Below are 57,671 nucleotides of genomic sequence, written 5' to 3' on the forward strand. Positions count from 1 at the left end.
TTCACGCCCAACATTACGTTAGACCGTGAAGATGTTGTGAATTTAATATTGGCCTCCATTGCGATGGAGGAAATGGGCTTGTCGCACATTATCAATGCTGAGGGAGAAAAAATTCAATATGTGCTAGGAACGTTAAATGGCGCTACAGGTCCTGCACCAACGGCCCAAGAAGTGCTTAGTGTAAATGAGAGTACACAAAATATGCTCGATACAATTTTTAAAAAGGAAATTATGCTTGCTTCAAAAATGAAATCGGCATCCAGTATTTCGACGATGCAAGGTCCACCAGGACCAACGGGACCAACCGGTCCGACAGGCGATGTGTTAAGTGTCAACGGGCAGGTTGGAAATGTCGTGCTTGACGCGGAAGATGTCGGTGCATTTCCATTAACGATGCCGGTCTCATCTGGTTCAAATTTGAATGCACCAATGTTTATGGAGCCGGGTGTATATAGTTCTAACGGTACTGATGGTCCCCCTATCGCAGGACCACCTGGGGTGACATCACCAATCTGGACGCTTTATGTATCGGTCGTTTCACCTGCAACAGTCAATCCTTGGGTGCAGCAAATATTTTTCTCTAATCCAACAATTTACATTCGTAGTTTTAATGGTGATACGTCTACGTGGAGTACGTGGGAACAGTTCGCGGTTCAAGGTCCAACCGGCGTAATTGGCCCGACAGGCGTAACAGGTGTAACCGGTGCAACTGGCGTCACGGGTGCAACGGGTGCAACGGGTGCCACAGGTGCAACGGGTGCTACCGGCGCCACGGGACCAACGGGTGCCACTGGCGTAACAGGTGCGACCGGTGCAACGGGTGCCACAGGAGCCACAGGAGCCACAGGAGCCACAGGTACAACGGGTGCAACAGGACTCACAGGACCGACGGGCGTGACGGGCGCCACAGGACCGACGGGACCTACAGGACCTACAGGACCTACAGGTGCAACGGGTAGCACGGGATCCACGGGCGCAACGGGTCCGACGGGACCAACGGGTGCCACAGGACCTACAGGACCTACAGGTGCAACGGGACCTACAGGACCTACAGGACCGACAAGTGTTGTTGCAGGTGTCACCGGCGCCACGGGCGTGACGGGTGCAACGGGTGCAACGGGTGCCACCGGCGCAACGGGTGCCACCGGTCCAACGGGTCCAACCGGTCCTACTGGTGTAACTGGGGGATTGATCGTTGCAAACAATGCTTTTCTAGATGCTGGAACCGGTCCTACCGGTGTGACAGCAGACGTACCTATTGTGATGGATGATAATGCTTTCTTCAATGGTAGTGATATTTCCATTACTTCGACGCAAGCAATCCTTGAGCCTGGCGTTTACCTTGTTGGATTTGGAACGTTTAATGATTTTGCTGGCGATGCCCAAGTGCATTTAAATGTAAATGGCACCTTCTATGCCGCAGCAGGAGAAAATGCACCTGCCAGAACAAGTACGATGTCCAAAACAGTCGTTGTGATTGTCGATCCACCTGGTCCTGACACCTTGACAGTGACGGTGAATGAAACCTCAAACGTTGATGTCAGTTATTTAACGGTTCTAAAGTTGGCAGAATCGTAAGATTAAGTTTTCCAACGGTAGATGAAAACAATTCTTATGTTCGAAAAAACACACTGGTCATTAGATTTCGACCAGTGTGTTTAGCTTTTAAAGAGGTGAGTATCATTCTTTTTAAGTCAAGCAAAAGACCTTCGTCATTCCGCCGGACGGTTCGGTCCCCCAAGTTTTTTGTCGCCCGTGTAACCATCTTTCTCCTCGTGTGTCTCTGTCTCTTTTGTTGTTTTTCCTTCAACTTCATTCATTCGTTTGCCCTCCTTTTCGAAAATGTGGGTACTTATTCCCATTTTTTTCTCGATTTACAGACAGTATGAGGCAACACCCTCTATTTTATGTATGTCGGCTGCTGTGATTTCTTCTTAAAAGAAAGGAGATTTTTGCCATCATACACTTTCTTTGTTGAACGTATTCTAGTTTTGTCGCGCACATAGGAGTTACAAAGTCAGGGAACGAACGTGTATAACAGCGACAATATGTCACCACGCAAAGATCATTTCACGAGGAGGAGAATGGGGATGACGTTGTTAAAAACAAAGGATATTTCAGATCGACTTGACGTGAATCCAACGACGGTACAACGGTGGACGAAATTTTTCGGAATTGAGCACAACACAAATGAACATGGACATTATGTGTATAAGGAACAACAAATTGCAACGTTTGCATACATCCAAAAACAGTTACAGGAAGGGAAGAAAATGAAGGACATTGCATTTAATGGTCAAACGAAACGACGTGCTGCTGTGCGCATTCCTTCGGTCCCGAAAGAACAGTACGAAGCGAAATTGGAAAAAGTACTCGTGCAAGTAAATGACCTAGAAGAAAAACTGTCAACAAAAGCAGATGATATCGTGAGCTACCAATTGTTAAAACATCGGAGTGAGCTGGATGAGATGGTGAGCTTGATTGAGCAATTAGAGAAGCGGCTTGAAGCGATGGATGAAAAAATGAGCCAGCATTTGGCAGCTGCCGTCAATGAGCAACCACGAGAGACAACGTTTCCAAATAAAGTACGACAAGGACCATGGCGAGCAATCATGAAGCTATTTAGTTTCGCATGACGCCGGTTTACGCAGAAAAATCCACCGTGTTACAATAAAAGGTGGAGGTGTCGTACTTGAAAGAACAAACATTGAAGGAAGTCACAACGACATTGTTAACATTGACAAAAGAAGCAGAAAGTTATTATATAGAAGTCGTCAAACAAGACCCAAATTACGAGGTCGATTTTTGGGGACGGGTGAAGCCGTTTGCGGATCAAGTACAGCCACTTGCGCAAAGGTGGTTGCCACTTGCAAGCGCCTTATTGCGTCAAGCAAAGCCGCGTGACTTGCACATTCAACAACTGGAGCAAACGGTTGAAAACCTCGATGTTGTTGCCATTAAGTCATTTTATCCATCATCAGGTATGAAGCGGCAGCGCGAAACATTTAAAGCCGTTCGTTATGTATTGGAAGAAATATTGACCATGCTTGCAGATGAAGCACGGCAGCATGTGTAGGCGCGGCTAACAAAATAATGATTCGTTTAACGCCCGACATTCGGGCGTTTTTTTCTTGTTCCAGTTGGTTGGAAGAAGAAATCGATTCGTGCTATACTCTTAAAAAGCATTTCATGTATCGTATGTGCGTGTACTTTCTATGAAAATATAGATATAGCAATGAAGTAGGAGTGGAGCCAATGTCAATTTTGCATAATGATTGGGCAAATATGTTGCATGATGAATTTCAAAAGCCCTATTACGTACAGTTGCGCGCGTTTTTGAAAGAGGAGTACAAAACACAAACGGTTTATCCGACGATGCATGACATTTTCAACGCCTTACATTACACGTCGTATGAAGAAACAAAGGTTGTTATTTTAGGACAAGACCCGTATCACGGACCGAATCAAGCGCATGGCTTAAGTTTTTCAGTAAAACCAGGTGTACGGCTGCCGCCATCGTTACAAAATATTTTTAAAGAACTACGTGATGACCTCGGTTACGAAATCCCAAACCATGGTCACTTAACGACATGGGCAAACCAAGGGGTATTGCTGTTAAATACAGGGCTCACTGTACGTAAAGGGCAGGCAGCATCGCATCGTGGTAAAGGGTGGGAGCATTTTACGGATCGCATTATCTCGTGTTTGAATAAGCGAAAGAAGCCAGTCATTTTTGTTTTATGGGGACGCCATGCACAAGAGAAGCAGGCGTTGATTACAAGCAAACAACATCACATCATTACCGCACCACATCCAAGTCCATTTTCTGCGAATCGCGGTTTTTTTGGAAGCAGACCTTTCTCAAAAATGAACGATATACTTACACGATTGGGCGAAGCGCCGATTGAATGGCAAGTGCCAAATCTTTAAAGGGAAGTGACAACATGATGGAATCGATACAAGCACGCACAAAACTAGCAAATGGTGTAGAGATGCCTTTTTTCGGGCTAGGTGTATACCAAGCAGATGAAGGAAAAGAAGTTGTTGATGCAGTGAAAGTGGCTTTAAAAGCAGGTTACCGGAGTATCGACACAGCGAGCTTTTATAAAAATGAAGAAGGGGTCGGACAAGCCATTCGTGAAAGTAATGTGCCACGAGAAGAACTGTTTGTCACAACAAAAGTATGGAATGACGAACAAGGATACGATGAAACACTTGCAGCTTTTGAACGTAGTCGCAAACGGCTTGGGCTGGATGTCATTGATTTATATTTAATCCATTGGCCGATGAAAGGGAAATACTTAGACACGTGGCGTGCACTAGAGACACTTTATAAAGAAGAGAAGGTGCGGGCGATTGGTGTGAGTAATTTTAATGTCCACCATTTAGAAGCCGTAATGGAAATCTCCAATATCAATCCAATGGTCGACCAAGTGGAGTTCCATCCGTTTTTGACGCAAGCGCCATTACGTGAATTTTGCCGGCAACATGAAATTCAAGTGGAGGCATGGCGCCCACTCACGAAAGGCGTCATTTTTACCCATCCGGTCGTCCAATCACTCGCACAGTCATACGGAAAAACACCGGCACAAATTGTGTTGCGTTGGAATTTACAACACCGCGTTGTGACGATTCCAAAGTCAGTGCGAGCAGAACGGATTCGAGAAAACGCCGATATTTTTGACTTCCAGCTATGTGAAGAAGATATGGGAAAACTGGATGCATTAAATGAAAATCGTCGCCTTGGGCAAGACCCAGATTCTTTTAGTCGGTAGCCTGGAAAAATCCTATCCCTTTGTGATGTCACTTCACGTGGGGTAGGATTTTCTGTTTCTGTTAAATCTTTTTGGTGCTGTCTTTGTAATCAAACCCGTGGAACTTCTTTCTAGAAATGGTTTGCCTGTTTTTAAAAATCTTTGCTCTTACTCTAAATTGAATCTGGATGAGGTGCGGTGATGATAAACCTGTATTGTTTTGGGTGATCAAAAAAGGGAGGAGTTAGCAAATGGAAGGGTATACGTTTTCTCAATTCATTGAGGATCTGGAATCCGGGAATGAATTTAAATTCGAATTTAACAATAGGGAATATCGTATCTATTGGCGTAGTGATGGTGTTTGCTTTACTCAGGACGGACAAGTGATTTACTATAAAATAGAGAAGAAACCCATTGCAGGTGTAAAGATTGAGGGCTGCACCTTGGAAGAAATAATTAACCAACAGAGATGGGAAAGTGTTGTCATTTATGATGGTGTTGATCCAGACTGGATTGGACGTTACACGTTTACTGATTTTGTTGAGGATCTGGAAATAGGACATGAATTTCAGTTCAATTTTCATGATAAAGAGTATCATATTTCTTGGGTAGATGATGGTGTTCTTTTCACCTACGAAGGGGATAGCACTCAATATGAAACAGTTAAAGAATTGATAGCGCATGTGAAAATTAACAGTAATACGCTTAAAGAAGTGATAAATAATAAAAAGTGGACAAATGTAAATATGTTTTAGAGGGGACCGAATAGAAAACATCCGTATGTGGGAGAAGTTTGATAGTAAGATTAACAAAACCTCGTCGTTGGGCGGGGTCTATTGTGTTGCAGTTCTTATTGGTGTTTGTTTCTATGATAGATGTTGCTGTGATAATTCTGTTGCTTTTTCGTAAGTGGAGAGTGGATGCGACACAATACACCAAAATCCGAATGTATTCTTGTTTAAATCAAAGAAAATGTCGGACGAAAAGTTGTTTATCTAGCAGGAATGCCGGTTAATCACGTCGAAAAAGTGTTTGGGCATGTATTCATTTGGAAAGGTGGCGGGCGTATTGCAAACATACCGAGAACGATGGCGGGAAAACTTTGCGCAATACCGTAATGGAATGGTTCCGGAGCAAATGAGCACGGATACAAAAAACTATTTGCGGAAAATAGGATTATGGGAAAAAGAAAGTGCGTGGACAAATCAAGCGATGCGCGACTTGGCATTGTCACGAGACGAACATGGGCAGACCGTATTGGCGTTTGAACAAGTCACATTCGCTGTGAGAACATTTGCCTCTAATCGATTGATATTATTGATGAATGAATATGTGCTTGCCTTGCAAACGACGGAGCATATTCGAGATGCATTTGAATATGCTGTGCAATATAGGCAAATTGACTTATTAGAAGAACTCACCAAATGGGGAGAAGAACGAGACTCATTAAAAGAGTGGGCACTTGTCTATCAATTGTTGCTTGATGTCCTTAATGAGCGTATCACACACGAAGAGACGATTGATCAAGCACGAGATTTGATTGGTTCTGTGACGGACCCGCTGTTAAAGGTAAGGCTGGAGTTGTTGGAAATAGCTGCTCATTTGAAATTAGGTCGCCATGCAAAAGCAGCGTATCTTAGTGAGACAGTACCGAAGAAATTAGCTTCTGTAAAAGATGGCTTTGCAAAAAGAGTCGTGGAAAGTTGGGCAGAATTCCAGATTGCTTATGATTTGTTGTATAACCAAGGGAAGTCAGAAGAAGCGGAAAGACATGTTGTCCAGTCAGTTATAAATGGCGCGACACCTGAAACAATGCTCGCTTATTGTTATCATTTGCTTTCGTATGCGGCTTTGTTGCGACCGGCAAGACCGGGTTCTGACAAGTTGGAGCCTAGCTCTTTAAGCATCCAATATATGCAACGCGCGATTTTTTATGCGGAAGAGACGGGGTTGAAAGATTATAGTCAGTGTTTACAAACACGAGATTTACCTTTTGTATGGAATGTGAATAGTGAACGGTTTGATATTGAAGGGATAGACGTATACGAACAAGTGCACCAGTATATTGTTCGTGGTGAGTGTGAAAAAGCACTTCAACTTATCGAAGAGATAGAACTCACAAAAAATGTTGATGCCTTTTTAGTATTTTATAAAGGAAAAGCAACAAAAAGCGTGTCATTGTTAGCTCAAGCGATGCGACGTTTGCACAAGAAGATTGGATGAATATGCTGCCACTTGTCGAGAAAGAAGTGAGGAAAATCGACCAATCTCAATTTAAAGGGGATGTTCAACGATGAAACGATGGTTTTGTGCCTTTATATTGACGCTGTGCTTAACAGGAGCGATAGTTGTGCAAAGTGCTGCCACTGTGGAACCTTTAAATGGTCCTTCTCGTCCAGTCGTAATAAGTTTACCTAATGCCCAATAATTAATCGAGGAGACTGCGTGTTGTGCGGTCTCTTCTATTTTAATGAAAATAATGGTAGAGTAAGTGAACAGAGGTGTTAATTACAAAATCTAAATAGAGTGGCAAGCAACCATAACCCGGTTTTTAGATCAGCGAAGGAAGGACAGTAATCCACAACGCTTTTGTCATCGTGTACATTCTTTAGAGTTGGGCGTAGTTCATATGAGAGCCAGTTCGCACAAATGAAAGCGTTTGCGAATATAGTTTCATCATGTTACAATTGCGATGCAATAACATACGGATTCTCAAGGGTGGACGGCAATCCCCGTAAGAAAGGGGGTGCCGCGATGAGCGTCTTTCAATCGCTAATGCTGATGATTGCATTTGCTGGTTTAGTCGTCTCAATTGTTACTTTGATGCAACGTCAAAAGTAAACCCACCCTTGAGCGTAGCGAGCAAGTGGGTGGGCGACGATCTATTAATTTGCTGTTCTCCCTTGTTCAGGAGTCCGGTTATTGTAGACCGTGGGTGTGTACAAGCACACTTACGGTCTTTTTATACTGTATGCTGTGCGTAGTTTAAGTATACATGCAGTGTGTGAGATGCGTCAAGCTTTACGTTGGTATTCAGGTCTTCTACCTCACTCCTCCTCAGCAGCCAGCGCCACAATTTTCCGCGCTTGTTCCAACAATGTCTCATAATCATGTGCCTTCTTGATTTCCGCTAGTTCAGCTTCATCAATGGGTGCGTCTATATCAAACAGCGTCTGCAAAATTTCATATTGCGTCTGCCCGCTTTTTTCTGGCTCATCTTCAATTTTTTCTTTCCATTCAGGATCAATCTTGTCTAACAACAGCCCAAGGGCAGCACCTGTTTCATAACGCATACTCCGTCCTAAAAAGTGGGCTGACTCTGCTTCACCATCTGAAATAAAGCGAAAGGCATCGCTAAATTGAATGTGATAAGGATCTTCCGTAGTTGCGAGCACAGTCAATGTGTCACCGATTAACTCGCTGTAGCGGTATTCGATGTAGCGCGCGGTACCTTCGATTGCCTCTGCTTTTGTTTCTGCGACGAGTTGCGGCCATTTTTCGTAACGAGATGTACGGACAATCGTCCATTGTCGTAAAGCATCACGCACATCTTCTTGGCGTGTGGCGGTCATCGCGTTGTCTAATAGTTTAAATTCAATGCCCATTAAAGCGTAGTTTTCCTCATCTACAGGATCGTCCAACATGTGGTCACCTTCTGCATCGTAAGTCCACGTTTTTTGCTTATACGTATGGAACGCTTCATGCAACAAAAAGTAATGGAACTGAAAGTACAGTGGTGGATTAGTAAACATTTCTGGATGATACTTAAAATAAAATACGTCCGCATCTGCGACATGTCTCGTTCCAAAGTTCCAAGGAACCCACGGCACAAGACCAAGGTGAAGTTGGTTAATGCGATACACATTTGGCAGGTTGAGGTGTTTGGGTGTATCAATTTTTTGTGCGAATAGGCTGTTTGCAATTTCGGGGACATTGATAGCATAAGCATGTGTTGGGAAAAACCCTTTATCTTTATTGCTGCGAACGAGAATGAGTGGTTCGTTGTCAAAGCGATAATTGGCTGTCCAAAGTTGGTCACTTTCTGTTTGGAAGCGTTCGTGTATACGTGACAGTTCTGTGAGCATTTCTTTGTCAGTATCATCAAGTTTGTCAAAGCTTGTGCGCCACATTTTGTTTAACACGATTGTAGATGATAGGATAAGAATAATACTGATAAAAATGATGACGAAGCCACGTCTAAAAAGCTTTCTTGTCATTGTTGTCCTGCTCCTTCTATACCAAGTTACGATCAATTATAAGCAAAAAGAGGGAAGAAAATACGTTTGCCTACGTGAATATAAAAAACTGCCCTACTTCGGACAGTTTCATATGTATAAACCGTAATTTATCCTCGATCGGTCACAATCAAATACGCCATGACAGCAAGGGTAGCGACTGATAACACATTCAGCACGATGCGAATAAAGCCATCCGACTCCGCTGCTGGTTCAGTTGTTTCAGCTCCAGCTGCAAGAACAGACGGGTCAGACCCGAGTACGAAGAAAAGAAGTACAAGTGCAGCCGCAAAGAGGCTTTTCTTTAACAAATGAATGCCCTCCTTCCAAAGTGATGATAGTACCTTTATTACCGCTTCCTTTATTATAAAGAATGTCACACTTGCTTTCAACTTATAATGTGAAAAGGTTTTCGAAAGTGCCTGCATATGGTAAAATGAAGCCATACTCCTTGCGTACGAGCCTTGTCGTAACTGGTACGCGTATGGAAAGGACGCTATCAAGTGGCTATTAATTTACAACATATTGTGCATGCAAATGAAATGATGAAAGATGTCATCTATCAAACACCGTTGCAAAAAGATCCGGTGCTGTCTGAAAGATATGATTGCACCGTGTATTTAAAGCGCGAAGACCAACAAATTGTCCGGTCCTTCAAGCTGAGGGGCGCGTATTATCAAATTTCTTCTCTTACTGCAGAGGAGTTACAAAGTGGTGTTGTTTGTGCAAGTGCTGGAAACCATGCACAAGGCGTCGCTTATTCGTGTTGCGCTTTAAAAACAAAAGGTGTCATTTTTATGCCCATCACCACACCGAAACAAAAGGTGGCGCAAGTAAAGTTTTTTGGGCGCGATTATGTGGATGTGCATTTAGTAGGAGACACCTTTGATGATGCGTATGCATTGGCAAAAGATTATTGCATACAACATGAAATGACATTTATTCATCCGTTCGACCAAGAAAAAGTCATTGCCGGGCAAGGCACTGTTGCGTTGGAAGTAATGGACGCAATTGATGTGGCGCCAGACTTCTTGTTTGCCTCGATCGGCGGTGGTGGACTCATTAGTGGCATTGCGACCTACATGAAGCAAGTGAGTCCAGAAACGAAAATCATTGGCTGTGAGCCAAGTGGGGCTGCGTCGATGCAAGCCGCTTTAATGCAAGGGCATGTTGTTGCGTTGGAAGAGATTGATAAGTTTGTGGACGGGGCTGCTGTTAAAAAAGTAGGCAAAAAAACGTTTGCGATTTGCGAAAAGCTCGTTGACGACATTGTCAGTGTACCAGAGGGGAAGATTTGTACAACGATTTTACGGCTTTATAATGAAAATGCGCTCGTTGCGGAACCTGCAGGGGCAATGCCGATTGCGGCGCTCGACTTTTATGCGGAACAAATGAAAGGAAAAGTCGTTGTGTGTATTGTCAGTGGAGGAAATAATGATATTGAACGGATGGAAGAAATTCGCGAGCGTTCACTCATTTATGAAGGCTTACAACACTACTTTATCGTTCAATTACCAGAAAGAGCCGGGGCATTGACGCAATTTACAATGGAAGTACTTGGGCCAGAAGATAATATTACCCGATTAGTCTATCAAAAACAAAACAATAAACCGACTGGCTCCGTTTTGATCGGAATTGAGTTAAAGTCGTCTAATGACTATGATGGACTCATTTCACGAATGAATGCACACGGTTTTGATTATAGTAAAGTGAATCAACATGCGCATTTGTTTTCTATTAGATGATGCGAAGGGGTTAAATCATGGAGTTACATTTTTTAGGGACTGGAGCAGGGGTCCCTTCGAAACAACGGAATGTGAGTGCGCTTGCGCTTCGTTTTTTAGAAGATGAGGGGGATGTGTGGTTGTTTGATTGTGGAGAAGCGACACAACACCAATTGCTTTACTCACCATTGTCCTTATCAAAGATCACAAAAATATTGATGAGTCACGTGCATGGAGACCACCTATTTGGGTTGCCTGGTCTTTTGAGTACACGCTCATTCCAAGGTGCGGCTTCACCATTAACCATTTATGCACCTCCGGGTGTGGAGGAGTTTGTGCGTGTCTCTCTAAAGGTGACGAAAACAACGCTTCGCTACCCACTTGAGTTTGTGACGTTAAGGGCCGGCTCCTTGTTTGAAACACCGCATCACGAGGTAGAAGTGCTCCCTCTCGCCCATACGATTCAGAGCTATGCCTTTAAAGTGACGGAAAAAGAAAAGCCGGGTCGTTTGGATATCGCACGTCTACAAGCAGAGGGTGTGCCTGCAGGACCGTTATATGCACAATTAAAACGCGGAGAAACGGTACAATTGACGGATGGGAGAGTCCTTTCGGGGCAAGCATTCGTCGGTGAGCCAATACGTGGGCGCGTCATTGTCATTGCAGGGGACACAAAGCCAATACCGGAGATGGTTGATTTTGCATCTGGGGCGGATTTGCTTGTTCATGAAGCGACCTTTGCGTCTGATTGCGAAGCAGACGCGCATCAATTTGGTCATTCGACCGTTGCGGATGCGTGTCGTCTTGCCAAACATGCGCATGTAAAACAGTTGATTTTAACCCATATTTCATCGCGCTATGTGCGTGAACCGAGTGTCTTCCTTGATGAGGTGGAGGCGCATCTCCCAACAGCACTCGTTGCGCGCGATTTGTTCGTTTATTCACTTGCAAAGCGGGGAGGCAGTGTAGGTGATTGAGTTAGAGTTGGCGAAAGGAGCGCCTGTTGTGCTGCCACAAAGCGGCGGGTGGTTGTATGTCTCTTCGCCTTTTTGTCTCGCTTGTACGCACGTAGCAGAAATGCTTTCTGTCATTGAAGAAAGGAAAGTGCTTGCGCCATTTTATCGAATCAATATTCAAACAGCCTCTCACGTAGCGCAAACGTTACAAATTGAACAAGTGCCTGCATTGCTTTATTATAAAGAGGGTGTTTGTTACGGGAAATGGTATACGTTTCACTCGATTTTACAATTATTAACTGAAATGAAGGAGATGGAAGATCATGTCAACGGCATATGAAGCATACATGCGGCAAGTAACCGCACCGATGAGAAAAGAGCTGACAGAGGCAGGATTTATGGAATTGACAACAGCAGAGGCAGTGGAAGATTACATGGCGACAGTGGAAGGAACGACACTTGTCCTCGTTAACTCCGTATGTGGTTGTGCCGCTGGATTGGCGCGCCCAACAGCAGTATATTCTCTCCAGCATGACCATAAGCCGGATCATTGTGTGACGGTATTCGCTGGACAAGATAAAGAAGCAACCGCAAAGATGCGTACCTTTTTCGACGCATATCCGCCATCCTCACCATCGATGGTGTTGTTAAAGGGGACAGAGGTCGTCCACTTTATTCCACGTGAAGATATTGAAGGGGCAGCGCCCGAGACACTTGTACGCCGATTAGCACAAGCATACAATGATCATTGCAACGAGAAATAAAAGAAAAGCCTTAGCCTCATAAATGTGAGACTAAGGCTTTTAAACTATTCTGATGGAACAGCATAGTAAATCATGGTGCTCATTTTTTCTATGTTTGGATAGTCACTTTGTTTATAAATCTCAACAACGTGTTCGCGGTTGTACGGCGTACGATGTATGGCGGCACTGTACCGACCATCAACATACGTCAGCGTGATGTAAGAAGCCAAAGGATGTCCGTCTAGCGGCATGCCGACGCTACCAACATTCATAACGGTTTTTCCATACAGCGTGCGGATAAAAGGTCGTCCAGTATGACCATAAATATACGTATCTGCTTCATCGCGTTGCATGATGGCTTCTTCCATTTTCGCCGTATCGTCAGCGAGTACGGTCATGTGTAGATCTGTTGGTGTTGCGTGAAAGGCGTGAATGATTTGCTCAAACCCTTCGTCAATGATACATTCGTTCGGACGTGCATTTAAATACGCCAAATCTTCTTCCGACAACCGAGCTAACGTCCATTGCCGTTCTTCGTTAAGTGCTGCTAATTTCAAATGAGACAAGTTTTGGTCAGTGATGCCGTTTACAAGCCAATCATCCATGCCCCCTTTTAACACGTGGGCATTTGATGCTTGTAACAATTTCAAAACCCGCTTTGGTTCTGGACCACGAAGGCACAAATTTCCGAGAACATAAATTCGGTCAATCTTTTGTATGTGCAAGTCATTCAACACCGCTTCTAAAGCAGTTGCGTTGCCGTTAATATCAGATAAAAAAGCGAATTTCATCATGATCCGTCCCCTCCTTTTTTTAATCGTAACAGAATTCTTTTAAAAAGGGAATCATTATGGCTCATCCTAGCCAGGAGTGGCGCAATTATGTTAAACTTTGAACGAGAGATGAGATGTTTTACGGAAGGGGTTATGTCATGATGTTTATTCGTTCTATAGAGCCAACACCAAGTCCGAACACAATGAAATGCATATTAAGTGAGGTGCTAAAAGGAGCACGTGCAACCTATCAGGAAAACAACAAAGAAACAGCACCGGAAATCATCCGGCAATTATTTACGATTGAAGGTATTAAAGCCGTATATCATGTAGAAGATTTTTTAGCGATTGATCGCTTCCCGAAAGTGGATTGGAAAGAAATCTTACCACAAGTGCGCGCGTTGTTTGGGGAAGAGACGGATCAAACGCGTGCGCATAACGGGGAAGAAGAAGGGTTTGGCGAAGTACAAGTACATGTGCAAACATTTAAAGGCATTCCCATGCAATTAAAAATCACCGATGGGGAAGAAGAGAAACGGGCAGCATTGCCACCTCGTTTTGCGGAAGCGATTGCGGCAGCGACAAGTGATGTCGATAATGTCGTATTTGAACGGAAATGGGTTGAACAAGCGCCGCGGTATGGAGAGCTGGCAGACGTTGTCAATGATGTTATAGATGAAATGACTGCGGCATATCCTCCTTCTCGGCTGGACAGCCTTGTGCAACTTGCAAAAGGGGAAAAAGCTGCTGCGGAAGCCTTCGCAGCACGGTTCAAAGATGTGACTGTGGAGATGTTGCAAGTCAATGATTGGCGTGAACGGTTTGCGACGCTCGAGCAAATGGATCCAAAGGAAAAAGATTTGCCTGTGTTAGAAGTGGCATTACAGGATGAAAAAGCATCCATTCGCCGTTTAGCCACGATGTATTTAGGCATGATTGAAACAGCATCTGTTTTACCGTTGCTGGAGAAAGCACTGAAAGACCCTTCGGTAACCGTACGCCGAACGGCAGGTGACTGTATGTCTGATATTGGTTCGACGGAAGCGATACCAGCCATGATCGACTCGCTAAAAGATGAAAGCAAAATTGTCCGCTGGCGGGCGGCCATGTTTTTGTATGAAGTCGGCGATGAAACTGCTATTTCTGCATTAGAAGCAGCAGCAGACGATCCGGAATTTGAAGTGGCGTTACAAGTAAAAATGGCGCTTGCGCGTATTAAAGACGGCGAAGAAGCAAAAGGGTCCGTTTGGAAGCAAATGACAGAAGCACGTAAGAAGTAGCAAAGGAAGGGGGACACGTATATGACAAATGACATTCAAGATATTATTGAAAAACTAAGGGATGTGAACGCAGAGGAACTACTTGATCTGATTGAAGATGCGAAAACGGGAAAAGTGGAAGAAGTAGAGATTGTCCCTTCCATTGGTTTACTTGTTAATTTAAATGATAATAAACGTTTACTTGCTTGGCTAGAAGCACAAGGCGTGCAACTGATATATGTGACAGATGAAGAAGACAGAGAGGAGCGAAAAGATGAGAGCTGAACCGTCATTGCGCTTGCCAGAAAAAGTGATTCGCGTATGGCGCCTGCAAAATTTATTAAATACGTTGTTTTGGTTGCTCATACCCGTCGTGTATGAGCTTGTACGAAGATTCATCTTTACAAACTTTTATGAGTGGATCACGTGGGTGTTGTTGGCACTCGTTGTGTTAGATTTGATTATCAATGTCATCATTTGGCCGCCAATTCGTTGGCGCAGGTTTCGCTACGAAGTGTATGATGATGAAATTGACATTCGCGAAGGTGTGCTCGTTGTCACTCGGACACTTGTGCCAATGGTGCGAGTGCAGCATGTCGATACAGTACAAGGCCCAATCTTACGCAAACATGATATGTCTGTCGTTTCAATTACGTCTGCAGCGGAGACACATGAGATTCCCGGTTTGGATGTCGCAGATGCAGATCAGGTGCGGGATCAAATTGCAAAATTGGCAGCGGTGACAGAAGATGACTGAGTTAAAACGTCAACACGGGGCGATGGTTCTCATCCAAACCTTTAGTAACGGTGGCGGGATTGGTTGGATTCTTGGTGGTGGGGCATTTGCTACACTCCGCTTCGGATTCATTTGGGCAGTAATAGGGATTGCTGCTATTTATCTGCTTAGCTTACTAGCTGCATGGTTAGATTGGCTAAAATTTCGCTACCGCTTTGCTGAGGGAGAGTTATATGTCGAGCAAGGTGTGTTTGTGAAGAAAAAGCGTTACATCCAACAAAGCCGTGTGCATGCGATCAACATTACGGCAGGTCTTTTTCACCGGATGTTCCGACTTGTAAAAGTCAACATTGAAACAGCTGGAGGCGCTGGTGAAACAGAAGTTGATATTGTTGCTGTGACGAAAGCAGAAGCGGAAAATATTCGCCACGCATTATTATATCAGCAGGCACGTCCTACGCAGGAGGAAGCGTTAGAGGGCGAGGAAGCAGGAAAAGAAGAAACGACCTCTGCAGAGCCTGCAAAAGAGTCAGCAGTGACATGGAACTTAGGTATGAGACGTTTATTGTACGCTGCACTCACTTCAAGTAGTGTTGGCATTATTTTATCAGCGTTGTTCGGCGGGATTTGGCAATTGGAAAATTATCTCCCCGAACATTGGTACGACCGAACAATGGGATTTGTATTAGGATTGAATCCGACGTGGATTGCGGTGGCTGTTTTCATCGTTATCCTGATCTCATGGTTGGCATCTATCGCTTTAACGATGATGAAATACGGTCATTTCCAAATCAATGTGTACGAGAAAGAGATCGTCGTTGGACGTGGTTTGATTGAACGCAAACAATTAACCTTAAAGCCACAGCGAATTACAGCTGTTCGCATCGTTCGTGGTCTTTTGCGACAGCCATTGGGTTTCGTCTCGATCTACGTAGAGTCAGCCGGTGGCGGCAGCAAGGAAGAGGAAGGTTCAACGTTACTTGTACCGCTCATTCACGAGCGTGATTTACCAACTTTTTTCGCTCAAGTACTTCCTGACTATGCGTTTTTTCGGCCAATGGAAGTTGCGCCAAGACGGGCGTTGATTCGCTTCTTGTTGCGGAATATACTTATCCCGCTTATTTTGACGGGGGTGGCTGTATATTTCCTTGGCGTGTGGGGATGGCTTGGACTTGTGATCGTCATGCTTGCCGCGCTTCTCGGATACTTTCAATACAGAGATGCAGGGGCAGGGTGTAATGACCGCTTTCTGTGGGTTCAGTCACGAACATTGTCGCAAACGTTCGTGATCTCACCAAAAAGAAAAATACAAGCAGTGGAAATGCACGTGTCCTGGTTACAACGTTTTCGAAGGCTTTCTTCCGTCTCATTTTCCGTTCAGTCTAGTATGACAGGGAAAGACTTTTCTGTTGAAGATATTGGGGGAGAAACAGGGGCGCGTTTGTATCAATGGTTTTCTCACGAGAAAAAGAAAAGCCCTTACAGAACTGACTGACGTTGGTTCTGTAAGGGTCTTTTCTGTAATGAACATTATGATGGCGGGTTTTTAAAAATGGCAATTGTCCGTTTGCCTTTGTCAGTCGTAAATTCAAAACGGTCATAAATAGCTTGACGTGATTTTCCTGGTAACAATATACGTTTAAAATGATGTTGTACGAGGACAAATAGTTGGTTTGATTGGTATGTCAAAAAGCTTACACCTTCGAGCAGACGACCTTCTTTATGATAAATGATTTGTTCTAATAAAGAATTATAGCAGTGGATTAAATCGTGATGGGTTAAAGAGAATTTTTGAAGATGATGTTCAAATCCTTGTAGTGCGACAGGATCTAATTCTTTTTGAAAGATTGTATACGGATCGAATTGTTGTTGGTCAATAAGAATGGTGGCGCCGTTGTTTGGTTGATAACGCTGACCGTTTGCTTGTAAGAAAACGCCCTCACCGATATAGCGACCTTCTTTCATCGTGTCTTCATCATCAAGCCAAGTGTACTCAAAGGAGGAGGGAGACAATTCGAGTAAATCCCCATCTTTGTCACATAAATAAAATCGTTCGCCACTGATTTTAAATGTATATTCAATGTAGAGCGGACCTGTAAGCAAAGGAGGGGAGCGTTTTTCTTTCGTCGTCTTCCTTTTTTGTGTCGTTAAAGTTTTAATGTACACCTCCAATGTTTCCAGTTCGCGAAAGTTCACATGATCTGATGCCGCAAGGTCAATGTAACGCCTTTTTAAAGCTGTCAAAATAGAATCAATAAAAGGCTCGACTGGCTGCTGTTTTGTTCGGTAACGCAAGTGCCTGCTTGAAACAGTGATCACGTTCCCTTCACTCACTGGCAATTTGTGTAACGCAATGCTTTCTTCATGAAAAATAAACAATGGGAGAGCAAGGACGGAGAAAATACGGACTTCCCCTTGCCAAGGTTTCTTTGGTTCAGCTTGCACTTGGAGTAACTCTCCAAGGTAAACACCGTTCTTTCCTAAATCGACGACGAGCAATTGCCCTAGGGCGCGTTTTGCTTCATAGCGATCCATATGATCTTCATCCTTCCGTGCGACTTGCTTACACATGTTCTTTCATGTGTACAATCATTCTCTCTTTTTTCGAGGATGAGGCTTCCCATTAAGACGTTCTTTTTCATCAGAAGCGCCATAACGGAGTTCTTGCAAACGCATGACATGTTCCATGCGCTCGACTTTCATTTGCTCTAAACGATCATGTAACCCAATGAGAGAGAGCTCCATTTTTGACAGCGAAACAAAGACATTGTCGCGTTGTTCTAACTGGTTACGTTTAGATAAAGCTAAGTAAGCACCCATCAAGTTTGGTAAATCATCACGAAGTAACCGCCTGACTGTATGCTTATCTTCGTAGCCAAACAAATGAAAGTCTTTCTCTAGTTTATTGGCGTGAGTCAAAATACGTGTCAAACGATTATCTAACATTGGGTCAATGGTAAAGCTATCCATCGCTTGGAGATAACGTTTTGCTTCCTCAATCAACATTTTAATATCGTGTGCAGGCTGTTTTTTCAATTGTTGCTCGTGTCCTTGTAAACGCTCGAGGGAGACCGTATCAATTTTTTTCCCAACATACGCAAGATCAACCCGGTGAATCGCAAAAAAGATACCTTTTATGGCGGGAACATTTTGTAACGCACGAACATGACGTCGTCCATCTTTTAAATAATGAATCGTTGCTTCTTTCACTTTGCCGTAATCTTTTTCGGACTTGATGTACTTTCTAAAGCAAAGAATGCGCAATCGTTTATGGATAGGCGAGCGCGAATGTTTTGTATCGGAAACAAGGAGGCGAATGTGATTGTACGTCACTTTGACACGAATATCCCAGTCTTTTTGACGTCGTCGAATATGACGCCGCTCGTTTTTTCCAGTTGCATTTTCTGCCATCCGTTGAAGCAAGCGCTCGACATCATTAAACATCCGAATGGTTGTGTCATCGGAAATAATATGATCCTCAACAGGCCGCTTATACGCTGGGGTAAAGAAATCAATGAAGGCATTTGTAGAAAATAGACCCATTTTTTTACGCGCCCCCTAGCGATCAAGCAGTTTTTGTTGCATCTCACGGTTTAATGTATCCATTTCCTCAATAAATTGCTTTCCGCTCGAGACAATACGTTCATTTGATTGTTCTGTTAGTTCAATGGCTTTAAACACGTTATCGTAGGCGCGTTTAAATGCATCCAGGGCAATTGCTGGTTCCTCTAGTGTCTTTAATGTTTGCTCCGTATTTTCTTTTAACATTTCCGCATTGGAGAGCAACATCGATTCTGTTGCTTCGTTGACACTTTGGACAGCATGAATGACTTTTTTCTGGTTGTTTAATGCTAGCTGGATCGAAGCTGTGACGGTAATAATATTTTTAGTCATGGTGATGGCATTAAAGATGGCTTCCTCAAGTTTCTCGTTATTTTCGGAAATGAGGTCCACAGAGGCAAGCGACTGTTGCAACACCATGACCGCTTGCTGCATGTTTTTCATACGGGTCACAACTTTGACCTGACCTTTTTTCAGTTCATTTGTATTATCAATCCAACGTTCTGATGTCATTTCTTGCTCTAACATCGTGTGTAATTCTTTGCCAAGGTCAATTTGTTTGTTCAAGTTGCCAATCCGTTCATGTGCGACAACTTTAAGTTGTTTTAACATCAAATTATCTTCTTGCAACTTGTCACGCCCGGAGAGCAATCCTTCAATAATCTGATCGACTTGCGCCTCCACCGTTTGGTACTGCTGCATATATTTCGCAACGGGGTTCTTTCGTAACATTTTATTAAAGAATCTCTTGACGTGTGAATCCTTTAAATAACCAGGTTCCAGTTGACTAACAACTTCTTTTAATTCATGCAATTGGTTTGGCAATGTGTTCGCTTTGTCGCTCATCATTTCTTTGACAGGGCGCTTTAATGCTTCAAGAGATTCTCCTGCTTGTTTTTGTTCTTGTTCTCCAAGAGACTCCAATTTCTCAAGTAACGTATGAATGTTGCCTTCGTTTTTATATGGTGCAAGCATTGCATCATTTGTTTGATTTTGTGTTTCACTCATCATTGTAACCCCCATTGTCTCTTCTTCTTGAACCGTTTCATGGATACATGCGCTATCACGATTTATACGTATGAAAGCGGAAAAATGTTTCATTTTAATGTAACTGCGGACAGTCTTATAAGTTAACTTTATTTCATTTTTGTACAGGGCATTCTTGGAGATTTTCAAATATCATAAAAAAGATTCTTGGTTCTATTATGACGGAAATGTCTGTTCACCGCAACGAATCTGCTATAAATGTCGGCATTTTGCTTGACCAATGTTTCATTTCTCGATAAAATTGACGTTCAAAACTTTTTATGTGTATTTATATGCATGATGTTTGAAATAGGCAGTGATTTAAGTAATAAAAGAAAATAGCTGCTGGAGTGGAGAGGAAGGATGTGGAGAAGATGATCAATAAAGAGACACGTGGTTTATACGAATCTTCATTTGAACATGATAATTGTGGGATTGGCTTGCTTACTCAGTTGCGGGGAGAAAAGTCGCATAAAGTCATTGCTGATGCATTACAGATGTTGTGTCGTTTAGAACATCGCGGTGGCCAAGGTGCAGAGACGAATAGTGGTGATGGTGCTGGCATCCTTGTGCAACTACCAGACTGTTTTTTCCGACAAGTGGTACCGTTTGCACTTCCTGACGCTCCGTCATATGCTGTTGGTATGGTGTTTTTGGCTCAAAATATGGCGGTTCGAGCGAAGCAAATATCTTTGATTGAAGACGTGCTACAAACGATGTCTTTGACGCTGCTCGGCTGGCGTGATGTCCCAATTGATCCTAAAATGCTTGGCAATGCAGCACGTATAGCGATGCCGTTTATTTGCCAATTATTTGTCAAAAAATACGATGGATGGGATCCGGATGTATTTGAGCGGAAGCTGTTTGTCGCGCGGAAACAAATCGAACAAAAGTTTCGTACAGCAGAAGGTGAAGTACGAGAAGGGTATTTTGCGAGTTTTTCGAGCAAGACGATTGTGTACAAAGGCATGCTGACGACGGAACAAGTGGGATCGTTTTACGTTGATTTATGTCATCCGCAATTTAAGTCAGCACTTGCACTTGTTCATTCACGCTTTAGCACAAATACATTCCCAAGTTGGAAGCGCGCACACCCAAATCGTTGTTCGATACACAACGGGGAAATTAACACGATCCAAGGGAATGTCAATTGGATGCGCGCACGAGAGGCGACTTTTCGCCATTCTGTGTTTACAGAGGAGATAGATAAAGTGTTGCCCATCATTGATGAAAGTGGCAGTGATTCGGCCATATTTGATCAAACATTAGAATTTCTAATGTTGTCAGGACGATCGTTGTTTCATGCGGCAATGATGATGGTGCCAGATTCGTGGGAAAGTGATCTGTCAATGAGTCCGCAGAAACGGGCGTTTTATGCGTACCACCGGACATTGATGGAACCGTGGGATGGACCGACGGCACTTGTTTATACAGATGGCACAAAAATTGGCGCGATGCTTGACAGAAATGGATTGCGTCCAGCTCGATATTACCGTACGAGCGACGACCATTTTGTGCTTAGTTCTGAAGCTGGGGTGTTACCTTATGCGCCTGAAGAAGTTGTAGAAAAAGGACGACTAAAGCCGGGGCAATTGCTTGCGATTGACCTTGAGCGTGGCTGTTTACTCGGAGACGATGAGGTAAAAGCGTCTATCATTTGGGAGGAAGCGTATACAGATTGGGTCGATCAACATATCTTGTCTTTGGACGAGGTCAAAGAAGGAGAGGAAATATCAGCAACGAATCCGTCCGAGATGACGCGGACGCAGCGTGCCTTTGGCTACACGTACGAAGAACTAACAAAAATGATTTTTCCACTCATAGAAGACGGAAGCGATCCGGTTGGTTCAATGGGGTACGATTCTCCTTTAGCTGTGCTATCTACGCAGCCGCAGTTACTTTACAACTATTTTAAGCAATCGTTTGCACAGGTGACGAATCCACCGATTGATGCGATTCGGGAAAAAGTGGTGACATCTGTAGAAACAACGATTGGATCACGTGGACATTTGCTGGCGCGATCACTTCACAAGCATCATACGATTCATTTGAACACACCGATTTTAACAAATGAAGACTTGGCAAAAGTGAAATCCCTCAACGATCCGGGGTTAAAGGCAGCGGTGCTGGAGGCATTATATGATGTCTCAGACGAGGGGACTGGTTTAGAGACAGCCATTGAACAACTTTGTGCACAATCTGAGGCAGCAATCAAATCTGGAGCAACATTACTTATTTTAAGTGACCGTAATGGGTCGAAAACACGTGCAGCAATTCCTGCCTTGCTCGCTGTCGGCGCCTTACATCAACATTTGATTTTGCAAGGGTTGCGAATGAACGTGAGCCTCATCGTTGAAACAGGGGACGCGCGTGAAGTGCATCATCATGCGACATTGCTTGGCTATGGTGCAGAAGCCATTTGTCCTTATGTTGTGTTTGACATTGTGAAAGAAGCAGTGGCTACAAGTATGATCCAAGTGGCGGATGAGGCAGCAGCTTGTCGCCGTTATGTTGCAGGTGTTACAAGTGGCTTAATGAAAGTCTTATCGAAAATGGGTGTTTCTACGATCCAAAGCTATCGTGGTGCGCAAATTTTTGAAGCAATCGGTCTTCATTCAACAGTCATTAATCGTTACTTCACAGGCACACCCTCACGAATTGGTGGGATTGACCTCTCTCGTATTGCTAAAGACGTGCGTGTGCGTCATGAACAAGCGTGGTTAAGTAAAAAAGTCGGCTTATGCACGTTGGCATCAGGAGATGACTGGCAGTGGCGTCAAGATGGTGAGACACACCAATATAGCCCAGAAACCATTCATTTGTTGCAACGCGCTTGCCGTTCAAATGATGATGCATTATTTAAACGTTATGCTGCTTTGGTCAATGGAGAAGATGGTGATCCGACCTCGCTAAAGGCATTGTTAAAATTTCGTCCGCAGCAACGGGTTTCTATTGAAGAGGTCGAACCGGCTAGTGACATTGTCAAACGTTTTCGTACGGGGGCGATGTCATATGGCTCGATTTCAAAAGAAGCGCACGAAACGTTGGCGATTGCGATGAACCGGCTTGGTGGAAAAAGCAATACGGGTGAAGGCGGTGAAGAAAGCGTCCGTTTTTTCCAAGATGATAACGGCAATAGCCGTCGGAGTGCGATTAAACAAGTGGCATCAGGGCGTTTCGGTGTAACGAGCCATTATTTAGTAAATGCCGATGAAATTCAAATTAAAGTTGCCCAAGGTGCGAAACCGGGAGAAGGTGGACAGTTACCAGGGGATAAAGTGTATCCGTGGGTCGCAGAAGTGCGAGGATCCACACCTGGAGTCGGGCTCATTTCTCCCCCGCCACACCATGACATTTATTCAATTGAGGACTTGGCACAGCTCATTTTTGATTTAAAAAACGCCAACCCATCCGCAAAAATTAGCGTGAAGCTCGTGTCTGGAACAGGCGTTGGCACCATTGCTGCTGGTGTAGTGAAAGCCGGTGCAGAGGGCATCGTTATTAGCGGATACGATGGTGGCACAGGTGCAGCAGCGCGGACAAGCATTAAGCATACCGGGTTACCATGGGAGATTGGGTTAGCTGACACGCAGCAAACACTCATTTTAAATGGTTTGCGTGACCGCGTGACATTAGAAACAGATGGGAAGTTAATGACAGGGCGTGATGTCATCATTGCCGCATTGCTCGGGGCAGAAGAATATGCGTTCTCAACCGCGCCGCTCGTCGTTCTCGGTTGTGTGATGATGCGTGTCTGTCATTTAGACACATGCCCGGTTGGCATCGCTACCCAAAATGAAGACTTACGAAAGTTGTATACAGGACAAGCTGACCATGTCGTAAACTTCATGACATTTGTAGCAGAGGAGATGCGTGAATGGATGGCGTCACTCGGTGTGCGCACGGTCGATGAGTTAATTGGTCGTGTAGACTTATTAGAGCAAGCACCAAATGAGCGTGGGATTGATCTATCACGGTTGCTATGGCAACCTTCATCTGCAGGTGTACACCGCTGTATGAGAACATTACCAGCGCCACTAACCGTTTCGCCACTGGCACAATCGTTACGACGGGCAGCAGAACCTGCATTACAAAAGCAAGAGCGGATCACGCACGCTATGCCCGTATCGAACACGGACCGGGCAATTGGCACGGTCGTTGGAAGTGAAATAAGCAAACGATACGGTGTACAGGGATTACCGGCTGATACGGTGACGTTCTCTTTTCATGGCTCGGCCGGACAAAGCTTTGGGGCGTTTATCCCGGAAGGAATGACGTTATATTTGCAGGGGGATGCGAACGACTATGTTGGAAAAGGATTATCTGGTGGGAAGATCGTGCTTTATCCACCCAAACATTCAACTTTCTGTCATCAACCTCATGTCATTGCTGGCAACACCACTTTTTATGGGGCGACGAGTGGAGAAGCATATATTTCCGGACAAGTAGGCGAACGTTTTTGTGTCCGCAATGCCGGTGCGCATGTCGTTGTTGAAGGCATGGGTGATCATGGGCTAGAGTATATGACGGGTGGCCAAGTGATTAACATTGGCACGGTCGGCCGCAATTTTGCAGCCGGAATGTCAGGAGGCGTGGCATATATGTATGATCCAGATAGACATTTGCCAGCGCGATGCAATCATGAAATGGTTTTGTTAGAAGAACTCTCTCCTTTAGACGTTAACCATGTGCACACTTGTTTAATGGAACACGTTAATATGACAGGCAGTCCACATGCGCAAGCGCTGCTAAACGACTGGCAAAAAACAGCCACTCATTTTATGAAAGTCGTTTCAAAGGATGAGAAACAGATGTTGGCGCGCATAGATGAATACGAGAAACAAGGCTATCCATTGGAAGAAGCACGCCTGCTTGCATTCGAAAATAAAAAGCAAGGACGTGTTGCTCAACCACTAAAGAGATAGGAGTGAGGAAATCATGGCGAAACCAACTGGTTTTTTAACGTATGTACGAGCAGATGTAAAAAAAGAAGCACCACATAAGCGGGTAGCTCATTGGAAAGAATTTACGCGTCCAATGTCTACACAAACATTACAAGAACAAGGCGCGCGCTGTATGGACTGCGCTGTCCCATTCTGTCATACGGGTACAGAAGAGGTAGGTTGTCCAATTCATAACCTCATCCCTGAGTGGAATGAACTTGTATACCGCAACCAATGGAAAGAAGCGCTCGTCCGCCTGCACAAAACGAATAACTTCCCGGAGTTTACAGGACGTGTTTGTCCGGCGCCGTGTGAAGGATCTTGTGTGGCTGCCCTCCATGGCGAGGCCGTCGCAATTAAGTCGATTGAGAATCATATTGTTGAGCGCGGTTTTGCGGAAGGCTGGATCGTTGCGCATCCGCCAAAAGCGAGAACCGAAAAAACGGTTGCCATTGTCGGTTCCGGACCTGCTGGTTTAGCCGCCGCCGATCAATTGAACCAAGCAGGGCACACGGTGACCGTATTTGAGCGCGATGATCGTGTTGGTGGCTTACTCACATACGGCATTCCTGATGTGAAACTTCCTTTTTCGATCATCGAGCGCCGGATCAATCTTTTACGAGAAGAAGGGATTTCCTTTGAAACAGGCGTGGACATTGGATCGGATATATCCGCTGCGGTCTTACGAGAATCGTTTGATGCGGTCATTTTAGCAACGGGCGCAACAAAACCACGGGATTTGTCATGTGAGGGACGGACACTTGACGGCGTTCATTTTGCAATGGACTTCTTGCGCGCGAATACGAAAAGTTTGCTTGACTCTAACCACCAAGACGAGCAATTTTTATCCGCTGCCGGGAAACATGTCATTGTTATCGGTGGTGGAGATACGGGTGCCGATTGTATCACGACGTCTGTACGCCATGGCGCGCTTTCTGTGACACAATTTGATATTAATGCGCAACAAGGGTTTACGCGCGCGTCTGAAAATGCATGGCCACTTTTTCCGATTGTCCACACCGTTTCAGATGCGCACGAAGAAGCGATTGCTATATATGGCGAAGATCCACGAGCATACAAGCTACAAACAAAGCGGTTTCTTGGTGCGAATGGACATGTGACGGGTTTAGAAACTATCGAAGTCAACACAACAATCGATGCACAAGGGAGGAAAACACGTACGGAAGTACCGGGAAGCGAGCAAGTGTGGCATGCTGATCTTGTTTTATTAGCACTCGGATTTGAGGGGGCAGACGCGACCCTATGTGAAGCGCTCGGCGTGCAGATGAGCACTTCACAAACAGTGGCCCAAGGCAGACGTCCGTATGAAACTTCTGTCCCTGGTGTATTTGCAGCGGGTGATAACCGCCGCGGGCAAAGCCTTGTTGTTTGGGCAATAGACGAGGGAAGAAAGGCAGCAGCGGTGTGTGATCGGTTTTTGGGCGGCGTATTTTTGTCGTGATAAGTAATAATAGCTTTTGAACTTTGTTGTGAACGACCGATTACTCATGGTGAGATTGCCCTGAAGCTAGAGGGCATCTTTCTGCCATGGGTCCAAAGCTTTGTGGGATACATGCAATGCTTCCTATTTTTGGTCGAATCATGTAAAATAATGCATGATGGTGGTAAATAGATAACTAGGGAAAGGAGAGGAACCTTATGAAAAATAAAGGAATGGGTCTTGGACCTCGTGCAGGAGCATATATGATGGATCAAAGAGTCGGTTTTGCACCTCGCTTAGGAGCATACCTGATTGATCTTATAATTGTTGTGCTTATAATCATGTTAACCAGTATACTCGCTGCTTTACACGCAAATTTTATTGCTCTAATGTTTATGACATTTATCATTTTAAGTGCTTATTTTACGGTGTTACCGGCTGTGTGGAACGGCTACACGGTAGGGAAGAAAGCGCTAGGGATTCGCATTGTCGCTGCAGACGGCTCGCCAGCCGGTATCGGTAAACTTATATTACGTGCGGTCGTATCAAGTGGTCTTGCTCATGTGACAAGTGGTATTTCTTCCATCATTAGTGCCTTCCTGATTAGTGGGCGCGATGATAAGTGTGCCATCCATGACTTGGCTGCGGGTACATATGTAACTGCTAGAAAACTAGAGAAAGCAGAAAAAGCAGCATAAATGCAGTAGGCTTGCGCTTTATTTTAACGAGGGATATGGTTGCACCTGAAATAGAATGGGGAAGGCAGTGTGGGCATGTGGACAAAATACATCATTGAAACGACCCGAGGGCACTTTGAGCTTTTCTGCAACGGATCTGGCGCACCGCTGTGCATCACACATCTGTACAGCGCATTTGACGAGCGTGGGACGTATTTCGCAGAACCGTTCTGTGAACACTTTCAAGTTTTCCTTGTGAATTTACGCGCAGCAGGTGCATCGTGCGGTGCGGAATTAGAGGAAGAATTATCAATGAAAGAGGCTGTAAAAGACTTAGAAGCCATCCGAGAAGCGTTAGGAATAAAACAATGGGCTTTCGCTGGGCACTCTACTGGTGGCATGCTTGGACTTGTGTATGCGCTCACATCAGGTGCTTCACTCGCAAAATTACTCATTAATGGTGCCGCAGCAAGCAATAACTACATGGATCATGAGAAAAGTATGTATTGTGCACGTAACCCAGACAACGCTGCGGTGAAGTCGTACTTACAAACATTAAATGACCCGAATGCAACCCGCTCCGAACGTCAAGAAGCAGCACAAGCATGGACAAAGCTATCATTATTCCGTCCAGAAAAATATGATGATTATTTCGCAAAGCCATCAAGCGGGCGCGTTGTCCCGCGCCGACTCGATTACTTTAGCTATCAAGAATTACCGCATTTTCATTTAACAGACGCACTAAAACATATCACCGTACCGACTGTCGTGTGTTGTGGACGACATGATGCGCAATGTCCGGTCGATTGTTCACAGGAGATTGCCGAAAAAGTTCCTGGTGCAAAGCTCATTATTTTTGAAGAAAGCAATCACAGTCCTTTTCTAGAAGAAGCACGTGCTTTTGCGCAAGTCGTGACAAATTTCGCGACCAAATAACGCATATTAGCCTTCGCCATTTGTTTGGCTTACATGATTTTTCTGCTTTGTTTTGTGTGAGCCACTGAGAGGTTCGGGCATGTGCCCGCTATTCTCTTTCGATGCGTTTCGTCGTTGATCTTTGGCGTTGTGTCGTTCAGTCATCGTTCATCCCTCCTGTAGTCAGTGTGGCATGCAGGAGGGATTTTATGCGTCAAACGACCAAATGTTATCCAATCCTAAAAAAACTATTTAAACTTCACCTCAACTTTGCTATGCTTATGAGTGGGTCTTATCTCGTATGTTGTAAAAGCGCTTTCTAGATGGCTGCGTGGAAGCGAAACCAATCTTTAGACAACGCGCGCATAATACGGTATGATAGGATTGATGAAGGAGGGGATCTTTAGATGACAAAAAAACATGATGTATTCAAAGCGCGATCTTCTTTCGATCTAAACGGGAAGACGTATCATTACTATGCACTTGATGCTTTAGAAAAAGCAGGACTTGGCAAAGTAAGTAGGTTGCCTTACTCCATTAAAGTCCTACTCGAATCTGTTCTTCGACAGTATGATGATTATGTCATTAAAAAGGAACATGTGGAAAATTTAGCGAAGTGGGGCACGGATGAACAAAAAGAAATTGATGTGCCGTTCAAACCATCACGTGTCATTTTACAAGACTTTACAGGTGTACCAGCGGTCGTTGACTTGGCAGCACTGCGGAAAGCGATGGCAGATTTAGGTGGGAATCCAGATGAAATCAACCCTGAAATTCCAGTTGATCTTGTCATTGACCACTCTGTACAAGTAGATAAATTCGGTACAGATGATTCATTACTCTATAATATGAACCGTGAGTTTGAACGTAATGGTGAACGTTACGAGTTTTTAAGCTGGGCAAAAAAAGCATTTGATAATTATAATGCCGTGCCACCAGCAACGGGTATTGTTCACCAAGTGAACTTAGAGTATCTTGCGAGCGTTGTCCATGCTGTTTCTCAAGATGGCGAGCTTGTAGCGTTCCCAGATTCATTAGTTGGGACAGACTCTCATACGACGATGATCAATGGTCTTGGCGTCCTTGGTTGGGGTGTCGGCGGGATCGAAGCAGAAGCAGGTATGCTTGGACAACCGTCTTACTTCCCGGTACCAGAAGTCATCGGTTTGAAATTTACAGGGACGTTGCCAAGCGGAACGACTGCGACAGATGTTGCTTTAAAAGTGACGCAAGTGCTCCGTAAAAAGAATGTGGTTGGTAAATTTGTCGAGTACTTCGGTCCTGGACTTGCGGTCATGCCACTTGCAGACCGAGCAACCATTTCTAATATGGCACCTGAATACGGCGCAACGTGTGGTTTCTTCCCAATTGATGAAGAATCACTTAATTACTTGCGTTTGACTGGACGTTCAGAGGAGCAAATTGACCTCGTCCGTACGTATTGTCAGGCAAACGGCATGTTCTATGTACCAGGCGAAACGCCTGACCCAGCCTACACAGATGTTGTGGAAGTGGATCTGTCACAAATTCACGCGAACTTGTCAGGCCCGAAGCGTCCACAAGATTTAATTGAGCTACCGAACATGCGCCAGTCTTTCCGTGATGCAGTTGTCGCACCAGCCGGAAACCAAGGACTTGGCTTATCAAAAGATGAATTTGCAAAAACAGTTGATGTGACATATAAAGACGGCCGTAAAACAACAATGAAAACAGGCGCAGTCGCGATTGCGGCCATTACAAGCTGTACGAACACATCGAACCCGTATGTGCTTGTCGCAGCAGGACTTGTCGCGAAAAAAGCGAGCGAGCTTGGTTTAATTGTACCAGAATATGTAAAAACTTCTCTTGCGCCAGGTTCTAAAGTCGTCACCGGTTATTTACAAGACTCCGGTTTAATGCCATATTTAGAAAACCTCGGTTTTAATTTGGTCGGTTATGGCTGTACAACATGTATCGGAAACTCGGGACCACTTGAAGATGAAATTGAAGAGGCGATCACAAAGCATGATTTAACAGTATCGTCCGTTCTATCTGGAAACCGGAACTTTGAAGGGCGGATTCATCCACTCATCAAGACAAACTACTTGGCGTCACCACCGCTTGTAGTTGCGTACGCGTTAGCGGGTACGGTTGATATTGATTTACTCAATGACCCAATTGGTCAAGATAAAAATGGTAAAGATGTCTTCTTTAAAGACATTTGGCCAAACAACGAAGAAGTACGCAACATTGTTGACAAAACGGTCACACCAGAACTGTTTCGCCGTGAATATGCGGACGTCTTCACAAGTAATGACCGCTGGAATGCGATTGATACAACGGATGATGCGCTTTACAAGTGGGATGACAGCTCGACGTACATTGCAAACCCGCCGTTCTTTGAAGGACTTTCAAAAGATCCTCAGCCGGTCAAACCATTACAAGCGTTGCGTGTCATTGGGAAGTTCGGTGATTCTGTCACAACAGACCATATTTCACCAGCGGGTGCGATCGGTAAGACGACACCAGCAGGGAAATTCTTAATTGAAAAAGGGGTAAAACCGGTAGACTTTAACTCCTATGGATCTCGTCGTGGAAATCATGATGTGATGATGCGCGGGACGTTTGCGAACATCCGCATTCGTAACCAAATCGCACCGGGCACAGAAGGTGGCTTCACAACTTATTGGCCAACCGAAGAAGTGATGTCGATTTATGATGCGGCGATGAAATATAAGGAAGATCAAACAGGCCTTGTTGTCATTGCTGGTCAAGATTACGGTATGGGATCATCTCGTGACTGGGCGGCAAAAGGAACAAACTTGCTCGGCATTAAAACCGTTATCGCCGAAAGCTATGAGCGTATTCACCGCTCAAACCTTGTGTTGATGGGTGTACTCCCGCTTCAATTTAAAGAAGGCGAAAGTGCAGAAACACTTGGTTTGACTGGGAAAGAGGCTATTTCTGTAGCGATTGATGATACGGTAAAACCGCGTGATTATGTGACGGTGACGGCTGTTGATGAGAACGGAAAGAAAACGGAATTTAAAGCGCTCGTTCGTTTTGATAGTGATGTAGATGTTGATTACTATCGTCATGGCGGGATTTTACAAATGGTGTTGCGTGATAAATTAGCAACCGTATAACGATTGTCGTGAAGAACCTATCTGCATAAGATGTGATAGGTTCTTCTTCACTACTCAAAGCGATGAGACTTTACAACCATATCTAATAAGTCTTAAAAAAAATTACACACACATTTACACACAAACTCATTATGTGTTATAGTGGAGACACGCCCTCACACCATCCTTGGACATTTTGGCGTAGTGGGTGACAGAGCTTGATGCGACTCTTTCTTTTGCAGGAGAGGAGAAGCCAAGCTCTTTTTTTGTTGTCAACTCTTCGGCAGCTTCCATACATAAATCGTTGCAACAAGACGAACAATATATGCGAAGAAAGATTGTCAGAGGGAGGCAGTCAACATGTTTGATTTTTGGACGGGCACCGAAGATCTCCCGATTTATGGGTTCCTTATCCGAGCGATGATTATTTATAGTTATATTTTTTTCATTGTACGTGTTCTTGGACAACGAACGATGAGTTCTATTGATGCCCTTGATTTTATTTTCGGCGTTGTCATTGGCGACATCTTAGGGGAAACATTGACAGAAGGAAATTCCTCATTAACCGGACCCATGGTTGCTGCGGCTGTTGTCGCATCTTTACACTTGTTATTAAGTTACTCTTCGCTAAAGTCAAGAAGGCTACGTCGCTTTTTTGAAAATGAACCGATTATTCTTATGAGAGATGGAGAAATTTTACCTGATCAATTGAGAAAAACAAAAATTACACTTGATTCTTTTATGATGGATTTACGTTTAAACAATGTAAGTGATTTAAATACAGTTGACTACGCAATTTTAGAGATGAATGGACTCATTAGTATCATTAAAAAAAGCGCCGATACCCCGGTGTCCCGAGCAGATATAAATGTTCCTTCTCCAAAAACCGGTTATCCTACTGTCGTAATTGAAGATGGTGTCATTATTGAACAGAATTTGCATAAAGTCGGAGATATGCAGTGGTTAAAAGCCGAGTTACAAGCACGTGGCTTGCATACAACGCAAGTCTTTATAATGACAGTAGATGAAAATAAAACGATTTATATTTCTTGTAAATGATCCACTACAATATGTTTATTATTAAGAAAAAAAGGGGATAACTGAATTAAAAATAACTGAGGTGAAACAGGTGAGAAAACATATTTCTTTTAATGAACGTGTGAAACAAAATCGTGAACACTTATTACAGAACGAAAGAGAAATGGAACGCTTGGAAAAGATATTTTAAAAGAAACATATGATGCCTAAAAATAGCCTCATCCCATTTGTATAATCATTTTTATGACGGTTAGGCTATGTATGGGAGGGATTGTCATGGGAGAAAAAAACGGATTTGCACAATTCACGCCTGACCATCTAGGCGAACAATCACGCACATCTAACCGCAACAACGGAAAAAAGATGGCAAGTAAGTCTAATCATCAACCTGACTATGTCCCACCTAAAGGATAAAAGCCACCAATTGGTGGCTTTTTGACGTTTTTTCGTCATGTGTCATGAGACAGAGGACACGGACGACGAATTTTGTTAAGATGAATGCACATATCATTTGTTCAAAATGTACATTAGGGGAGAATTGAGCGTGGAAATTATTTTTAACTTGATTGGGTATATCATTGTAGCACTGCTTGTTGGTGTGACTATTTGTCAAATACTTCCGAGCACTCGGGAGATGAACATAGGATCACGAAGCCAGTTCGTAGCTTTGCTCAGTAGCATGCCAGCATTGTTGCTCATCCAAATTTTATTTCTATCGGTGACCTATGCAGAATTTTTTTCAATGCCATATGTCGATGCCGTGTTCGTCACATTGCAAGATCATGCAATTGGCCAAAGTTGGTTGTACACCATGATCATTTGGCTGTGTCTCATTCTCAATGTTTTATTTTTTTACAAAAGAAATTCTGCTGTAATGGCGTGGATCAACCTCGTTGGCATTGTGCTCATGATTGTCGTACTGAGTGGTGCCAGTCATGGTGCTTCTGTCGCAGGCAGCACTGGCTGGTTAGCGAATAGCTTGCATTTAATTGGTATGGCTTTTTGGATCGGTCCACTATTTGTCGTCAGCCTTTATGGTGCACGGTTGAAACGTCCACATCAATTCCAACGGATATTTTCGGTGCTTGCTTTATTTTCTCTATTATTTCTTATTGCGAGTGGTTTTATTTTAATGGGCGAGATGGCACCTGACTATGTGAATAGCTGGATGTTATCTTATGGTCAATTGCTACTCATTAAACACTTATTATTTTTGCCACTGCTCATCTTCGGCTTTCGACATATGCTGTCATTAAGCGGAAAAGGTGTCCATCTGGATACTGCAGAAAGAATGCGTTCATTTCGAATGGAATCGTTATTTGCGCTTACAGTTTTTGCGGTGACGGCGTGGATGACAGAAACAGAGCCACCCCACAATGTATTGCGGACATTGCAATTTGAGCCAATGAATGCCATCACATCTCTGTTTTTGCGCGAGCCTTTACTAGAGAACCAACTACTCTCATTTACGCCAAGCGGAATCGCTATCGTTTTATTCATTTGTGCAATCGCCTTACTGATGATTGCCATCATAGCGGCATGGCGTGTACGAAAGACGTTCATGACGTCAAGTTTCCTGCTTGGGTTTGTTGGTTGTATGTACATTGCGACGATGCTCAGTTTGACACCAGGTGCGATTCCGGTGAACTTAACATTGCATGAAACGATGGAAGAGGCGATACATGTTGGTTATGAGGAGACAGACGATGTCGTGCTACTCACCGCGTTGCCGCGTACAAAAGAAGATTTGATTGTCTTGTACCGTGTAAATGATCGTGACCTCGTAGCAGAAAGATTAAAAAAGGAAGCAGATGGTTATCGAAAGTACTTAGATGCAACCGTAAAAATATCCGGCGGTTTTTTCACTTATGGTGAGCAGTTTATGGAGACATTCATGTTTTTAACGAATGATTGGTTTGATCAACCGAATGTAAATACGTACGTGTCAATTGGGTTTGTGCCACAAAATATTGCGACGGTGGAAATTGTCTTTCCTGAAAAAACAATGCGCGTAGATGTATCTGATCAAGTATTTTTCTCGGCTATCACAATAGAAGAACCATTGACTGAAGCGCATCATTATCGGTTGTTAGACGCGCAAGGGAAGGTCGTTGAGGAAGTGAATAAGCGACAGTTATTTCACGAAGGGCATCACCATTAGCTCATACGTGCAAAATGTCGATACGTGCGTTATACTACAAGGGAAGTTCATTGGAGTGGGGTGTTCATCTTGCCACGGACAGTAGAAATTGTGATTCAACCACAGTATGCAGATACAGATATGATGGGTGTTGTGTATCACGCAAACTATTTGAAGTATTTCGAGCTTGGAAGAACAGCTTTCATTGAAGCAGCCGGCTACAGTTATGTCCAGATGGAAGAGAAGGGGTTTTATGCGCCTGTATATGATGCCAGAGTGACTTATAAAAGTCCGTTACGTTATGGGGACAAAGCGACACTTTCTACTTGGTTATCTAACAATGATGGCATTAAGACGACGTATGCATATGAACTAACAAATGAAAACGGCGCACGATGTGTCACAGGTTGCACCACTCATATTATTGTTAAAAAGGATTCATTTAAGCCGGTAGCTTTCAAAAAAGCGTTTCCTGATTGGTTTCACCTATATGAAGAATGGAAGATGTAACAGGTGGTATGAAGCCATTTAATTTCGCTCATGCTAGAAAAGTGAACAAAGAGGAGGATCCATCATGAATGTGAATCAAGAAACGATCCGTGCCGCCTTACGTACAGAAGCGCACGTCGATCCAGCATTTGAAATAAAACGGCGAATTGATTTTTTAAAAGCATATGTAACAAAAGCACGCGCAAAAGGATTTGTCCTTGGGATCTCAGGAGGCCAAGATTCCACGCTTGCTGGGAAATTGGCGCAAATGGCGGTTTCACAATTGAATGAAGACACAGGCGATCATTATACGTTTCATGCTGTTCGTTTGCCCTATGGCATACAACAAGACGAAGCCGATGCGCAAGCAGCACTTGCATTTATTCAGCCTGATCGTTTGCACACGGTCAACATAAAAGCGGCTGTTGATGCTTCTGTACATGCATTTGAAACAGCAACCAAGTCGACACTCTCTTCTTTTTTGAAAGGAAATACGAAAGCACGTGAACGAATGAAAGTCCAGTTCGATTTGGCCGCACATTATGGCTGTCTTGTGCTTGGCACCGACCATGGTGCAGAAGCTATCACCGGTTTTTTCACAAAATTTGGCGATGGTGCTTGTGATCTTGCTCCACTGTATGGATTAACGAAACGACAAGGCAGAACACTTTTACAAGTACTCGACGCACCTGAGCGACTTTATACAAAAGTACCGACAGCTGACTTGGAAGATGATCGACCAGGGTTGCCTGACGAAGAAGCACTCCATATGACCTACGAGCAAATTGACGACTATTTAGAAGGAAAAGAAGTACCCGATTCAATTCGAAAACGGATTGAAAAAACATATACAGCAACAGAGCATAAGCGGCAAGGGCCCGTGACGATTTATGATACGTGGTGGGTATAGAAGCATACACGATGAAAAAAGAGACATGTTATCGGATGGATGATCATATCTAATGTAAAGACAGAACTAGATGTGATAGGGAGAGACGATCATGAAGAAAAAGTGGTTGCTTTTGTCAGGATTAATTTTGTGTTTATGTTTACTGGTTGGACTGAGTGTGACCTTCTGGAAAACTTGGCCAAGTGATGCAACATCCATCCAAACAGAAACAGCGGCATCTTCAAATAAGACGCAAGAAATGAGCGGACTTGTGCTCACGCTCAATGGGGTTACGACGGAAAAGCAGGAGGATGACACACTTCTCGTCCTCGCAGATGTGACCATTGAAAATACTCGTAAATCAACTGTCAATTTTTCACTCATGAACTTTACGTTAATGGATACGGATCATTATGCTTATGAGCATGTATCTAATGTTGAAACAAAAGGGATCTTAGGTGGTCAAATTCCATCGGGTCGTGCCGTCAGTGGTGAAGTGGCATTTATCGTTCCAAAAGGAGCATCGTTTGAACTACTATATACAGATCATTTCCGGACAGGGCAATTGGTATTCCCATTTACAGTAGACAACAAATGATATGTTGTCTACTCGTTTTTTTTTCTCCATATCGCACAAACTAACATACAAAGGGGTGGCGATATGCGAACAAGTAAGCGTTCAGAAGCAACATTTTTATTTATCAATGAAGCAAGCGTTTATTACGAGCGTCATGAAAGTCGAATAAAGCCCGCACAAGGTGTGGTTGTCCTCATTCATGGCTTCCTCGCATCAGTCGATAGCTATCGCCGATTGGTCCCCATTTTGCGGAAAAAGTATGATGTTGTTGTCTTTGACTTGCCTGGATTTGGTCGCAGCAGCAAACGACGCGCAAAGGTTTATTCCTTCTCGGAATATGCAGCTGTCGTCCACCAACTTGTCATACGATTGCACCTTGGATCGGTGACGGTCGTGGGACATTCGATGGGAGGGCAAGTGGCGTTAAAATTTGCACAGCGCTATCCTGAGGATGTGTCCCGTGTCATTTTATTATGTAGTTCAGGTTATCTAAAATGTGTGAAGCGACCCGTTCGCCTTGCTTCTTATTTGCCTTTCTCTGCACAATTGTTGAAATGGTTGGTTCATAAACAAACAATTAAGCCACTATTGCAAGAAGTGGTGTATCGAAAATCCTGTCTCACTGTTGAAAAGATGCAGGCATTTGAGCGATCCTTGAATGAAAACGTTTTTTATAAAAGCTTGCTTTATTTAGCACAACAACGTGAAGGTGACATGGCGACAGAGGTGTTGCAAACCATTACACATCCTGTTTTAGTTATCGCTGCTGAACAAGATCGCCTTATTCCTTTAAGTACAGGGAAACGACTACATCAAGATTTACCAGAAAGTACATTTAAGCTCATTCGCAAGTGTGGACATTTGCTTCCAGAAGAACGACCAAAAGAAGTTGCAAAAGCAATTGATCAATTCATTTTAGAAAAGCGCACAGATCAATCGTTATAGTGTGTTATAATCGACGTGTGGTAGGATTTCACATCCATTATTGATCTCGATTAAGGAAAAGAGGGTTTTCTGTGTCATCTGAACGAAAAAACAGAGAGAAAAATGGCATTTGGTCATTGCGTGTCTACTTATTTGCAGCCTATGCTGGAATGACTGTCATCATGAGTTACTTACCTGTGTTCTTCCAACATGTAGGACTTTCGAGCAGCCAGATAGGTTTATTGATGGCTGTTGGTCCGTTGGCATCTATTTTTTCACAACCAGCCTGGGGATTTTTAAGTGATAAATATCAAACGATTAAACGCATGTTATCACTTGCAATCGTTGGCTTGCTATTTTCGGCAGGCTTGTTTATGTTTGTGTCAGGCTTCACGGCATATCTCGTGCTCGTATTTTTGACGTTCCTGTTCATGTCACCAAGCACTGCTTTAGCGGACAGTCTAGCTGCACGTACTGCCAATGCCCATCACATCTCATTTGGCTCCATCCGATTGTGGGGATCTCTTGGGTTTGGCTTTGCTTCTTTAACAGTAGGAGTCTTTTTAGATTCCGTCGGCATTAGCTATCTTTTTGCTGCTTTAGCATTTTTTGCATTTTGGTCGTTAATCTTTTCTCATTTCCTCGTTGACTTACCAATCGCAGGCAAAGTTGTGACATTAAAAAGTGTTTTTACATCTGGAATCATACGGGTACTTGCTTTATTTTTGTTGCTTGTTGCGTTTGTCTCGCTTACACATAGGGCAAATGATATTTATTTAGGTTTGTACATTGTGGAGCTAGGGGGAAGTGAATCCCTTATTGGTACAGCGTGGTTTATTGGTGTTGTGACCGAGGCACTCATGTTAGCTCTATCATTTTTATGGTTTCGTCGTTTTCATCCACTCGTTTTTTTAATCATCGCTTGCTTTATTTATGCGATCCGCTGGATGTTCATGGCAAATGCAACAAGCCCCGAAATGCTCCTACTTATCCAATGTTTGCACGGGGTAAGTTTTGCGATGTTTTATGTGAGTGCGATTCAATTTGTGACTAAAATTATCCCGGATCATTTACAAGCTACCGGTCATATGCTTTATTTAACTACATTCTTTGGTGTATCGGGAATGATTGGTTCGCTCCTAGGTGGGTGGTGGATTGACCAATTTGGTATGGCTTCCTTATATACTGGAATGGCGATAAGTGCCGCCATTGCTGGTCTTTCTATTTTCGTTGCAAAAGGACGCTTACTGCAAACGGAGGCTGAGATGTCTTAAAAAGTGGACAGGAAAGAGAGCGCATCGTCTCTCTTTCTATTTTATAAAGAAGCCACCAACCTTGGCAACGTACGGAGAAACTTGTTGAAATGTTTTCACAAGTTGATCAACAGTGTTTGCGGTGCGACCAATATCAAACTTTCCTTCATGATCAGTGAAAGGTGCTGTGAAAAATTCCTTTGCCTGCATTTTTGGTTTTTGTTGTTGTTGGAAGTTGTCTTGCAAAGGGCGTCGTTGTGGTCCTGGGCGAAATGCTTGTTGACGTGGAGCTGGTTGCGGGTGCCACTGCTGTTGCGGATGTGGGGGAGCATATGGGTGACCATGTGGATGTCCAGGATGGTACGGGTGAGAGTAGCCGTGCATGTGCCCCATTGGTCTTCTTGACAACGGTCCTCGTTGTTTTGCAAACATCGCAACTCCTCCTTTTTACGTAATAAAAATCGTTTTTCTCCTACCAGAGATAAACACAGTTAATTGCGGTGCTTCAAATTGAGCGCGAACATCTTCTTCAGAAAATGGAAACGGCACATTCACAATGCGTTCTCTTGAATGACTTTGACGCTGATAAGAAATGGCTTCTGTTTGATCATCTAGCGTTGTGAACTCATGTTCATCACGTACACGTATTATGAGTGCTTGTGGTGCCACCTCTAAGTCAATTTGTTCTTTCATTACATTTCCTAGCTGAGCCTCGACTACGAAATATCCTGATTCTTCGCTTGTTTGAATAGGAATCGCTTCTTCAAAGGCCATATTTGTAAATTGTTCAAATGCTGACTGAAAAAACTGGTCAATGGACGCTAAGAAGTGAGCCGTTGCCTGATCCCGTTTTGATAAAGATGTGTGGTCTTTGTGCATTTGAATTTGCCTCCTCGTCAAGTAACTACAGTATCGTATGAACAGAGGAAAGGAAAGGTGATTGCGGATGTTTCCAATTGTTGATACACATTGCGACGCACTATGTAAGTTAGCGACAGGGACCGCGCAAAGCTTTGTTAATGATCCCACGCTTGAAACGAACTTAGAAAGGTTGCAGCGAGGACGAGTACGGTGTCAATTGTTTGCTTTATATGTGCCGCCAAGTGTGAAACAAGAAAACATGTTTGCCATGGTGAGAAAACAAATCGCTGCTTTTCATCAAGCGGTACTCACTTGTCCAAACATGGTTCACATTCGTTCTCTCTCGGAGATTGCGACATTAAAAGACGGACAAATTGGGGCAGGTTTAACATTGGAAGGGATGGATGCCATCGGTCGTGACCGTGCACAATTGTCATGGTTGTATGAACAAGGAATTTTGGCCATCGGATTGACGTGGAATGATGCAAATATGTGTGCGGATGGAATTGGCGAAAAAAGAGGGGCAGGACTGACTTCGTATGGAGAAAGCGTAATTGATGAGAACAATACGCGGGGCGTGGTGAATGATGTATCTCATTTGAGTGTGCGTGCCTTTTGGGATGTAATGGCACAATCAAAGAAAACAATGGCAAGTCATTCAAATGCATATACGGTTTGTCCACATCGACGCAATTTACGTGACGATCAACTCGATGCACTGATCAAAACGGACAGTTTCATTGGGCTTGTATTTTATCCGCCGTTTGTGACAAATAAAGATGAAGCATGCTTGGACGATTTATTGCCCCATATCGACCATATTGGCAGCCGGGGAGGCATCAAACATATTGGATTTGGCTCTGACTTTGACGGTATAGACACGTATGTGACAGGGTTATCACACGCAGGTTGTTACGACACACTTATCAATCATTTGCTGAAGTTTTATCGAGAGGAAGAAGTACGTGGGTTTTGTTCTAGAAATTTTATGGAGAAAGTTGTGCGGCACTGACGATATTTAAATTAAGCAAGCACCTACTCATGTGCCTGCTTAGTTTGTTGTTCCATTTTTAACCCATGTATTAAATTGCTCGGTCGTCATAAAACCGCATTTGTGTAAAAAATAAGCGTAACCGTAGCGTCTTTTCTTTTTTGACATATGCCTGCCTCCTTTTGGTCAGTATATTCACCAAGGGAAAGAAAGTTTACTTAGGGAAAGAAAATGAAGAGGCTCACTTGATTTTAGTAAGGGAGAATTTGTTTTTGAAGGGGCAGTTCGATACAAAACATTCACGGGACCGCATGTGTTGCATTCATATTGGTATTATTTTTCTACAACGGCGCTAATTCTTTTAAAAAAGAACATTGATCAAAAATAAGTGTAGCTATATAGGAATTAGACCCGTCCATGTTGAACATTTTACATGGACGGGTCTAATTTTTTAGTTGTGCGCATCGTTTTTGGCAAAAGTAATGAAGCACTCTTCCATTTCATTCAAGCCACATGCTCCGCACTGAATCCGCATGTCGGGTCCATTATACTGCATGTGAAATGCGTCTAACTTTTCATTAGAGAATTGCTCAGCAATCTCTCCAGTATGTGGGTCTAGCTTTACAGGACGAACTTCTTGCACAATTTGATGAAACCTCGTCCGATTTGTTTTACATTTTGGGCATAAATATGGTTGTGACATGCGATCATCCTCCTATTTCGGAATACAAAAATTAGTTATTGGAAGGCAAATGCTTACTACGGTCTTTCGTATTATGGCAAAAAAGTGTCAAAATATGAGCGATGTTACAAAAAAGATGTGACCACTTTAAAAATTTTATTTGTCTATTTTATGAGAGATGTGCAAGATGCAGGCTTACATAGCGCTTTTTATGAAGATATCTGATAGGATGTATACAATACTAAGGTTCAGAGATTAACTTAGGGACCAACAAGAAAGGTGATTGATGTGCGAACACCGTTTTTTTATGCAAGATGGCTTCCGTTGTTAGCTGTTGTACTACTGTTAAGTGGGTGTGGCAATTTAACTGTACTTGATCCACAAGGACCTGTAGCAAAGCAACAAAGCCATTTAATTATCCTTTCAATTGGATTTATGATTTTTATTGTGTTGGTTGTCTTTATTTTATTTACAATGATGCTCGTGAAATACCGTGACCGTAGTGACCATAAAGGATATGATCCGTCGATTGAAGGCAGTCATAAACTTGAAATCACATGGACGATTATTCCGATCATCATTGTTACACTATTGTCGATACCAACTGTGATGACCATTTATCAATTAGAAGAAGTGCCAGAAGTTACAGCAGACAATGTGGAGACGGAGCCACTTGTCATTCACGCAACGAGTGTCAATTGGAAGTGGATTTTTAGTTACCCAGACGAAGAGATTGAGACGGTGAACTATGTCAATATCCCAACTGACCGTCCCGTGTTATTCAAACTAACGTCCGCGGATTCGATGGCTTCTTTTTGGGTGCCGCAGTTAGGGGGACAAAAATATAGCATGGCTGGGATGGAGACAGAATTATATTTGGCTGCGACTTCACCTGGCACTTACGATGGCCGAAACGCAAACTTTACTGGTGAAGGATTCGCAGAACAGCGCTTTCTAGTAAATGCGTTGACACATGATCAATACGCAGCATGGGTGGAGGAAGTCCAGTCGGAAGCGCCACCCCTATCAGAAGAAGAGTATGCACATTTAATGGTACCAGGACATGCAACGGAGATGACATTCTCTTCGACGCATTTAACATTTGTCGACCATGTACAAGAACCTACGTACGCACTTGATCGGCGAGCGGAGCTTGGATATAAAGCGTTAAGTCCACACTCTCGTGAAGGGAAAAAGTGGGAGATGCCACTTTTATCACAGCCAATTGATATAGAAAAAAGATATTGAACGTTTTTGGAGAGGGGATAGACTGTTGAAATGGGATGAATTCATTGTGACAGGCGATCCGATGATACTTGGGGCACAAATATCAATTGCACTAACGAGTATTGCCATGGTCGTCGCACTCACATATTTTAAAAAGTGGCGCTGGCTATGGACAGAATGGGTCACCACTGTTGATCATAAACGAATTGGGATTATGTATATCCTATGTGCCTTGCTCATGTTATTCCGTGGCGGGGTAGATGCGTTAATGATGCGGGTACAACTCGCTGCACCAGGAATGGAATTTTTAAATGCACAGCATTATAATGAAGTTTTTACGACACACGGCACAATTATGATTATTTTTATGGCAATGCCGTTTTTAATTGGGTTAATGAATGTCGTGATGCCTTTACAAATCGGGGCGCGGGACGTCGCGTTTCCATTTTTAAATAACTTGAGTTTCTGGACATTCTTTTTTGGGATGGCGTTGTTTAATGTGTCCTTCATTATTGGTGGCTCTCCTGAGGCAGGGTGGACGTCTTATTTTCCGCTTGCGTCGAATGACTTTAGCCCCGGAGTGGGGCAGAACTTTTATGCGCTTGGCTTGCAACTATCTGGCATAGGGACACTTGCGACCGGAATTAACTTCATTGTGACGATTTTAAAGATGAGAACAAAAGGTATGACGTTAATGAAGATGCCAATGTTTACATGGACTGTACTCATCACGTCACTCATCATTGTACTCGCATTTCCAGTTTTAACGGTTGCACTTGGCATGATGACGTTTGACCGTTTATTTGGGACCGCCTTTTTCACCTTACAAGGGCAAGGGCTCGACATGTTATGGGCCAACTTGTTTTGGATCTGGGGACATCCTGAGGTATATATCGTCATTTTACCAGCGTTTGGGATTTTTTCAGAAATTATCTCAACATTTTCGCGGAAAAAGTTGTTTGGATATGATGCAATGGTTGCGTCCGTTGTCATTATTTCGTGCTTAAGTTTCCTTGTCTGGGTGCACCATTTCTTTACGATGGGGAATAGCGCGATGGTCAATTCGTTTTTCTCAATTACAACGATGGCAATTTCAATTCCAACCGGTGTGAAGATCTTTAACTGGCTCTTTACGTTACACAAAGGAAGGATTCGCTTTACGACACCGATGCTCTGGTCATTAGGGTTTATTCCTAACTTTGTCGTTGGTGGGGTTACTGGCGTCATGCTCGCAATGGCGGCGGCTGATTACCAGTATCACAATACGTATTTTCTTGTTTCACATTTTCACTACGTATTAATTGCAGGAACTGTATTTGCTTGTTTTGCCGGATTAATCTTTTGGTACCCGAAAATGTTTGGACATCGTCTGAATGAACGCATTGGTAGATGGGTGTTTTGGTTCTTTATGATTGGCTTTAACGTCTGTTTCTTCCCGCAATATTTCTTAGGATTAGACGGGATGCCGCGCCGCATTTATACGTACTTTGAATCTGATGGTTGGCTGACGCTCAATTTCATTTCAACTATCGGTGCAGTAATGATGGCGATTGGCTTTGCGTTGTTTGTTTACAACATTTATTACAGTTTCCGCTATGCGCAGCGGGATACAACGGGCGACCCGTGGGATGGGCGTACACTTGAATGGGCAACCTCTTCAGCGGTACCGCCTTTCTATAACTTTGCAAAACTACCGGAAGTGAAAAGTCGCGATGCGTTTTGGGATTGGAAAGAAAACGGCATTGATCCGAACAATATTTCTTCCTACGAGAAAATCCACATGCCAAACAACACGTGGATCTCACCTGTCATGTGCTTGATGATGTTCATTGCTTCATTTGCCCTCGTCTTTAGCTGGTTCTGGCTCGCAAGTTTAGGGGCGCTCGGGATTATCGTTTGTATGATTTTACGCTCGTTTGAAGAAGATGATGGCTATTATGTAAGTGCCGAGCAAGTGGCAGCGATTGAAAAGCAACAGAGGGAGGAGCGATAACGATGGGAACAGAAGAACAGATGAACCCGCACATGCCGTTAGAGTACCAATCAGCTGCGGGACGAAACAACATTCTTGGGTTTTGGGTTTTTATCGGTGCTGAATTTGCCTTGTTTTCAACGTTGTTCGCTTCTTACTTTGCGCTTGTCGATCGCACCGCCGGAGCGGCGGCAACAAGTCAAGAGTTATTTGCCCTTGACCTTGTACTGCTCATGACCTTTACACTATTAACAAGTTCTTTCACGTGTGGGATCGCAATCTACGAAATGCGAGCAGGACGACTGAAGCGTATGCTCATCTGGATTGGGATTACCGTTGCTCTAGGTCTTGGTTTCCTCGGCTTAGAAATTTACGAATTTGTTCATTACGCGCACGAAGGGGCAACCTTATCAACGAGTGCATTTTGGTCCGCTTTCTTTGTTTTACTTGGCACACACGGATTGCACGTAACAATTGGGATTGGTTGGATGATCATTTTGGCGATTCAACTAAAGCAACGTGGCTTGACGCCAAAAACGACATCTAAATTTTTCATTGCAAGTCTGTATTGGCATTTTCTCGACGTCATTTGGGTGCTTATTTTCACGGGCGTTTACTTGCTTGGAATGGAGTGGATATAATATGAACGCAGAAAAAGAATCGACCGCACACGATACATTTCCGTGGTCACATGTTGTCGGCTTCTTGCTTTCAATTGTGCTCACCCTATTTGCCGTCTGGGTCATGTCGCAAACGGCACTTTCTCTTCGAGTGCGGGTAATCATCATCTTTGTGTTTGCCTTCGTACAAATGGGGGTACAACTGTTTATGTTCATGCACATCGGTGAAGGAAAAGAAGGCAAGTGGCAAATCGGTCATACCGTGTTTGCATTGTTTATTGCTGTTATCATTGTCGTCGGAACATACTTTGTATTGATGACGGGGCATTTGTAAAGGAAAAGGTGACGATGCATAAGGCATTGTCACCTTTTATTTTGAGCGAATCGTCGTTCGTACTTTACGTTTTTGCAAGTAAGGATACGTATACAAAAGGAAAGCTGCAACGTGGGCAATCAATACATTTAATAGAAATGCTACAACAAAAGTGGTTTGTGGGGTGAATTCCATGAGGAAGGAAGCGAACAAGCCCCACATGATTAAAATAAAAGGAATACTCATGAATGCGATCTTGCGATGCTCGAGCCATAAAAATAACGGCGTTGCCGATGCAACGAGCATGTAAGCAAAAAATAAATCCATATTTTTCCCTCCTTGTACGTTAGTATAGCCAATGCAGGTTGTGACTTTTCTGTGACAACTACATTGTAACATGATTGTCACAAATATGAAAGCGCTTTTTTATCTGAGTGAGGGATGATTCTATAAAAGGATCGCTCATTTAAAAGGGCATAAAGCTTCTGTCACTATCTTTCTTTAAACAAATGTGACAAAAAAGTGGTAATCATTTTTTTGAACATTGTAAATCGGAAGCAGGAGAGGGGAGATTTTTACTGTACTAGACAATATGATTTACAGGATAATGAATGGGTGCTTTTTCGCAAAATTCTAGTCTAGGCATTGAGCGATGTCATTTTCATTGGTCTATATGCGATTTTTCACAAATCGAATAAGCGTGGGAAGAATACGAACACAAGTATGTGAACAATACCAACGGAGAGAACCAAGAACGTGAGATGAGTTAACACCGTTGTTGTGCGCAGTATTAGTTTACATAATATACATTACAGGAACCAAACCGGGCAAACGCAGCTCTATCTCATATGAAATAGTAAACTTATATGTTGAGACGAAAGCTGATTTTAATCTGTTTAGACATGCATTTTCGCACGACACCAAAAAAAATAATGTCGGAATTTGTACCATTTAGCAGGAATGCCATCCTTGCTTCACGAATAGATTCATTGTGACCCCCGTGCCAACTTCCCCCACCTCACCTCGAAAGGAGCTTTTTATATGTCCCCGAAACATCCCTCTCACGACCAAAATTTTCGGCAACTACTCGACTATTTTTTCGCTAATTTTATGGAAGCGTTTTTCCCCGACATCGTTCTTGATATTGATTTACAGTCTCTTGAACCTATTTCGACTGATGCGTGGTTTTCTGGTGAACAAAGTCCTCCCCAACGTCCGGACTTTGTTGTGAAAACAAGGTTGAAGTCTGAAGACGTCGTCATCCTTATTCACGTCGAAGCACAGGCGAGTTATCAACCACATTTCGCCCAACGCATGAGCGGCTATTATGCGCGCCTGCTTGACCGTTATCAATGTCCCATTCTACCAATTGCGATCTTTAGTTATAAAACCCCAAACAAGGAACCTAAAACGGAAATCATGCATACAATTAATGGAAAAACGTATTTCTCTTTTACGTATGAAAGTTTGTTTTTAAAGAAGCTTTCTTGGCGGAAGTTTATGAAGATGAAAAATCCTGCTGCAGCTGCATTGATGTCGCTTATGGGGTATACTGAAGAGGAGAAAGTCGCTTGCAAGAAAGCCTTCTTGCGACTCCTGCTAAAATTGGAATTAAAAGAAGAACACCGTGATCATGTCGTAAAGTTTTTTGACACATATCTCAGGTTAAGTGAAAAGGAGGAGTTCACGTTGCGAGAGGAAATTAAGCAGTTGAGCCACGAGGAAAGCTGTGCCATTCATGATTTCATGAATTCGTATGAACGGTTTGGTTGGCAGAAAGGACGCGCGGAAGGAATTCAAGAAGGTATCGAGAAAGGCATTGAAAAAGGCATTGAGAAAGGCATTGAGAAAGGCATTGAGAAAGGTGTCATTGAAACAGCAAAGCGTTTGCTTAGAAAAGAGATGGGTATATCCTTTGTCGCAGAAGCTACCGGCTTATCCGAGAAAAAGGTCAGCGAACTTCAAGTGGAACAACAGAGAGAAAAGTAAATATAATGAGGAGCCGGAAGCCTTTCACGAACTTCCGGCTCCTCGCTAGCGACTTGCCTTTCGTTCCATCATATTCAACCCAATACTCATGAATAGCACCCCCATCAACATAAGAATACTTGCTGGGAACAACAATTCACTCATAGGTGCCTCGTTGACTGTCACTCCTTTCAGCAATGATATTCCGTACGTGATGGGTATAAATTTGGATATGAAAAGAACAATATTTGATCCTACCACTTCCAATGGCCAAAATGCCCCTCCCACCATCGCCATACTCGTAGAGACAAGTGGGATAACGACATCAAGCTGCCTTGCATTTGAGACAAAGCCACTGATCATAACGCCAAGCGAGACCGTAGCAAAAACATAAGGAATGAGCGCTACGAGTGACACCCAAAATCCCCCGTAAAAATCAACACCAAACCCATACTTAAAAAGAACGAACATCAAGATGAGTTGCCCATAACCAAGCAAAAAACTGAATGTCAAGTGCCCGAAGTAAGCTTGTGTTTTGCGAAGCGGCGACATCATTAGGCGGTCCCATAAACCATACTGTTTTTCATAAACAATGGTGCTCAGTGTAAAAGAAATGGTCATGATTGTAAAGTAAAGACTGAAACCAAACAATGACTGCAATGCTTGATCGTATTTAAAGTCGCTCTCTCCCCCTGTCTGGGTTTTCTTCAGCGTATAAACAGGGTTTTCGAGGCGCTGTTCAATGAGGTTCCGCACCGCTGTTGGCGTGTGCGACATTTGCTCAGCCATTTCATTCATCATTTGTTCTTCCTCATAAAAAGTGGTCAAGTACATGTAAATCGCACGAGACTCTCCCGTCTCAACTGACGACAAAAAGCGAAAGTGATTTGCTTCTAATGCGACCGCAAAGTCCAACTCGTGATCACGTAGCCCTTGCTCAATGCCTTGTTTCTCTTTCAACTCGAAATGAAACACCTCATGTTCATTTAAACGATGAATCACCGCATCTGTTTCTTCTATTGTCATGTCCTCTGTATAAACGGGGACTTGTTGTTTAGAGACGGTTGTCTGCCCCATTGCATAAGAGAAGATAACCGCTAATCCAAAGAAACCTAGTATATACCATGGCCGATACAGAAGGTGACGCCAATAATTCCATAAAATTATTCTCATTGTGCGCCCCTCCTTCTCGGGAATATGATCCATGCAGCGCAGAAGAAAATGACGATCATCAATAGTAAGCGATAAAAGGTGTGATAAAGTGCTGACATTTCCCCGCCCCCTAATAGATGTAAATAGGATCGTAGCGCGACGCCATTAGGCATCCATCCACCAATGTCAGAAAGCGTACGCGATATTTGTTCGATGTCGAAAAAGCTTCCGCCGACAAATGCCATGAGTGCAACCATTCCCCCTGAAAAAAGGTCTGTTAAGCTCCCTGTTTTTAACCGAAAACTAAGTGCTGTGAGTAAAACCGCTAAAGAACCAACTGTTGCTGCGAACAACATTGTCACGACTAAAAAGGGTACTAAATCAGGAAACGTTGTTTGGTAAAAGATTGCCGACAAACTAAAAACGACGACCAATTGTCCAAACGCTAAAAGTGTACCCGATGCCCATTTGCTCATCATATACATCCACGGATTCACGTTAGCCAGCATCATACGCCAGAAAACATGGTTGACCATCTCTAATCGCGCATGATTTGCCACAAAAGATATCATATATAAAGCAAACATTACACTCATGCCGACTGTATAGTAGGAAAAAGCAGACACAGATTCACGTTGATCAATAGATTCCCAACTGCCCACAGGTGCTGACGTCAACACATTTTCCTCCCCCACAGTGAATCCATCCTCACCGAAACCAATATGAAGATTCCAGTAACGATACAGCTGGTCAATGATTTGTTCAACGATAGACGCTTTTAATGATGATTGTCCGTTTAAATATACGTTAGCAGGTGGAACCTCCTGTTCCCCAAAGAAAAGTTGTTCCCATGTTGCTTGTCGATAGCCTGACGGAAAATGAATCACCCCATCAAAATCTTTTGTCTCAATGAGACTAATATCATTCACTTTTGTTAGTTGAATAAAATTAAGGTGCTCGTTTTCTTCAATTTGTGTCGTGAGTAGATCCGGCAATGACACATCAGTCAACATCTCGGTTTGTTGATGGGACAATCCTTGTGCCTGTAATTTTGCTAGAAACTGACTTTCTTCCACGCCATGGTTTCCTTCGTCGACGATTGCCATTGTCACGGAAAAGGCTTCATCATCACCACTCATGATATTTTTTAATGAAAATCCCATGATCGTAATTAATAGAAACGGTAAAAACAGGAGCATGAGTAGCTCTTTCCGATCTCTTATAAAATGAAGCAGATCCTTTTTTACTAATGTTCGAAACATCTTCCTCCCTCCTTTCTAGTCACGTAATGTACGCCCAGTTAAATGTAAAAAAACGTCCTCCAGTGTTGGCGTCTGAATGTTAATGGCTGAAACCACTACCTTTGCTTCACGAGCAAGAGTAAATAAGTCTTCTAAAATATTGTCTTGTTTAGCTACAATCATGGTGAGTGTACGTCCCTCCATTTTGACTGATAAAATGTTAGGATGACTTTGTAATGCTGCTAAAAAATGAGGCGACTCGTGCACGACAGATATGGCAATCGTTTCATTTGAAGAAAGAATCCCTTTTACTTCTTCTTTTGAGCCTGAGGCAATCATATGCCCTTGATCCATAATGTAGAGTCGATCGCAAAGATACTCTACTTCTTCCATGTAATGAGAAGTATAGATGACCGTCATCCCATATTCACGATTTAATGATTTGATCGTTTCTAGAATGTGACTGCGCGATTGAGGATCAATGCCAACAGTTGGTTCATCCATAATGATAATCTCTGGCTGATGGAGCAATGCGACAGCAATATTTAAACGCCTCTTCATCCCACCAGAAAATGTGTGGACGCGATCGCTTTGGCGTTCTTCTAATCCGACGAGCTGTAACGTTTTTTTGATTTGGTCCTGTAACTGGGTATGTTTTAACCCATAAATGCGACCAAAGAAAATGAGATTCTCACGGGCGGTTAGATCAGGATAAATCGCGATTTCTTGCGGAACGATGCCGAGTATTTCGCGAATTGCCTGTGGCTTCTTTCTAATACTTTTCCCTTTTATCAAAATGTCCCCTTCAGTTGGTTGAATGAGAGAAGCGATCATGGAAATCGTTGTTGATTTTCCTGCCCCATTCGGTCCGACTAATCCAATCATCTCTCCTTTTTCAATAAACATATTAATGCCCTTTACAACTTGTTGTTTGCGGTAAGATTTCGATAGGTCCACTACTTCAAGCATGTTTGTTCCTCCCTCATTTCTCTTTCTCACAGTGTACTAAACGAGAAAGCATGTGCACACTGCACTTTGTCACATGTTCATACAATAAAACCATGACCAAAGTCACAATTTTAAAATCATCGTGCCATTTAGCAGGAATACAAGTTACTCTTAGCGAAGTCTAATATAGAGAGGCGACATAAATTGACACAAGTAGATATAAAGGTTGTTGTCGGTGCCGGACCGTACAACAATAATCCGGGTTGGATTCACACAAACGAGACTGAACTTAACTTGCTCGCCAGACATACATGGGAAAAGCGCTTCTCACCTCAGTCAATTTCCGCAATTTTAGCCGAACACGTGTGGGAGCACTTAACACTAGAGGAAGGAATGCGCGCAGCGAAGCTCTGTTATGATTTCCTGAAACCTTTAGGTTATATTCGCTGTGCCGTTCCTGATGGATTTTTCCCAGACGAAGCATACCAACATGTTGTTCAGATTGGGGGTCCAGGTCCAATCGATCATCCAGCCGCAACCCATAAAGTTGTTCATACATACCGTACATTGACGCACATGTTTGAAGCTGCGGGATTTATCGTGGACTGTCTTGAATATTGTGATGAGACTGGCACTTTCCATTATGTAGATTGGGATGGCGAGGGTGGGGTCATCTTTCGATCGAAGAAATATGATCCCCGAAATCGAGGGGACAAAATCACCTTCCCGTCCTTAATTGTTGACGCAAAGAAACCACGCTAACCAGATGCTTCTGTCGCGTGGTTTTATTTAGCATAATTGCTGCCTTATAGCATAAATCGCTAGCTGCGTTCGGTCACGCAAATCCAGTTTATCTAGCACTTGACTAATATGATTTTTCACCGTTCCAACGCTTAAAAACAGCGTATCCGCAATCTCTTGATTGTTCTTCCCGTTGCCAACCAGTTTGACAATGGAGAGCTCTCTCTTTGTCAATAATGCTATTTTTTCTCCAGCTCCTTTTGACGGTTGCGCATGTAACAAGTGTGGCATCACTTTTGCTGCGACACTGTCGTCTAAGTGCATGCCACCATTTAAAACACTTTTAATTGCTCGAATTAAATAGTCTGCATCAGCATCTTTTAATAAATAACCGCATGCCCCGTATTTCAGCGCTTCAAGTGCATATGCGTCATCATCAAACGTCGTAAGCATGAGCACTTTTGCGACTGGATGACGGGCACGAATCTCTTTTGTCGCTTCTAAGCCGTTTTTTACTGGCATTCTTATATCCATAAGCACAAGATCCACCATGTGTCGTTCATATGCTTCCACCGCCTCTTGACCATTACCCGCTTCAGCAATGACACGGAGCGTTTCATCTTGTTCAATCATCATCTTCAATCCTTGCCTTACAAGATGTAGGTCTTCTACTAACAGTAAATGATTCATTACTTCACGATCGCTCCTTTCAATGGGAACACACCAGTAAGGCAAAAGTGTGTGGCTGATCTCGAAATGTCTAAGCGGCCATCAAGTGACTCTAAGCGTTCCGTTAAACCGATTAAACCAAACCCTTTTTCAAATGGTGTTAATGAATGAATCCGGTTTTCAACACGCATTTGATAGCTGCTTGATCCAATCACTTCAAGTATGATCGTCACCTCACGGGAAAATCCGTGCCGCATCGCATTTGTAATCCCTTCTTGTACGAACCGATAAACTGTCACGTATTGTTCATTTGTTAAAGATGCTGATAATGCACCTTCTTTTGTCGTTAGTTGGACACGAATGTGGCTTTCTGATTCAAGTTTGCGAATCAATTGCAGCACAGAAGAAATGCCATATGTTTGATCACTTAAAGCTCGTACAGCTTGTCTTGTCTCATTTAAACTATCACGTGCCATTTGCTTAGCTTGCGCAACTAGGGATTTTACTTCTTTTTCCCCAGTTTTACGTTCTGTCATCTCAAGTTGCATCATCAATGCCGTCAGCTGGTGACCGACTGAGTCATGCATGTCTCGGGCAATGCGGGTTCGTTCCTCTGCTCTAGCGTTTTGTTCAGAATGATAGGCATGTCTTTTTAATGCACGATATTCAATAGAAGAAGATGTCCACTTATCTTTAAGCGCCTCATTTTCTTGTTTAAAGTGTCTTAAGTAAATGATCGCACAAAAGATCACGATGAGGATGCACAAATGAAAAAAGATTGGATATGTAACAGTATCAAGTATAAACGGTATAAAGGAGACACCACTAATTATCATACCTAGCGCTATAAAAATTGGTGTTTTGTTCGTCCCCTTCTCATTCATTGCAACATCAACGAGAAAAAAATAATACATCAGCCATGGATATAGCGACTCGGGTGACAGCAAACATAAATGAATGACTGTATAGGAGATAATCAGCAGCAATTGCCACGCCTTCCACACAGGAATGAGTGGACGGAGAAAATAGAGTATGAGCCATCCTGTAATGATAAAAATGAACGTCGCTTGTTCGTCTATAGTGGCCAGTTCATTGGTGAAGATCAGGCCCCAAATAAACAACATTAAACTGACCATGAACATAAAAGAAGTCATTTGTTTTTCTCCTTGCCTTTATACTCACTTCATCGTCATACCATTTTACAACGCTGGCAAGTGATCCGCAACAACACACGACAGCAGAAAGGTGCCGCCAGCAACGGAAGCACCCCTTTTCCAATGTTCATCCTACAAGTTCTTTTAATGTCTGATCTAAATCCGTGTATGAAAAAGAAAACCCTTCATCAATCAGTCGTTGTGGATAGCAGCGCCGCCCTGTCAAAGCGAGGCTTGGCTCTGTTCTCATAAACGTGTACGCTCCTAGTATGACCGCAAATTTCGGAGCCGGCGGGGCCCATCCTTTGCCAATGGACGTTCTTAACGATTTCATAAATTCACTATTTTGGACCGGCTCAGTTGACGTTGCATTGTAAACCCCTGTCATCGCCTCATTTTCGATCGCGCGAACGATCATCCGGTTTAAATCATCGATGTGAAGCCAGCTAATATATTGCCGACCATTTCCAACGGTACCGCCTAACCCTATTTTTGCAAGTTTTAAGAGCGGCCCTAACGCCCCACCGCCTTTTCCTAACGCAAAGCCAATGCGGAATAAGACTTTTCTCACACCGGTAATGTCTTCCTTAAAAAAGGCTTCTTCCCATTGTTTGCATATGGAAGACGGAAAGTCATCGCCATGTGGGCTATCTTCATGACATCGTTCTGTCGTATTACCGAAGATAGCCAATGAACCGGCTTGAATGACGACTGACGGACGGTTTGTTGTTTGCTTTAAGGCTTCATCAATGACTTTCACAGAATCCAGACGTGACCGTATCAGTTCTTCTTTATTCTTTTTTGTATAGATACAATTGACACTTTTGCCAGTGAAATTAACGACCGCCGTAGCCCCTTCCAATTCTGACTGCCAATGCCCAACTGTTTGCCCATCCCACTGTACGTATTTAATCCCATTGCGATCCGCTTGTTGTGATCGTGTCAAAATGATTGGCTCGTATCCTACTGTTACCAAATAATTCGCAAATGACGTCCCAAGAAATCCAGAACCTCCAGGTAAAAGGACTTTTTTATTTGCCATTGTCTCACACCCCTATCTTTGTCTCTGAAATGCATTGTGAAGCTTTGAGCATTGTAATTCATTTCAATACAACCTTCAATATTAATATTCGACATCGTGCAGGTGTATTCCTGCACAAAATCGTTTTTATCGTGTTATTATATGAAAGAACGATCCACTTTTCGCGAAAGAAGGGATATGAATGGTAGTTGAAATCCTGCAAATAACGTCACCGGCCGTTGCTACAGACATACACAAACTACAGATGGAAGCCTACACACGTGAAGCAAGACTCATTGAATATCCAGACATCCCACCATTACGTGAGACGATACAAGAGATAAAGGGTTTTCCTGGCATTGTTTATGGGATTTATGGCGAGCATCATCAAAAACTTTTAGGTGTCATCTTTATTGAACGCTTTGAAGATGGAAATGAACACGCAGCAACCATTGTAAAGTTGATTGTTGATGGAAAATATAGTCGAAAAGGGATCGGGCGCGCACTTGTAAAATATGTACAAACGAAATATAACACGTTATATGTGTCTACATCTAAACGTAATGCACCTGCCATTCGCTTATATGAGAACGCAGGATTTATCATCCAGTCACAAAAGGTCATTGATAAACAGCTTACTTTATGTATGTTTAAATGGGAGAATTTCTTTTAAACTAACAGTCTTCTTCCACAACGATGATTGCTAAACCTAAAAGAGAACTAGCCTACAAAGGTTAGTTCTCTTTACCACTTTCGTTACCACGTACCGAATAGCGTCGATTCTTGGCTTCATTTTTTGTTGACCAACTCCCCAGTAATAATGATCCGATCAGAACCATCCTCACTGTAACAACTGACAAGTGTAATAATCGGGGTGTCTCCACGATCTTCAATGACGTCCACTCGGGTCGGATCGACGATTTCCTTTGAAATCATTTCATATTCATACGTGTAACGGTCGTCACGAATGTAGATCGTGTCCCCTTCCTCCATCTTGCGCAATGGCGCAAATAACAACGCTTGATTGCGGGAATTATGACTCGCTAGTGCGTAATTACCCGCACCCATTTTTTGCTCAGGCTTCATCGTCCCTGCCCCAACTTTCAATGTTTCATTGGTCGTTCCGTATAAAATAGGTAGATGGATATGAACACTTGGAATCGAGATTTCTCCAAGCACACGGGACGTATCTACGGTAAAAAAAGGGTCCAATACACTGACCTGGTCAATATCCTCGAATCGAAACGCATCATCAAAAGAGATCGTTTGATTTTCCCTCAATTGTTCATTTGAAAGTTGCAACATATTTGCTTGCGCACGTTTTAAGAAATAGGGGCTAATCACATGATTCATGATTGGTTGATAAGTAATGATTAAAATGCCAATTAGCAGTAGCACCAGGCCGAGTTTCTTTCGCATGTTGTGATCCACCCTTTATTTACAAAAGAAGGCTAACCAAAAGCACGGTTAACCTTCTCATGTTTTAATACTTAATCGTTCAAGACCTTCTTTTTCTTTTTGAACAACAGATAACCACCTGCCGCCGCAAAGATTAGACCAATCACCATCAAGTACCAGAGAAACGCTTCGCCTGTTTGTGGCAACAATACACTGCCAGGCTTTTCTGGTCCAGCTTTTGGTGGCTCAGGATCTTTCCCTGGGTCTTTTGGAGGATCTTTTTCCTCTCCTGGCTCTTTCGGTTGTTCTTTTGTTTGCGACGTCACCGTCACGACCGGTGAATCGGCTTTCCCTTCTTCACCTGAACCGTTTTTAAAACTAACGGTCGCCATATTTGGAATCTTTTCATCCTCATATTGGCGCAAATCTGTATCTGCGTCGATCATCGCTGGGATGAACAGCGTGATTTCTTTCTTCCCTTCTAAGCCAGCAAAGTCTGTCACTGCAACGGTGATGAGATTACCTTCCACTGCAAGCTTCAAACCTTCATATTCCTCGCCATCAACCTCCACTTTTACAGCACCTTCATTCACTTTTAAACCAGCATCAACATTGTCGGTAATCGTGAATGACTCATATGTGGCAATGTCTTCTGGAATCGTTGTGACAACTGTATAAAGAAATTCCATCTCGCGATCAATCAATAGATGATCGGTGTCGTTGATATTTTTTGTAATTGTTGGTGGATCTGGTGTCACTGGCGGTGGGGGCACATCCCAACATGATGCATCGTTTGCGTCATGGGTCACGATTGGAAACGCCATTTCTTTCCCCTCAATGAACAGCGTGCCGGTACTTGCGGTGTGAGATTCTTTGATCAACGACTTTTGCGTGATTTTGTAAGTGATCTCATATTGGCCAACCGGCACGTCAGCAAGATCAAAGGTGATCTCATTGCCGTTTATTTCCGGTGTGATCGTCGTACCGTCACTGGCCATCAGCTTCACGCTATCCTCATCAATGTCATAGCGTTCATCAACGGTAAAAGTCGCGTGCATTTGTTGCTTTGTCGCAATCAGTTTTTTCAACTTGTCGGTGAAGTCGCTAATGCGGTCACCATCTTTTGTGCTTGCTTCAATAAAATCAGTTGGTGTAGAAGCCATATTTTGTAACGCAGCCATCACATATGGCCGTGCCGGATAATCTTCGCTGTCACGCTCCGGATTGACAAGCTCACCATTGTAGCGATCTTCCATTTGGCCTGGTTGCGTAAAGAGGTCAAAATCCTCCCAGTAAGCGGTAATCATCCCGTAGCCTTTTGCTTTAATCTCATTCGCTTGGGCAACAGCCTCGGCAGTTGCGGTTTTATAATCTTGATTGTATTCGACACTCATTTGCCCTTTCGGTGTGCGCATCGTAAAGTTGTTGTCACGTTGATGCAGGTAGCCATCGAGACGCGTATTGGCAACCCCGTCTGTAATGAGGACAAACACTGTTTGACGATCTTGGATGTCACCTTTATTACTTTCATAGCTTTCCAATGCTTCTTTTAGACCAGAAGCAGTCGGCGTAGCTGAGCCAATCTCAAAAGCATTGACCGCAGCTTTTGCTTGCGCGAAATCGCTCGTCAGTGGTTGAGCGGTATGAACATTGTAAGACCAGTCGATCTCTTGCACGTTTCCATCAGCGGTTTTGTTTCCTTTGGCGCCGCGGAATGTCGTTAATTGTACACGGCTTTCAGGATATAAGAGGTCAATGACTTCATTCAATGTCGATTTAACCGTGTCGATCGTATGGCGGAAACTACCGCTTGCATCTTGTACAAATACGAGATCAATTGGCACGCGCTCTTTTTCTTTCATAAACGACGCAGTCAGTTCATACGGTTTCACACAAGGATCGTCGGTGTTCAATTCTGTAGAAGTATGTGTAAGGCCGTTATTTGTGTTGAGCGCAAATGTTTGTCCTGGCTGAAAAAACAGTTGAAAAGATAGAAGAAAAAGTAACACGAATGGCAACAAATTTCCTAACTTTAGCTTCATTCCAATAACCCCTCTCGGTCGGTTCTGTTGGTGATGAATCCGTTTTATCGCTTTCCAGACTTGCAACACAAATCCCTTTCTTACCAGCTCCTTTCATATCGGCGAGCAACATATGTATCGCACGATCATATGAAAACAAATTTCTACGAAAAGGTGTAACGTATTTCTTAATTAGAAGTTTACAAGAAAATTCCCGCAAAATAAAGGATAACTTTTATGCATTTTTCGACATTTATAATCATAGTGGTTCATTGTTGGTGGTAAGTCGGGAAAAGGTTTGTTTCATTGTGGGGTATCTTGTTGGGGATTGATACATGAAAGACGTCAAAAATGACTTGAAGCCTCCGCAAGAAGATCAAGTCATTTTTCGTTTGTGGAATGCGCAGTAAAATCCACATGCGATCCTTTTAACCCGTATAAGAAAATAACCTTTCTGTATAGCTCCTTAACAAGTAAAACGCCAAAGAAGAAATCGCGCCAATTCCCGAAAAGAAAAGGAGGGTATTTTTAATAA

General features: G+C 43.3%; 59 protein-coding genes (1 of these 59 running past the window's edge). 39 read left to right on the top strand and 20 right to left on the bottom strand.

Annotation, left to right across the window (positions count from 1 at the left end):
* From BLT29_RS13580 to BLT29_RS13585, 9 genes are all read left to right on the top strand, one after another.
* Positions 1-1,578, top strand: a 1,578-nt coding sequence (locus tag BLT29_RS13580; RefSeq protein ID WP_437182620.1) for a pyocin knob domain-containing protein, incomplete at its 5' end; no start/stop codon positions are given.
* A 512-nt stretch (positions 1,579-2,090) separates the two neighbouring features.
* Positions 2,091-2,636, top strand: coding sequence for a chromosome-anchoring protein RacA (gene racA, locus BLT29_RS03765; RefSeq protein WP_176763787.1), 546 nt, complete (start codon positions 2,091-2,093; stop codon positions 2,634-2,636).
* Positions 2,637-2,692: 56 nt separating this feature from the next.
* Positions 2,693-3,076 carry a YppE family protein gene (locus BLT29_RS03770; RefSeq protein ID WP_090774989.1) on the top strand — a complete coding sequence of 128 codons (384 nt, stop codon included), beginning with the start codon at positions 2,693-2,695 and terminating at the stop codon, positions 3,074-3,076.
* A 179-nt stretch (positions 3,077-3,255) separates the two neighbouring features.
* Positions 3,256-3,930 (top strand): uracil-DNA glycosylase, encoded by a 675-nt coding sequence (locus BLT29_RS03775; protein WP_090774990.1) that lies wholly within the window; start codon positions 3,256-3,258, stop codon positions 3,928-3,930.
* Positions 3,931-3,944: 14 nt separating this feature from the next.
* A complete protein-coding gene (locus BLT29_RS03780; protein ID WP_176763788.1) occupies positions 3,945-4,775 on the top strand; it encodes an aldo/keto reductase in 831 nt (276 codons plus the stop codon).
* A 230-nt stretch (positions 4,776-5,005) separates the two neighbouring features.
* Positions 5,006-5,509, top strand: a complete 504-nt coding sequence (locus BLT29_RS03785) for a hypothetical protein (RefSeq protein WP_090774991.1) — start codon at positions 5,006-5,008, stop codon at positions 5,507-5,509.
* 313 nt (positions 5,510-5,822) lie between these two features.
* Positions 5,823-6,977 carry an AimR family lysis-lysogeny pheromone receptor gene (locus tag BLT29_RS03790; protein WP_141769839.1) on the top strand — a complete coding sequence of 385 codons (1,155 nt, stop codon included), beginning with the start codon at positions 5,823-5,825 and terminating at the stop codon, positions 6,975-6,977.
* A gap of 70 nt (positions 6,978-7,047) precedes the next feature.
* Positions 7,048-7,182 (top strand): hypothetical protein, encoded by a 135-nt coding sequence (locus BLT29_RS13825; protein WP_281241398.1) that lies wholly within the window; start codon positions 7,048-7,050, stop codon positions 7,180-7,182.
* Positions 7,183-7,508: 326 nt separating this feature from the next.
* A complete protein-coding gene (locus BLT29_RS13585; protein ID WP_281241402.1) occupies positions 7,509-7,595 on the top strand; it encodes a putative holin-like toxin in 87 nt (28 codons plus the stop codon).
* Positions 7,596-7,801: 206 nt separating this feature from the next.
* Here BLT29_RS13585 and BLT29_RS03795 read toward each other — a convergent pair whose 3' ends face one another.
* Together BLT29_RS03795 and BLT29_RS13050 are read right to left on the bottom strand one after the other, a co-directional pair.
* Positions 7,802-8,971, bottom strand: coding sequence for a hypothetical protein (locus BLT29_RS03795; RefSeq protein ID WP_090774993.1), 1,170 nt, complete (start codon positions 8,969-8,971; stop codon positions 7,802-7,804).
* Positions 8,972-9,099: 128 nt separating this feature from the next.
* Positions 9,100-9,300: a hypothetical protein gene (locus BLT29_RS13050; RefSeq protein ID WP_141769840.1), complete on the bottom strand. Its 201-nt coding sequence runs from the start codon at positions 9,298-9,300 to the stop codon at positions 9,100-9,102.
* 192 nt (positions 9,301-9,492) lie between these two features.
* Between BLT29_RS13050 and ilvA the strand changes: the two genes are divergently transcribed.
* From ilvA to BLT29_RS03820, 4 genes are read left to right on the top strand one after another with little or no spacing between them, the layout of a single operon-like run.
* Positions 9,493-10,734 (top strand): threonine ammonia-lyase IlvA, encoded by a 1,242-nt coding sequence (gene ilvA / locus BLT29_RS03805; RefSeq protein ID WP_281241399.1) that lies wholly within the window; start codon positions 9,493-9,495, stop codon positions 10,732-10,734.
* A 17-nt stretch (positions 10,735-10,751) separates the two neighbouring features.
* Positions 10,752-11,690, top strand: coding sequence for a ribonuclease Z (gene rnz, locus BLT29_RS03810; RefSeq protein ID WP_090774996.1), 939 nt, complete (start codon positions 10,752-10,754; stop codon positions 11,688-11,690).
* Positions 11,683-12,009 carry a thioredoxin family protein gene (locus tag BLT29_RS03815; RefSeq protein WP_090774997.1) on the top strand — a complete coding sequence of 109 codons (327 nt, stop codon included), beginning with the start codon at positions 11,683-11,685 and terminating at the stop codon, positions 12,007-12,009. The genes rnz and BLT29_RS03815 overlap by 8 nt, the downstream gene beginning before the upstream one ends.
* Entirely contained in the window at positions 11,993-12,433 is a 441-nt protein-coding gene (locus tag BLT29_RS03820; RefSeq protein ID WP_090774998.1) for a BrxA/BrxB family bacilliredoxin, read from the top strand. The genes BLT29_RS03815 and BLT29_RS03820 overlap by 17 nt, the downstream gene beginning before the upstream one ends.
* A gap of 44 nt (positions 12,434-12,477) precedes the next feature.
* Here the strand turns inward: BLT29_RS03820 and BLT29_RS03825 are convergent, their stop codons facing one another.
* The gene (locus BLT29_RS03825; RefSeq protein ID WP_245701046.1) at positions 12,478-13,206 is read right to left on the bottom strand and encodes a metallophosphoesterase family protein; all 729 of its coding nucleotides are present in this window, start codon (positions 13,204-13,206) and stop codon (positions 12,478-12,480) included.
* 140 nt (positions 13,207-13,346) lie between these two features.
* Between BLT29_RS03825 and BLT29_RS03830 the strand changes: the two genes are divergently transcribed.
* From BLT29_RS03830 to BLT29_RS03845, 4 genes are read left to right on the top strand one after another with little or no spacing between them, the layout of a single operon-like run.
* The gene (locus BLT29_RS03830) at positions 13,347-14,465 is read left to right on the top strand and encodes a conserved virulence factor C family protein (RefSeq protein WP_090775125.1); all 1,119 of its coding nucleotides are present in this window, start codon (positions 13,347-13,349) and stop codon (positions 14,463-14,465) included.
* A gap of 21 nt (positions 14,466-14,486) precedes the next feature.
* Entirely contained in the window at positions 14,487-14,729 is a 243-nt protein-coding gene (locus BLT29_RS03835) for a hypothetical protein (RefSeq protein ID WP_090774999.1), read from the top strand.
* The gene (locus BLT29_RS03840) at positions 14,719-15,201 is read left to right on the top strand and encodes a PH domain-containing protein (protein ID WP_090775000.1); all 483 of its coding nucleotides are present in this window, start codon (positions 14,719-14,721) and stop codon (positions 15,199-15,201) included. The genes BLT29_RS03835 and BLT29_RS03840 overlap by 11 nt, the downstream gene beginning before the upstream one ends.
* Positions 15,194-16,675, top strand: coding sequence for a PH domain-containing protein (locus BLT29_RS03845; RefSeq protein WP_090775001.1), 1,482 nt, complete (start codon positions 15,194-15,196; stop codon positions 16,673-16,675). The genes BLT29_RS03840 and BLT29_RS03845 overlap by 8 nt, the downstream gene beginning before the upstream one ends.
* A 35-nt stretch (positions 16,676-16,710) precedes the next feature.
* Here BLT29_RS03845 and BLT29_RS03850 read toward each other — a convergent pair whose 3' ends face one another.
* From BLT29_RS03850 to BLT29_RS03860, 3 genes are read right to left on the bottom strand one after another with little or no spacing between them, the layout of a single operon-like run.
* Positions 16,711-17,715, bottom strand: coding sequence for a DUF2777 family protein (locus BLT29_RS03850; RefSeq protein ID WP_176763789.1), 1,005 nt, complete (start codon positions 17,713-17,715; stop codon positions 16,711-16,713).
* 54 nt (positions 17,716-17,769) lie between these two features.
* The gene (locus tag BLT29_RS03855) at positions 17,770-18,723 is read right to left on the bottom strand and encodes a hypothetical protein (RefSeq protein WP_090775003.1); all 954 of its coding nucleotides are present in this window, start codon (positions 18,721-18,723) and stop codon (positions 17,770-17,772) included.
* 15 nt (positions 18,724-18,738) lie between these two features.
* A complete protein-coding gene (locus BLT29_RS03860; RefSeq protein WP_245701048.1) occupies positions 18,739-19,749 on the bottom strand; it encodes a toxic anion resistance protein in 1,011 nt (336 codons plus the stop codon).
* Between the two features lie 392 nt (positions 19,750-20,141).
* Between BLT29_RS03860 and gltB the strand changes: the two genes are divergently transcribed.
* The 4 genes from gltB (at position 20,142) to BLT29_RS03880 (ending at position 27,764) form a co-directional block, all read left to right on the top strand.
* The gene (gene gltB, locus BLT29_RS03865; protein WP_090775127.1) at positions 20,142-24,692 is read left to right on the top strand and encodes a glutamate synthase large subunit; all 4,551 of its coding nucleotides are present in this window, start codon (positions 20,142-20,144) and stop codon (positions 24,690-24,692) included.
* Positions 24,693-24,705: 13 nt separating this feature from the next.
* Positions 24,706-26,172, top strand: coding sequence for a glutamate synthase subunit beta (locus tag BLT29_RS03870; RefSeq protein WP_090775004.1), 1,467 nt, complete (start codon positions 24,706-24,708; stop codon positions 26,170-26,172).
* 197 nt (positions 26,173-26,369) lie between these two features.
* Positions 26,370-26,849 carry an RDD family protein gene (locus tag BLT29_RS03875; protein WP_245701050.1) on the top strand — a complete coding sequence of 160 codons (480 nt, stop codon included), beginning with the start codon at positions 26,370-26,372 and terminating at the stop codon, positions 26,847-26,849.
* 75 nt (positions 26,850-26,924) lie between these two features.
* On the top strand, positions 26,925-27,764 hold the full coding sequence (locus BLT29_RS03880) for an alpha/beta fold hydrolase (RefSeq protein WP_090775129.1): 840 nt from the start codon (positions 26,925-26,927) through the stop codon (positions 27,762-27,764).
* Between the two features lie 6 nt (positions 27,765-27,770).
* Here BLT29_RS03880 and BLT29_RS03885 read toward each other — a convergent pair whose 3' ends face one another.
* The gene (locus BLT29_RS03885; protein WP_090775005.1) at positions 27,771-27,908 is read right to left on the bottom strand and encodes a small acid-soluble spore protein P; all 138 of its coding nucleotides are present in this window, start codon (positions 27,906-27,908) and stop codon (positions 27,771-27,773) included.
* A 242-nt stretch (positions 27,909-28,150) separates the two neighbouring features.
* Between BLT29_RS03885 and acnA the strand changes: the two genes are divergently transcribed.
* The 10 genes from acnA (at position 28,151) to BLT29_RS03930 (ending at position 38,178) form a co-directional block, all read left to right on the top strand.
* Positions 28,151-30,868 carry an aconitate hydratase AcnA gene (gene acnA / locus BLT29_RS03890; protein WP_090775006.1) on the top strand — a complete coding sequence of 906 codons (2,718 nt, stop codon included), beginning with the start codon at positions 28,151-28,153 and terminating at the stop codon, positions 30,866-30,868.
* A gap of 339 nt (positions 30,869-31,207) precedes the next feature.
* The gene (locus tag BLT29_RS03895) at positions 31,208-31,906 is read left to right on the top strand and encodes a DUF421 domain-containing protein (protein WP_090775007.1); all 699 of its coding nucleotides are present in this window, start codon (positions 31,208-31,210) and stop codon (positions 31,904-31,906) included.
* 70 nt (positions 31,907-31,976) lie between these two features.
* Positions 31,977-32,075 carry an FbpB family small basic protein gene (locus tag BLT29_RS14000; RefSeq protein WP_367576277.1) on the top strand — a complete coding sequence of 33 codons (99 nt, stop codon included), beginning with the start codon at positions 31,977-31,979 and terminating at the stop codon, positions 32,073-32,075.
* Positions 32,076-32,161: 86 nt separating this feature from the next.
* Positions 32,162-32,299, top strand: a complete 138-nt coding sequence (gene sspN / locus BLT29_RS03900; protein WP_090775008.1) for a small acid-soluble spore protein N — start codon at positions 32,162-32,164, stop codon at positions 32,297-32,299.
* A 130-nt stretch (positions 32,300-32,429) separates the two neighbouring features.
* Positions 32,430-34,046: a CopD family protein gene (locus BLT29_RS03905; RefSeq protein WP_176763790.1), complete on the top strand. Its 1,617-nt coding sequence runs from the start codon at positions 32,430-32,432 to the stop codon at positions 34,044-34,046.
* 60 nt (positions 34,047-34,106) lie between these two features.
* Positions 34,107-34,535 (top strand): acyl-CoA thioesterase, encoded by a 429-nt coding sequence (locus BLT29_RS03910; protein WP_437182623.1) that lies wholly within the window; start codon positions 34,107-34,109, stop codon positions 34,533-34,535.
* 64 nt (positions 34,536-34,599) lie between these two features.
* Positions 34,600-35,424: an NAD(+) synthase gene (gene nadE / locus BLT29_RS03915; RefSeq protein WP_090775010.1), complete on the top strand. Its 825-nt coding sequence runs from the start codon at positions 34,600-34,602 to the stop codon at positions 35,422-35,424.
* 91 nt (positions 35,425-35,515) lie between these two features.
* Positions 35,516-36,001, top strand: a complete 486-nt coding sequence (locus BLT29_RS03920; RefSeq protein ID WP_090775011.1) for a DUF4352 domain-containing protein — start codon at positions 35,516-35,518, stop codon at positions 35,999-36,001.
* Between the two features lie 63 nt (positions 36,002-36,064).
* Complete coding sequence (locus BLT29_RS03925; protein WP_090775012.1) at positions 36,065-36,925, top strand: alpha/beta fold hydrolase; 861 nt, start codon at positions 36,065-36,067, stop codon at positions 36,923-36,925.
* A 71-nt stretch (positions 36,926-36,996) separates the two neighbouring features.
* Complete coding sequence (locus tag BLT29_RS03930; protein ID WP_245701052.1) at positions 36,997-38,178, top strand: MFS transporter; 1,182 nt, start codon at positions 36,997-36,999, stop codon at positions 38,176-38,178.
* Between the two features lie 36 nt (positions 38,179-38,214).
* On the opposite strand, the gene BLT29_RS03935 is transcribed toward BLT29_RS03930, so the two are convergent.
* Together BLT29_RS03935 and BLT29_RS03940 are read right to left on the bottom strand one after the other, a co-directional pair.
* Positions 38,215-38,589, bottom strand: coding sequence for a YppG family protein (locus tag BLT29_RS03935; protein WP_090775013.1), 375 nt, complete (start codon positions 38,587-38,589; stop codon positions 38,215-38,217).
* A 15-nt stretch (positions 38,590-38,604) separates the two neighbouring features.
* Positions 38,605-39,036, bottom strand: coding sequence for an Hsp20/alpha crystallin family protein (locus BLT29_RS03940; RefSeq protein WP_090775014.1), 432 nt, complete (start codon positions 39,034-39,036; stop codon positions 38,605-38,607).
* Between the two features lie 67 nt (positions 39,037-39,103).
* Here BLT29_RS03940 and BLT29_RS03945 point away from each other — a divergent pair, with 67 nt between their 5' ends.
* Entirely contained in the window at positions 39,104-40,030 is a 927-nt protein-coding gene (locus tag BLT29_RS03945; protein WP_090775015.1) for a dipeptidase, read from the top strand.
* Positions 40,031-40,460: 430 nt separating this feature from the next.
* Here BLT29_RS03945 and BLT29_RS03950 read toward each other — a convergent pair whose 3' ends face one another.
* Entirely contained in the window at positions 40,461-40,712 is a 252-nt protein-coding gene (locus BLT29_RS03950) for a DNA alkylation repair protein (RefSeq protein WP_090775016.1), read from the bottom strand.
* 267 nt (positions 40,713-40,979) lie between these two features.
* On the opposite strand from BLT29_RS03950, the gene qoxA reads away from it, so the two are divergent.
* From qoxA to qoxD, 4 genes are read left to right on the top strand one after another with little or no spacing between them, the layout of a single operon-like run.
* Positions 40,980-41,939, top strand: coding sequence for a cytochrome aa3 quinol oxidase subunit II (gene qoxA / locus BLT29_RS03955; RefSeq protein WP_090775017.1), 960 nt, complete (start codon positions 40,980-40,982; stop codon positions 41,937-41,939).
* Positions 41,940-41,964: 25 nt separating this feature from the next.
* Positions 41,965-43,911: a cytochrome aa3 quinol oxidase subunit I gene (qoxB, locus tag BLT29_RS03960; protein ID WP_090775018.1), complete on the top strand. Its 1,947-nt coding sequence runs from the start codon at positions 41,965-41,967 to the stop codon at positions 43,909-43,911.
* A gap of 2 nt (positions 43,912-43,913) precedes the next feature.
* Positions 43,914-44,531, top strand: coding sequence for a cytochrome aa3 quinol oxidase subunit III (qoxC, locus tag BLT29_RS03965; RefSeq protein ID WP_090775019.1), 618 nt, complete (start codon positions 43,914-43,916; stop codon positions 44,529-44,531).
* A 1-nt stretch (position 44,532) separates the two neighbouring features.
* Positions 44,533-44,844: a cytochrome aa3 quinol oxidase subunit IV gene (gene qoxD / locus BLT29_RS03970; RefSeq protein ID WP_090775020.1), complete on the top strand. Its 312-nt coding sequence runs from the start codon at positions 44,533-44,535 to the stop codon at positions 44,842-44,844.
* Between the two features lie 36 nt (positions 44,845-44,880).
* Here qoxD and BLT29_RS03975 read toward each other — a convergent pair whose 3' ends face one another.
* Positions 44,881-45,150, bottom strand: coding sequence for a spore morphogenesis/germination protein YwcE (locus BLT29_RS03975; RefSeq protein ID WP_090775021.1), 270 nt, complete (start codon positions 45,148-45,150; stop codon positions 44,881-44,883).
* Positions 45,151-45,864: 714 nt separating this feature from the next.
* Between BLT29_RS03975 and BLT29_RS03980 the strand changes: the two genes are divergently transcribed.
* The gene (locus tag BLT29_RS03980) at positions 45,865-46,812 is read left to right on the top strand and encodes an RpnC/YadD family protein (protein ID WP_090775022.1); all 948 of its coding nucleotides are present in this window, start codon (positions 45,865-45,867) and stop codon (positions 46,810-46,812) included.
* A 45-nt stretch (positions 46,813-46,857) separates the two neighbouring features.
* Here BLT29_RS03980 and BLT29_RS03985 read toward each other — a convergent pair whose 3' ends face one another.
* The 3 genes from BLT29_RS03985 to BLT29_RS03995 are packed head-to-tail and all read right to left on the bottom strand — an operon-like array spanning position 46,858 to position 50,153.
* Complete coding sequence (locus BLT29_RS03985) at positions 46,858-47,964, bottom strand: ABC transporter permease (RefSeq protein WP_176763791.1); 1,107 nt, start codon at positions 47,962-47,964, stop codon at positions 46,858-46,860.
* Positions 47,961-49,205, bottom strand: a complete 1,245-nt coding sequence (locus BLT29_RS03990) for an ABC transporter permease (RefSeq protein WP_090775024.1) — start codon at positions 49,203-49,205, stop codon at positions 47,961-47,963. Before BLT29_RS03990 ends, BLT29_RS03985 begins: the two co-directional genes overlap by 4 nt.
* A gap of 15 nt (positions 49,206-49,220) precedes the next feature.
* Complete coding sequence (locus BLT29_RS03995; RefSeq protein ID WP_090775025.1) at positions 49,221-50,153, bottom strand: ABC transporter ATP-binding protein; 933 nt, start codon at positions 50,151-50,153, stop codon at positions 49,221-49,223.
* A 183-nt stretch (positions 50,154-50,336) separates the two neighbouring features.
* Between BLT29_RS03995 and BLT29_RS04000 the strand changes: the two genes are divergently transcribed.
* Complete coding sequence (locus BLT29_RS04000; RefSeq protein WP_090775026.1) at positions 50,337-50,894, top strand: class I SAM-dependent methyltransferase; 558 nt, start codon at positions 50,337-50,339, stop codon at positions 50,892-50,894.
* 27 nt (positions 50,895-50,921) lie between these two features.
* Here BLT29_RS04000 and BLT29_RS04005 read toward each other — a convergent pair whose 3' ends face one another.
* The 3 genes from BLT29_RS04005 to BLT29_RS04015 form a co-directional block, all read right to left on the bottom strand.
* A complete protein-coding gene (locus BLT29_RS04005) occupies positions 50,922-51,563 on the bottom strand; it encodes a response regulator transcription factor (protein ID WP_090775027.1) in 642 nt (213 codons plus the stop codon).
* Positions 51,563-52,696 (bottom strand): sensor histidine kinase, encoded by a 1,134-nt coding sequence (locus tag BLT29_RS04010; RefSeq protein WP_090775028.1) that lies wholly within the window; start codon positions 52,694-52,696, stop codon positions 51,563-51,565. Before BLT29_RS04010 ends, BLT29_RS04005 begins: the two co-directional genes overlap by 1 nt.
* A gap of 127 nt (positions 52,697-52,823) precedes the next feature.
* Positions 52,824-53,738, bottom strand: coding sequence for a TIGR01777 family oxidoreductase (locus BLT29_RS04015; RefSeq protein ID WP_090775029.1), 915 nt, complete (start codon positions 53,736-53,738; stop codon positions 52,824-52,826).
* A 181-nt stretch (positions 53,739-53,919) separates the two neighbouring features.
* Here BLT29_RS04015 and BLT29_RS04020 point away from each other — a divergent pair, with 181 nt between their 5' ends.
* Entirely contained in the window at positions 53,920-54,390 is a 471-nt protein-coding gene (locus BLT29_RS04020; protein WP_090775030.1) for a GNAT family N-acetyltransferase, read from the top strand.
* Between the two features lie 116 nt (positions 54,391-54,506).
* On the opposite strand, the gene BLT29_RS04025 is transcribed toward BLT29_RS04020, so the two are convergent.
* The 3 genes from BLT29_RS04025 to BLT29_RS04035 all read right to left on the bottom strand — a co-directional run.
* A complete protein-coding gene (locus tag BLT29_RS04025) occupies positions 54,507-55,136 on the bottom strand; it encodes a class A sortase (protein WP_090775031.1) in 630 nt (209 codons plus the stop codon).
* 71 nt (positions 55,137-55,207) lie between these two features.
* The gene (locus tag BLT29_RS04030; protein ID WP_090775032.1) at positions 55,208-57,157 is read right to left on the bottom strand and encodes an isopeptide-forming domain-containing fimbrial protein; all 1,950 of its coding nucleotides are present in this window, start codon (positions 57,155-57,157) and stop codon (positions 55,208-55,210) included.
* 407 nt (positions 57,158-57,564) lie between these two features.
* A protein-coding gene (locus BLT29_RS04035) for a hypothetical protein (RefSeq protein ID WP_090775033.1) crosses the window boundary here: on the bottom strand, positions 57,565-57,671 show its 3' portion. Its footprint extends 301 nt past the window's final position; 107 of the gene's 408 nt are visible here — the last part of the coding sequence; the start codon falls outside the window, past its right edge; it ends in the stop codon at positions 57,565-57,567.

The organism is Shouchella lonarensis (assembly GCF_900096965.1).
Taxonomy (GTDB): Bacteria; Bacillota; Bacilli; order Bacillales; family Bacillaceae_D; genus Shouchella; species Shouchella lonarensis.

Coding starts and splice junctions, on each gene's coding strand:
- BLT29_RS03860 (WP_245701048.1), bottom strand. CDS start 19,749: ATGAGTGAAACACAAAATCAAACAAATGATGCAATGCTTGCACCATAT.
- gltB (WP_090775127.1), top strand. CDS start 20,142: ATGATCAATAAAGAGACACGTGGTTTATACGAATCTTCATTTGAACAT.
- BLT29_RS03850 (WP_176763789.1), bottom strand. CDS start 17,715: ATGGATCGCTATGAAGCAAAACGCGCCCTAGGGCAATTGCTCGTCGTC.
- BLT29_RS03885 (WP_090775005.1), bottom strand. CDS start 27,908: ATGACTGAACGACACAACGCCAAAGATCAACGACGAAACGCATCGAAA.
- acnA (WP_090775006.1), top strand. CDS start 28,151: ATGACAAAAAAACATGATGTATTCAAAGCGCGATCTTCTTTCGATCTA.
- BLT29_RS04005 (WP_090775027.1), bottom strand. CDS start 51,563: ATGAATCATTTACTGTTAGTAGAAGACCTACATCTTGTAAGGCAAGGA.
- BLT29_RS03840 (WP_090775000.1), top strand. CDS start 14,719: ATGAGAGCTGAACCGTCATTGCGCTTGCCAGAAAAAGTGATTCGCGTA.
- BLT29_RS03945 (WP_090775015.1), top strand. CDS start 39,104: ATGTTTCCAATTGTTGATACACATTGCGACGCACTATGTAAGTTAGCG.
- BLT29_RS03845 (WP_090775001.1), top strand. CDS start 15,194: ATGACTGAGTTAAAACGTCAACACGGGGCGATGGTTCTCATCCAAACC.
- BLT29_RS03935 (WP_090775013.1), bottom strand. CDS start 38,589: ATGTTTGCAAAACAACGAGGACCGTTGTCAAGAAGACCAATGGGGCAC.
- BLT29_RS03990 (WP_090775024.1), bottom strand. CDS start 49,205: ATGTTTCGAACATTAGTAAAAAAGGATCTGCTTCATTTTATAAGAGAT.
- BLT29_RS04020 (WP_090775030.1), top strand. CDS start 53,920: ATGGTAGTTGAAATCCTGCAAATAACGTCACCGGCCGTTGCTACAGAC.
- BLT29_RS03835 (WP_090774999.1), top strand. CDS start 14,487: ATGACAAATGACATTCAAGATATTATTGAAAAACTAAGGGATGTGAAC.
- BLT29_RS13585 (WP_281241402.1), top strand. CDS start 7,509: ATGAGCGTCTTTCAATCGCTAATGCTGATGATTGCATTTGCTGGTTTA.
- BLT29_RS03925 (WP_090775012.1), top strand. CDS start 36,065: ATGCGAACAAGTAAGCGTTCAGAAGCAACATTTTTATTTATCAATGAA.
- BLT29_RS03775 (WP_090774990.1), top strand. CDS start 3,256: ATGTCAATTTTGCATAATGATTGGGCAAATATGTTGCATGATGAATTT.
- BLT29_RS04030 (WP_090775032.1), bottom strand. CDS start 57,157: ATGAAGCTAAAGTTAGGAAATTTGTTGCCATTCGTGTTACTTTTTCTT.
- BLT29_RS03950 (WP_090775016.1), bottom strand. CDS start 40,712: ATGTCACAACCATATTTATGCCCAAAATGTAAAACAAATCGGACGAGG.
- BLT29_RS04025 (WP_090775031.1), bottom strand. CDS start 55,136: ATGCGAAAGAAACTCGGCCTGGTGCTACTGCTAATTGGCATTTTAATC.
- BLT29_RS13825 (WP_281241398.1), top strand. CDS start 7,048: ATGAAACGATGGTTTTGTGCCTTTATATTGACGCTGTGCTTAACAGGA.
- BLT29_RS03785 (WP_090774991.1), top strand. CDS start 5,006: ATGGAAGGGTATACGTTTTCTCAATTCATTGAGGATCTGGAATCCGGG.
- rnz (WP_090774996.1), top strand. CDS start 10,752: ATGGAGTTACATTTTTTAGGGACTGGAGCAGGGGTCCCTTCGAAACAA.
- BLT29_RS03980 (WP_090775022.1), top strand. CDS start 45,865: ATGTCCCCGAAACATCCCTCTCACGACCAAAATTTTCGGCAACTACTC.
- BLT29_RS03825 (WP_245701046.1), bottom strand. CDS start 13,206: ATGATGAAATTCGCTTTTTTATCTGATATTAACGGCAACGCAACTGCT.
- racA (WP_176763787.1), top strand. CDS start 2,091: ATGACGTTGTTAAAAACAAAGGATATTTCAGATCGACTTGACGTGAAT.
- BLT29_RS03895 (WP_090775007.1), top strand. CDS start 31,208: ATGTTTGATTTTTGGACGGGCACCGAAGATCTCCCGATTTATGGGTTC.
- BLT29_RS03875 (WP_245701050.1), top strand. CDS start 26,370: ATGAAAAATAAAGGAATGGGTCTTGGACCTCGTGCAGGAGCATATATG.
- qoxC (WP_090775019.1), top strand. CDS start 43,914: ATGGGAACAGAAGAACAGATGAACCCGCACATGCCGTTAGAGTACCAA.
- nadE (WP_090775010.1), top strand. CDS start 34,600: ATGAATGTGAATCAAGAAACGATCCGTGCCGCCTTACGTACAGAAGCG.
- BLT29_RS03855 (WP_090775003.1), bottom strand. CDS start 18,723: ATGGGTCTATTTTCTACAAATGCCTTCATTGATTTCTTTACCCCAGCG.
- BLT29_RS03795 (WP_090774993.1), bottom strand. CDS start 8,971: ATGACAAGAAAGCTTTTTAGACGTGGCTTCGTCATCATTTTTATCAGT.
- BLT29_RS03820 (WP_090774998.1), top strand. CDS start 11,993: ATGTCAACGGCATATGAAGCATACATGCGGCAAGTAACCGCACCGATG.
- BLT29_RS03870 (WP_090775004.1), top strand. CDS start 24,706: ATGGCGAAACCAACTGGTTTTTTAACGTATGTACGAGCAGATGTAAAA.
- BLT29_RS03940 (WP_090775014.1), bottom strand. CDS start 39,036: ATGCACAAAGACCACACATCTTTATCAAAACGGGATCAGGCAACGGCT.
- BLT29_RS03995 (WP_090775025.1), bottom strand. CDS start 50,153: ATGCTTGAAGTAGTGGACCTATCGAAATCTTACCGCAAACAACAAGTT.
- BLT29_RS03920 (WP_090775011.1), top strand. CDS start 35,516: ATGAAGAAAAAGTGGTTGCTTTTGTCAGGATTAATTTTGTGTTTATGT.
- BLT29_RS03780 (WP_176763788.1), top strand. CDS start 3,945: ATGATGGAATCGATACAAGCACGCACAAAACTAGCAAATGGTGTAGAG.
- BLT29_RS04015 (WP_090775029.1), bottom strand. CDS start 53,738: ATGGCAAATAAAAAAGTCCTTTTACCTGGAGGTTCTGGATTTCTTGGG.
- BLT29_RS04010 (WP_090775028.1), bottom strand. CDS start 52,696: ATGACTTCTTTTATGTTCATGGTCAGTTTAATGTTGTTTATTTGGGGC.
- BLT29_RS03830 (WP_090775125.1), top strand. CDS start 13,347: ATGTTTATTCGTTCTATAGAGCCAACACCAAGTCCGAACACAATGAAA.
- sspN (WP_090775008.1), top strand. CDS start 32,162: ATGGGAGAAAAAAACGGATTTGCACAATTCACGCCTGACCATCTAGGC.
- BLT29_RS03985 (WP_176763791.1), bottom strand. CDS start 47,964: ATGAGAATAATTTTATGGAATTATTGGCGTCACCTTCTGTATCGGCCA.
- BLT29_RS03975 (WP_090775021.1), bottom strand. CDS start 45,150: ATGGATTTATTTTTTGCTTACATGCTCGTTGCATCGGCAACGCCGTTA.
- BLT29_RS03880 (WP_090775129.1), top strand. CDS start 26,925: ATGTGGACAAAATACATCATTGAAACGACCCGAGGGCACTTTGAGCTT.
- qoxD (WP_090775020.1), top strand. CDS start 44,533: ATGAACGCAGAAAAAGAATCGACCGCACACGATACATTTCCGTGGTCA.